Consider the following 52,169-nt stretch of genomic DNA (forward strand, 5'->3'; position numbering starts at 1 on the left):
GCTCGGGTGCAGCCCCGCCTTCGCGTCCACGACGAGGAGCATCAGGTCGGCCTCGCTGATGGCCTCGCCCACCTGCCGCCGGATCTCGACGTCCATCGGCATGCGCGGATCGTCCGCCAGCCCGCCCGTGTCCACGAGCCAGAACTGGCGCCCGCTCCAGTCGGCCCTGCCGAAATGCCGGTCGCGCGTCGTGCCGGCCTCGTCGCTCACAATCGCGGAGTTGTCACCGATGATGCGGTTGAACAACGCCGACTTGCCGACGTTCGGCCGGCCTACGATCGCTACGACGGGAATGTTCACGCTGCCAGCGCCGCTTCGAGCGGCGCGCGCTCGAGCACGTCCACGAAATCATACGACGGCAGCACGGGCATCGGCATGGCGGCGCGCAGCGCATCCAGTGAGTCGTCGTCGAGGAACAGGCCGTCGTCGTTGATCGTCTCCGCCGGAATCAGCGCGAGGTCGAGATCCGCGCGCGACGAGAGTGCGGCGCGCAGGTCCGCGCCCACGAGCAGCCCCGCCGTGCCGATCGCGGGTCCGAACAGCGTGTTGACCAACGGTATCAGCTCGAACGACGCGCCCGTGACGCGGCGCAGCTCGGCGAGCAGCTCCGGCATCAACGGCTCCATGGACTTGCCGGTCACCACGCCGATGCGCATCCCGTCGAGCCGGTCGAGCCGGTCGAGCCGGCCGAGTCCTTCGCGCACCTGCTTCCGCAGCGCGGTCACCGCGCCCACGCCGTTCTCGATCTGCGCGAACTCGCCGTAGAACTCCTCTCCCGGCAGCTCGCGTCCGGCGAGCAGATACAGCTCGTCGGAGCCGGCGATCCAGGTCTCGCCGCGCTCGCGCTGGGCGCGCTCGCCCCACGTCTCCACCTGCTCGAGGATGCGCGTCGCGTTCCTCGCGTCCATCGTCTCGCCGGTGTACAGGTGGGAGAACTGCGTCAAACCCACCGGCACCACCGCGCACGAGAGCACCGCGTCGCCGAGATTCCAGAGGTCGCTAATCGATTCCTCCAGCACCGCGCCGTCGTTTAATCCCGGGACGATCACCATCTGGGAGTGAAAGCGGATTCCGCCCGCGGCGAGCGCAGTGAGCTGCTCGACGACGTTCGGCACCCGCGGGTTGTTCAGCAGGACTTTGCGCGCCTCCCAGTTGGTCGCGTGCACGGAGACGTACAGCGGCGAGAGCCTGTACTCGAGAATCCGGTCGATGTCGCGCTGCTTGAGGTTCGAGAGGGTGGCAAAATTGCCGTACGCGAACGACAGCCGATAGTCGTCGTCGCGGACGTACAGCGAGCGTCGGAGCCCGGTGGGCAGCCCTTCGATGAAACAGAACTCGCAGCGGTTGGCGCAGCGGCGGATGTTCGGCGGCTCGAGCACCACGCCCAGCGACTCCGCGTCGGGCCGCTCGATCTCGAGAAGGAGCTCGTCTCCACCCGGCAGCGCGGCCTCGATCAGCAGCTCGTCCTCGGCGGTGAGGAACTCCCAATCGAGGAAGTCGGCGAGCTTGCGTCCGTTGACGGTCTTGAGCGCCGTGCCCGGAACGATTCCAACCTGCTCGGCGATGCTGTCCGGAACGACGCGGGCGACTTTTATCATAGCTCAAGTAATTTATCCGTTCGTGGCCAGAAAACAAGCACACTCAACGGGTTACGACATACCACGAAAGTCGAGCAGTAAATAAAACCCGGGAATGGAGCGGGGCCGATGCCACTTGTGCTTGATTGCGTACAGAGGAACAGATGCGCCCCTCTTCCCACGTAGCGATGAACCGGAATCCCCCGCTGGTCAAGGAAATCGAGACGTACGCCCAGGACATCGTCGAGACGGTGCGGGAGCCGCTGCTCATGCTCGACAATGCCCTCCGCGTCCGCAGCGCGAACCGTGCCTTCTACCAGACGTTCCGCGTCTCCCGCGAGGAGACCGAGGACCGGCTCATCTACGAGCTGGGGAACGGGCAGTGGGACATTCCGGCCCTGCGCACCCTGCTCGAGGACGTGATCCCGACCAGCTCGGTGTTCAACGACTTCGAGCTGGAGCACACCTTCCCGATCATCGGGCGGCGGATCATGCTGCTCAACGGCCGGAAGCTGCGGGCGGGCAGCCACGCCGAGCTGCTGGTGCTCGCGATGGAGGACGTGACCGAGCGCCGGCGCGTGGAAGCGGATCTAAAGGCGATCGAGACGTACGCGCAGAACATCGTCGACACCGTGCGCGAGCCCCTGCTCATTCTCGACACCACGCTGCGCGTGCGGTCCGGCAACCGCGCGTTCTACCAGACATTTCAAGTCTCGCTGGAGGAGACTGAGAACCGCCTGATCTACGAGCTGGGCAACGGTCAGTGGGACATCCCCGCCCTGCGGACGCTGCTGGAAGACATCGTGCCGATGAGCTCCGTGTTCAACGACTTCGAGCTCGCCCACGACTTCCCGGTGATCGGCTGGCGGGTGATGCTGCTCAACGCGCGAAAGCTGCAGGCCGGCCATCACGGCGAGCTGCTGGTGCTGGCGATGGAAGACGTCACCGAGCGCCGGCGCGCGGAAGAGGAAGTCGCCAAGGCGAAGGAAGCGTCGGAGACGGCCAACAAGACCAAGAGCCTCTTCCTCGCCAACATGAGCCACGAGCTGCGCACTCCGCTCAACGCCATTCTTGGCTACTCGGAGATGCTCCAGGAAGAAGCGATCGAGCGGGAGCTCCTGGAGTTCGGCGGCGATCTCGAGAAGATCAACAGCGCGGGCAAGCACCTGCTCACCCTCATCAACGACATTCTGGATCTTTCCAAGATCGAAGCCGGCAAGATGGAGCTGTTCCTGGAGAGCTTCGAGATCGCCGGAATGGTGAATGAAGTGGCCTGCACGTTTCAGCCGATGGTCGAGACGAACGCCAACACGCTGCACGTCGAGCTGGCGCCCGACCTCGGCGCGATGCACGCCGACCAGATCAAGGTTCGCCAGGCGCTGTTCAATCTCCTGTCCAACGCCGTCAAGTTCACGCAGAACGGCAGCATCACGCTCGAGGCCGGCCGGGAGCCGATGGATGGTGAAGACTGGGTCGTATTCCGCATCACGGACACCGGCATCGGCCTGAGCGCCGACCAGATCGTCAAGCTCTTCCAGGACTTCACCCAGGCGGACGCGTCCACCACGCGGAAGTTCGGCGGTACCGGGCTGGGTCTCGCGCTCACCCGGAGATTCTGTCAGATGATGGGCGGCGACGTCACGGTGCACAGCACGCCGGGCGAGGGGTGCGTGTTCACCATCAAGCTTCCGGCGCACGTGTCGGACCCGCTTCCCGAGCTCGCGAGCGTGAAAGGCGACGTAGTCGCCGGCGCCGCAGGCAGCCGAGTGGACGAAAGCGGGGTTACGCTCACACCCGGCGCGACGTGCATTCTCGTGATCGACGACGACCCGACTCAGCGGGAGCTGATGAATCGGTTCCTGACCGGCGAAGGCTTCAATGTGCGCGCCGCTGGTAGCGGAGAGGAAGGGCTTCGGCTCGCGCGCCAGTTCAAGCCGGTCGCGATCACGCTCGACGTGATGATGCCCGGCATGGACGGCTGGAGCGTCTTGTCCTCGCTCAAGTCCGACCTCGCACTGCGGGACATCCCCGTGATCATGGTGACCATGGTGGACGATCCCGACCGTGGCTTCACCCTCGGCGCGGCCGACTACGCCACCAAGCCGATCGATCGCAGCCGCCTGGCGCAGATCCTCCGGAAGTACACGTGCGACAGCCCGCCCTGCCCCGTGCTCCTGGTGGAGGACGATCCGTCCACGCGCGCGCTCACGCGGAAGATGCTGGAGAAGGAAGGCTGGAAGGTCAGCGAGGCCGAGAACGGCCGCGACGCGCTGGAGAGCATGGAGCGGGAGCGCCCGCGCCTCATCCTGCTGGACCTGATGATGCCGGAGATGGACGGCTTCGAGTTCGCCGAGCGCGTTCGCCGGCATCCGGAGTGGCGCTTAATTCCGATCGTGGTCCTGACCGCGATGGATCTCACGACCGACGACCGGCAGCGGCTGAACAGCTACGTGGAGTCGATCATCCGGAAGGGCGGCGACTCGCGCGAATCCCTGCTCAATCAGGTGCGCGATTTGCTGGACGATCACAGGTCGCCCCTCGCCGCGACCCAGGCGATGTATGATGACGCCGTGGGGGTGCCGGCGTGAGCGGCGACGGGGGTACGCGCTTGGCGAAGATCCTGCTCGTGGAAGACAATGAGATGAACCGCGACATGCTCTCGCGCAGGCTGGAGCGAAAGGGCTACCAGGTAGTGCTCGCGTGCGACGGCCAGGCGGGCGTGGACATGGCCGCGTCGGAGACGCCCGACCTCATCCTGATGGACATGAGCCTTCCCGTGCTCGACGGCTGGGAGGCGACACGCCGGATCAAGACCGCGCCGGCCACCTGTCACGTTCCGGTGATCGCGCTGACGGCGCACGCCATGTCCGGCGACCGCGACAAGGCGATCGAGGCCGGCTGCGAAGATTACGACACGAAGCCAATCGACCTCCCGCGCTTGCTCGGCAAGATCGAATCGCTGCTCGGTCTGGCGGCGACGCAGAAAGGTGGCGCCGCAACACGGACGTAATGAGCGAAGACGACTGCCCGCCGGAGGATCTGCGCTATCTGGTACCCGCGGCGCTGCTGCACGATCTCCGCACGCCGCTCAGCCAGATGCTCGGCTACTCCGAGATACTGCTGGAAGAATCGGAGGCGGCGGGCAACGAGCACTTCGTGCAGGACCTGAAGAAGATTCGCGCTGCGGGCTGGAAGCTGCTCGCGCTGATGGACGCGAACTTTCAGCCGTTGAGGGTGGTCGTGGTGGAAAGCAAGGACGCATAGCGGCCCGCTGGTCCCAGGTCGCCGCGCCTGAATCGTCCGGTGCTATTTGGGGTGCCGAGCAATCGTGATGATGCGGATTGTCGCGCGTCCCGGGCCGTAGTACCAGAACACGCGCCGTGCGGCTGGGGTGTCCTGCTCGACATAGGCTTCAGAAACATCCTCTCCGTTCGGCCCCGACAGCGATTTGAACTTGTGCGTTCGAAGCCCGGGGTGACGGGGGTTCGATTCGATCAGGCCGAGGGTCTTCAGGACGTTTCTGTGCTTCGGCTTGTCTTTCTTCTCGAGCGCCTGCAGAACGTCACGCGCCTCGGGAGTGAAGCTCAGCTTGAAGGCCACCCGTCAGGATTTGTCGCCGCCGGCAAATCCCATTTGTGGGTATGTGGGCAATACCCACCTACGAGGTCGTTTCGGTGGAGCCTCCCAGTTGGGCGAGCAGCTTTCCCGCGGTGGCGACCGTCCAGCCCGGAAGCTGCGCTATCTGCTCGGGCGTGGCCTGGCGGACACCTTCGAGGCTGCCGAACGATTGGATCAGCTGTCGCCTCTTCATCGGCCCGACGCCGGGGATCTGGAGGAGTTCCGAAGTCACGGTGCGCATCGAGCGTCGTTTCCGGTTGTAGGTCACGGCGAACCGGTGCGCCTCGTCGCGCGCCTGTTGCAGCAAGCGTAAGGCGGGCGATCGCCGGGAGATCCGCACCGGATCGGTCCTCCCCCACACGTACACCTCTTCCTCCTTCTTCGCGAGGCTGATCAGCGGCCTGTCGCCGAGCCCGAGCGACTCCATCGCCTCGTGCGCCGCGGACAGCTGCCCGCGGCCGCCGTCGATCACCACCAGCTCCGGGCTCGGCTTCTCGTCGGCCATCCTGCGGTTGAAGTAGCGCGTGACCACCTCGCGCATCGACGCGAAGTCGTCGCTTCCCTCCACCGTCTTCACGCGGAACTTGCGGTACTCGCCGCGCTTCGGCCGCCCGTTCTCGAACCAGACCGCTGAGCCGACAGTGTCGGTCCCCTGCGTGGTCGAGATGTCGAAGCACACCAGCGTGCGCGGCAGGCGCTCCAGTCCCAGCTCGCGCTGGAGATCGTACACCGGCTCGCCCGCGCGCTCCTCCGACTCCAGCGACGACAGCTTCAGCTCCTCCAGCAGGTGCCGCGCGTTCTGCTCGGCGAGATCGACCAGCTCGCGCCGGGGCCCGCGCTGCGGCACGCTCATCTTCGCGTCCGGCACCGACTGCTGCAGCAGCTCGCGGTCGTCGAAGTCGAAAGGCAGCAGCAGCTCGCGCGCGCGCTCCGGCATCGCGGGATAGCTGCCCGCGAGATACGCCGAGAGCACCGTAGGATCCGGCTCGCCCTCGATGTTCTCCAGATACCGGTGCTCGCGCGCGAGCAGCTTCCCTTCCCTGATGCGCAGCATCGTCACGCAGGCGTCGTCCCCGTCGCGCGCGTAGCCCACTACGTCACGATCCCCGCCTTCCACGCGCAGCACGACCGTGGGCTCCTCCATTCGCTCGAGATGGTGCAACACGTCGCGCAGCTCGGCGGCGCGCTCGAAGTCCATCCTCTCCGCCGCCTCGTCCATCCGCGCGCGCACGCGCCGCACGACCTCGCTCGCGCGCCCGCCGAGGAAGAGCAGCACCTCGTCGATCATCTGCCGGTACTCCTGCTGCGACTGGGCGAGGATGCAGGGGGCCTTGCACCGCTTGATGTAGTAGTCGAGACACGGCCGCTCGGGCATCTCCGCCGGCATGTCGTAGCTGCACGACCGCACGGTGAAGATCCGCTTGACCACGTTCAGCGCGCGCCGCATGGCGCCGACGTCGGTGTACGGCCCGAAGTACTTCGCGCCGTCGTTGGTGACCCGCCGCGTGACAAACACGCGCGGGAACGGCTCCTGCGACGTCACCTTGATGTACGGGTACGACTTGTCGTCCTTCAGCGCGATGTTGAACCGCGGGCGGTGCTCCTTGATCAGGTTCGCCTCGAGGATCAGCGCGTGCGCCTCGCTCGGCACCACGATCGTGTCGACGTCTGCGATCTGCCGCACGAGATACGTCGTCTTGAGGCTCGTGCCCGGATCGTTGGCGAAGTAGCTGCGCACGCGCGAACGGAGCTTCGCCGCCTTGCCGACGTACAGAATGGTCCCGTCCCGCCCCTTCCACAGGTACACGCCCGGGGATTCGGGGAGATGCGGGACTTTCGATGCGACGAGGTCGGGGAGGGGTTGCACGTCTAATTATACCCCCGCCATCGGCTGCTTTCCCACCTGGATGCGACGAACGCCGCACACTCGGTAGTTGGTCAATCCCGGTGACGTTCACCTGCGATTGCGGATTGAGGACTTTGCGGCCTCAGGACGCTCCCGCGCCGAATATCTTGTGATTAACTTCGCGCTTACCCTCGCGCGAGATTTCCATGGAAATGCCGCCGCCCCGCATTGTGAGAACGCCGCTGACACGGGCGGAGGTCACATCGATCGCCGTCGAGCAGTTCGGCGACATGGTGAAAGCCGTGGTCGACGTCGAACGGCGTATCATGGCTCTGGGCGGCGAGCTGCACTCGGATGAAGAGGCGCTGTTGTTGGACGACGGATCTTCCCAAAAACACCTCTGGGGAATCAACCTCTATCCCGGGTCGAGCGACGAGGACTGGATCGAGTACGATTCCATGATCAACGTCAGACCATCCCAGGGCAATCGCTCGCGCGGAGTGGAAGACGCGGAACTACGCCACGCTATCAGGCGAATCGTGACCGAGCTCGTGAAATAGCATGGCTACGTCGGCGGCGGGACACGCCGGTCTGGCGGCGGGCAAATGGAGCTCGCTATCGCTGATCGAGCAGCTCGCCAACATCGGGAGTGAGGTGTCCCGCGCGATCAAGGCTCACGAGGCTGGCCGCCCGGACCGTCGGGACGCTGCCGTCGACCGCGGCCTCGAGCTGTTCGATCTGACAGCCGCCGACGACAGGTGGAGAGGAGCTCGCCGCCGCGAAGTGCTCAGAGCAAGGGAGCAATTCTGCGCGCTCTTCTGGGGACGCGAGCGCGAGGCTGACCCTGCTTCACTCAACCGGTACTTTCTTCACTTCGCGCTCGCGGCGCGCCGGGCGACCGGGCGTGCATGAAAACAGCCAGCAGCTAGCAGCGAGCAGCGAGCAGCGAGCAGCGAGCAGCGAACGAGTCGCCTATTGGCTGCGCTTGAGGAGGCCGGAGAGCTCGGAGACGCCTAGCAGCCAAGCGACGCCCAGGTAGATCGCGCCGTACACCGGCAGGATCGCGAGCGCGAGAACGAGGGGTTGGGAGTCTCCGATGAAGAGCCCACGCATCCAGCCCGCCGCCGCGGCGGCCAGACCTGCGATGGCGATGAGCTTCATCAGATGATTCAGCTCTACGGGCACGTGACCGATGCGCTTGCCCAGCCCGCGGCGAAGCAGCGCGTACTCGACCCACCCGGCAATGCCGCCCGCCAGCGTAAGCCCTACCGCGCCGAGCCTGCGATCGACGTCGAGCGCGCGCGGGAGGACGACGGCGAGAAGCAGCCCCAGCACCACGCTGATCGTGATCCGGATGATGGCATACCGGACCGGGGTGCGCGTGTCGCGCGTGGCGTAGAACGTCGAGGCGTACAGCCGGCTCAGCGTGAACGCCAGCAGCCCGATGGACGAGCCGATCAGGATCTGCCAGACCCAGATCGTGTCGGCGCGGGTGAACTCGCCCCGCTGATAGATGGCGCCGACGATGACGTCGCCCAGGAAGAGAAACGCGACGGCCGACGGCACGACGAAGAACGCGATACGTCGCAACCCGGTGCGGAGCCGCTGGCGCAGGTGCGCCGCCGTCTCGCCCAGATCGCCCGCGATGCTCGACATCGCGGGCAGCTCGGCGGCTGACACGGACATGGCGAACAGGCTGATCGGCAGCAGGTAGAGAATCTGCGCGTACACGACCGCCGCGAGCGCGCCCGACACGACCAGGCTGGCGATCAGCGTGTCGAAGTACGCGCTGATCTGGACGACTCCCCTGCCCACGAACACCGGCACGAAGTTGCGCACCACCCGCTGGACGCTCTCGCTCTCGCGCGCGAAAGTGAGCCGCGCCCCCTGGATGAGCGGGAGCACGACCGGCAGCTGCACGGCGAACTGCAGCGCGCTTCCGGCCACCGAGCCCCACGCGAGATAAACCGCGAGGTGCGGCTGGGTCGATGTGGCGCCGTAGAACAGCAGCGTCGCGATCAGCGCCAGGTTCCAGATCACGGGCGCGACGTACGGCAGGAAGAACCGCCGGTGCGAGTTGAGAATGCCGAGGCACCAGGCCGACAGGACCAGCAGCGCCGCTCCGGGAAAGAGGATGCGCGTGAGCTGGATCGTGAGCTCCCGCTTCTCCCCGGTGAACCCCGCCGCGATCACCGACACGAGCAGCGGCGCGGCCAGGATTCCGAGCAACACCAGAACCGCGGCCACGGTCGAGAGGAGCGCAAACACCGCTCCGGCGAGCCGCGTGGCCTCCTCGTGCTGTCCGCGCGCGCGCAGTCCGGCGTACTCCGGAATGAACGACGCCGACAGCACCCCTTCCCCGAAGAGGTTCTGCAGCAGGTTGGGAATTCTGAACGCGGCGTTGAACGCGTCGCCGGAGATGGACGTGCCGAAGAAGTGCGCGAAGACGCCCTCGCGAACGAGCCCGGTGATCCGGCTCAGGAATATGCCGGCCGCGACCAGGAACGCGGATCTGCCGGTGCGCTCGGTCACAGCGCCGCCGCGTGCTCCCGTGCCTTCGCGAGTATCCCCGTGAGGACGTCGCCACCGTACTTGGCGAACAGCGGTATCGCATTCAGAGCGCGCTCTTGCGGCTTGCCGTTCGGGTAGAGCGCGCCGCGCGCGGTGGCGACCTCGGTCAGAAGCTCGCTTCCCTTGCGCTTGGTCGCGGCGACGTACCGGCGCTCGAGGCGGTCGAGCTTGTGCAGCAGCTGCCGCTTGGCCCCTTCGAGCACCGCCGCCGGAAGAACGCCCGCCGCCGTGTCCTCTTTTTCCAGCTCGTCGAGCGCCGATTCGACGCGGACCCGCGCCTTCTTGAGCGCTTTCACGATGCCGGCGGGCAGTTGCTCGCGCGCCACGCGGGTCTCCACCGCGTGCGGATCGGCGAAATCGTCCACGTCCGCACCGATCCTGTCCAGCACTTTCCGGACGTGCGGCTCGACGATCACACCCGACCAGCGCGGCACGATCAGCGGCCGCCTCGCGCCGAGTCCGTCCGCGACCGCGCTCACCTGCGCGAAGTACGCGATCTCGGCGGGCCCGCCCACGTACGCGACCGTGGGGAGGATCGCCCGCTCCATCACCGGGCGGAGCAGCACGTTGGGCGAGAGGTCGGCGGCCTTCGACCCGGCCAACGTCTCGGCTTCGCGCACTCTGACGCGGTGGCGGCCGCCACTTCCGTTGCTGAACACCAGCGTGCGACCGGCGACGTGCGCGACCTGCGCGCGATGTCCCGCGTCCTTCAGCACCTTGGACCGCTGCTTCAGCGCGGCCTCGAGCTCGCCACCGTGCGCGAGAGCTTGCTCCAGGAGCGGACGCCCCGCCCCACGAACGGCAGGATGCGAGGCGTCCAGCACGGCCACGCCCAATGGCTCGAGTATCGTCCGGAGCAATCGCACGTAGGCGCCGCCTATCGTCGATTCCGGTGAATACGCGGCCCGCACAGCGTCGAGCACCGCGCCATTCGGCGCGGAGCCGCACGCGCGCGTGAGCGCGTCGAGCTGCGCGCCGAGATCGCCCAGGGGAAAGGCGGACATCGGCAGCCCGCCTTCCGCCTGTGATTCGATGCGGATGACCTCGGCGCCGCCCGGCATGCTCACCGTCGTCTCGCTCGCCTCCGCGAAATCCGCGTCGTCGGTCGCGGCCCAGAACACGGGCGCGGCGGGAACGCCGGTCAGCTTTTCCAGCTCGTCCGCGAGCGCGAGCGCCGACATCGCCTTGAACCACGTGTATAACGGCCCGCCGAACAACCCCGGCTGCTGTCCCGTGGTGACCGCGACGCCGCCCGAGTTGGCGGCGCGCCGCAGGCGAACCGCGGCGGCGCTCTTCGCTTCGAGCGCGGGCGCCAGCGCGCGCAGCCACGCCCCGCCCTCGAACTCGACGGCGGTCTCCGCGACGCGCCGCCTCCACCCTTCGGCATCCGGTCGCGGCTCGTACCATTCTGCTGGAGTGTCGGGTTGCCCTGCCAACGCAATCAATGGCGATGCGCTCAGCGGCCGCGAGCGGAGCTCGAGTGTCATTCCCGTATCGCGAACATGATCGTGCGGGGAGAGCTCTCCGAGTGGGCGCCGCCGGCATAGTCGCCCAGCACCTGCTCGACTCCGAAGCCGCTCTCCTCCAGCATCGTCTCCAGATCCATCCGGTCGAACAGGCGCACGCGCTCGACGAAAGTCTGGTCGGCGGCGCCGCCCTCCCCGCCCGACGCGATGGTCTTCACTACGAACCTGTCGTCGGCCGAGATCTCGCGGCGCACCTCCACTGCGCGGCCGCCGATGTTGCTGGATTCCCGCGGCACGAGCGCACTGCGCACATGCTCGGAGTTGAGGAAGTCGAGCACGAACTTGCCGCCGCGCCGCGTAACGCGCGCCACTTCGGCCAGCACGCGCAGGTGCTGCGCGTCGTTGTCGAAGTAGCCGAAGCTGGTGAACAGATTCACGACGAGATCGAACCCGTGGTCCACGAACGGAAGCGCGCGCATGTCGCCGCGGACGTAGAGACCCTCCGGGTCGGCCGCCTTCGCCCGCGCGAGCAGCGCCGCGGATAGATCCAATCCGGCCGTCCACCACCGCTCGCTGAGCACGCGGGAATGCCTGCCGGCGCCGCACGCGAGGTCCAGCGCACGCTTGACCTCGATCCCGCCGAGATTGGCCTCGACGAGTCCGACAGCGGCCGCCGCCTCGCGCTCGTCCCGGTGCGGGTACAGCGCGAGGTACTCCTCACCGAACCACTTCTCGAACCACTCGGTCATACGAAGAGCGCTCTTGGCTGTTGGCTGTTGGCTATTGGCATTCGAGACTCGCGGTCATTTGTGATAGGGCTCGCCGCGAACGATCGTGCCGGCACGGTAAAGTTGCTCCGCGAGCACCAGGCGGGCCAACTCATGTGGTAGCGTCCACGGCGCAAGTGACAGTCGCATCCGGGCTCGATCGCACAATTCGTCGGAGAGCCCGTGGGCCCCGCCGATCACGAACGCGAAATCGCGGCCCGACTCCCGCTCGGCCTGCAACCACGAAGAGAACCGGGCCGAATCGAAGGAGCGCCCGCCGGGATCGCACACCACGGCGCGGGCCGGCTCGCCGATCCGCTCGCGCAGCCGCTCGCCTTCCCGCTGCCGCACCATGTCCGCCGAAATGCCCCTGCCCGACTCCTCGCGCACCTCCACTACTTCCAGCGGCCAATACCGCGCGGCGCGCTTCTCGTACTCAGCGATCGCGCCGGCTAGGGAAGTGGCCTTCGGCTTCCCCACCACCGCGACGATCACGCGCATCGGCGGAGATCAGGCGTAGATGCCGCGCAGCTTGTGCACGGTCGAGACGCGCTCGACCGAGAGCATGTACGAGGCCGTGCGCATGTTCACCTTGTGCCTCTTCGCGATGTCCAGGACGTTGGCGAAGCTGCGGCACATGATGTCGCGCAGCCGGTCGTTCACCAGATCCTCCGTCCAGAAATAGCCGCCGCGGTTCTGCACCCATTCGAAGTACGAGACCGTCACGCCTCCGGCATTGGCCAGAATGTCCGGGATCACGAACACTCCCTTCTCGTCCAGGATCGCGTCCGCGGGCGCCGTGGTCGGGCCGTTCGCGCCCTCGCAGATGATCTTGGCGCGCACCTGCGATGCGTTCTTCGTCGTGATGACGTTCTCCAGCGCCGCGGGCAGCAGAACGTCCACGTCCAGCGTCAGCAGCTCCGCGGGCTTCATCTTGTCGCCGCCCGCAAACTCCTTCAGCGTGCCGTGCTTGCGGTAGTGCTCGATGGCCTTCTGGGTGTCGATGCCGTCCGCGTTGTACAGCGAGACGTGCCGGTCAGCGATCGCCACGATTCTGCACCCTTCCTGCGACAGCAGATCGGCGGCGACCGAGCCGACGTTGCCGAAGCCCTGCACCGCCACCGTCGCGTTGCGCACCGAGAGGCCGAGATGATTGAGCGCTTCCTTGGTCACGATCATGCAGCCGCGCCCGGTCGCCTCCCGCCTGCCGAGCGAGCCACCCATCACCACCGGCTTGCCCGTCACGACCGCGGTGACCGTATGGCCCACGTGCATCGAGTACGTGTCCATCAGCCACGCCATCACGCGCTCGTTGGTGTTCACATCCGGGGCGGGCACGTCGGAGTCGGGGCCGAGCGTGTTGATGATAGCCGCGGTGTACCGGCGGGTCATCCGCTCCAGCTCGCCCACGCTCATCTTCTCCGGGTCGCAGTTGACGCCGCCCTTGGAGCCGCCGAACGGAATGTCGACCACCGCGCACTTCCACGTCATCCACGCCGCGAGAGCCTTCACTTCCTCGAGCGTGACCGCCGTGTCGAATCTGATGCCGCCCTTGGCGGGGCCGCGCGACGTGTTGTACAGCACGCGGTAGCCGGTGTACACGTCCACGCTTCCATCGTCCTTCAGCACGGGGACCGCGACGATGATCTGTTTTTCCGGTTGGCGCAGCACTTTCACCAGCCCCGGATCGAGATCGAGCAGCTCCGCCGCTCGGTCGAAGCGCGACATCATCGCCTCGAAGGGATTCTCTTCGGAAAGGAAACGGTCCTTGTCCCGGCCGAGTATGCCGTGAGCGGGAGTGAGGCGGCGGTCTTCTATGATGGCCATTTTCAGTAAGACGGGCACGCGATGCGCGCCGTCGGCTGTACCTTGTCAGTGAGTGTCATCGAGAGGCGCGGCGGGCCAGCAGCGCATCCACCAACCGATCGAAAAGCTCGGCTCCCCACGCCACCCGAACGGGCTGTGAAACATACCATAAGGCAGGTGCGTCGGCAGGCCACAACGGTGCCAGCTTGACGGCGTCCTTGAGCGTGCAGACCGCCATGCCGCCCCGCGGCGCGAGGCCCGCCAGGTCGCGCGCTTCATCGCGGGTGAAGTGGTGGTGATCGGGAAAGCCGCGCGGCTCGACCGCGGCGCCGGCGCGCCGGAGCTGCGCGAAAAACGCTTCCGGGTTCCCCACCGCCGCGATCGCCAGGATGCTCGCGCCCGAGAGTCCGCCGGTCGGCAGCCGCGCGTCGGGATCCCCGAACCGGAATAGATCTCCCAGCTCGAGCACGATGCCGGCGACGGGCGTGTCGGGCGCGGCCCGGGTGACCGCTGTGCGCGCGGCCTCGATCTCGGTGGCGGTGGCCGCCTTGCTCGTGATCACCGCGAGGTCCGCCCGGCGCAGCGCCTCCAGCGGCTCGCGCCACGGGCCGGACGGCAGCATCCGCCGCGGGATGGTCCATCCGTCGGCCGACACCAGCACGATGTCCGCGGCCCGCGCCACGCGCCGATGCTGAAAGGCGTCGTCCAGCACGGCGACGTCCGCGCCGCGCGCCGCCGCTTCCGCCACGCCCTTCGTCCTGTCCGCCGACACGACGACCGGGATCGACGGATTCAGCACGGCGTGCACGAGCGGCTCGTCGTCGCCATACCCGCGAAGAACCACCGCCGGTGCCGCGCCGCGCGTCGCCAGCTGCCGCGCGATCCAGGCGGCAACCGGAGTCTTCCCGGTTCCGCCCACTGTGAGATTACCGACGCTGGCGGCCGGGATCGGCGTCGCGCGCGCCGGCAGCGCGCCGCGATCGTACAGTTCGTTCCGCACGGCGACTACGCCGGCCATGGCCCGCTCGGCCGGCAGCAGCAGCGCCCTCGCGGCGCGCGCCGCGACGCTGTTCGAGCGCCACAGGTCAGCGGGAGTCATCGGCTCGACGCCGCGCCCACCGCCGCGTTCATGGCCGACTCGAGGCGCGGCGTATCCGCAGCGGCGGCGCGCGCGTCGTCCGGCAGGCGCACCGGCGCGCCGTAAGCGATGGTCACCCTGGCGAACGGTCGCGGAATCATGAACCGGTCCCAGCTGTTCAGCCGCCACGCGCGATCCGCGTGCGCGGCCAGTGGAAGTATCAGCGCGCCCGCCTTGCTCGCGGCCACGGCGGCGCCGGGAGCATAGCTGCAGGCCGGGCCGCGCGGACCGTCCGGGGTCATCCCGACCTGCTTCCCTTCCTCCAGCGCGCGCACGAGCCCGAGCAGCGCGCCCGCGGCGCCCCGCGTGGACGAGCCGCGAATCGTGCCGTACCCCACCGATTGCGCGAAGCGCGCGATCAGCTCGCCGTCCCTGTGCTCGCTCACCAGGATGGAGATCCCCTGATCGCGGTGGTGCCAGAGCAGCGGCAGCAGCTGGCCGTGCCAGATGGAGTAGATGAACGGCTCGCCGCCCGCGCGGAGCTTTTCCAGCTGCCCCGCGTTGCGCACGCGGTACCGCCACGTCGAGGCCAGAAGCCGGATCAGCGAGCCGCCGAGCGTCACGGCGACACGGTCCGACAGACGAAGCGCTTTCCAGTTGGAGTCGTCGTCGCTCACGCGACGAGCTCGCTCGCCATCCGCGCCACCCGCGCGGACGCGCCCGGAGTGCCCAACTTTGCGCGCACCTCCGCGAGATCCTCGATCGTGCGCCGGCGCAGCGCCTCGTCCGTCAGCAGCGAGTCCAGCGACGCCGCGACGACTTCCGGATCGAGCGCGTCCTGCACGAACTCCGGCGCGACCTCGCGCCCCGCGACGATGTTCACGAGCCCGATATGACTGATCTTCACCATCCGGCGTGCGATCGCGTACGACAGCTTCCCGACGCGGTACGCAACCACCATCGGGCAGCCCGCGATCGCCGCTTCCAGAGTGGTCGTGCCGCTCTTGCACAGCGCCACGTCGGCCGCGCTGAACATCGTGAGCGCGGGCGCAGCCACGACCGGATACGGCATGTTCGAGTACCCGTGCTCGGTCGCGGGCGCGGCGCTTATGATGACCTGGAGATCGGGGTGCCGCTTCTGCAGGGCGCGCGCGGTCTTCACGAACGGCTCGATGTGCCGGATGATCTCCTGCACGCGGCTTCCCGGATACAGCACCAGCACCCTGGCGTCGTCGTCGATGCCCAGCACCGACCTCGCCGCTTCGCGCGACGGCAGCCGCTCCCATCCGTCCAGCAGCGGGTGTCCCACGAAGTGCGCGTCGATTCCGTAGCCGCGCAGCAGCTGCTCCTCGAAGGGCAGGATCACCGCCGCGCGCGTGACTATGCGCGCCAGCTTGGGCAGCCGCTTCGCGCCCCACGCCCACACCTGCGGCGTCACGTAGTACAGCACCGGTACGCCCGCCGCCTTCGCGCTCTCCGCGAGCCGCATGTTGAAGCCGGGATAATCGATCAGCACCAGCAGGCTGATCTCGCCGCTGCGCAGCCGCTCGCGCACCCGCCTGAGCAGCGCGTAGTGCCGCGGGATGTGCCGGATGACCTCGGTGAGCCCCATCACGGCGAGCTGGTCGTAGGACTCCAGCAGCTCCACACCCGCCGCCGCGAGCCGCGGCCCGCCGATGCCGGCGAGCTTCAGCTCGGGACGGATCTTGCGCAGCTCCTCCGCCACGCCGGACGCGTGCAGGTCACCCGAGGCCTCGCCGGCCACGAAGAAGACTTCAGCCAAGCGTGGCCGTCTCCGGGCGGGAGCGACCGAGTCCGCCCTCCACGGATCCCGTGAGCTGCGGCAGCGTACGTTCGATCTCGCGCACGATCTTCAACGCGACGTCGAGTGCGCGGCGCCCGTCCTCTCCCGTCACAACCGGGGGCGCCTCTCCGGTCAGCGCCCGCGCAAAGCTCTCGAACTCGAGTCTGAGCGGCTCCCCCTCGGGAGCGGTCAGCCCGACGCGCTCGACGAACTGGGAGAAGTCCAGCGGACCCGCCGCCAGCTTCTCGAGCGGAAGATTCTTGTTGAGCCTGAAGAATTCGCCGTTCCCCGCGGCCAGGTCGAGCGACAGGTAGCCGGTCTTCTGGAAGATCCGGATCTTCCGCACGCGCTCGCGCGAGATCCGGCTCGCCGTGATGTTGGCGACCGCTCCCGACGCGAACGTGATGCGCGCGTTGGCGATGTCCACCGTAGGCGTGAGGACGGGCACGCCGACCGCCGCGATCGACTGCGCCTCGCCGACGGCGAGCGTCAGGATCAGGTCGATGTCGTGGATCATGAGATCCAGCACGACCGCGACGTCCGACCCGCGCGGATTGAACGGCGCCAGCCGCTCGCTCTGGATGAATCGCGGCTCCTCTATGTGCGGCAGCGCGGCGCGAATGGCCGCGTTGAATCGCTCGACGTGTCCGATCTGCACGACGACGCCGTTCTTCCGCGCCATGGCCAGGAGCTCGTCCGCCTCGGCCACGGTCGTCGTGATCGGCTTCTCGATCAGCACGTGCTTGCCCAGGGCGATCACCCTGCCGGCGACGTCGAAGTGCGCCGGCGTCGGCACGGCGATCGTCACGGCGTCGACCTGCGCCAGCAGCGCGTCGAGCGAGTCGTGCGCCGTGATGCCGAGCTCCGCCGCGACGGCGGCCGAGCGCTCGGCGCGGGAATCGAAGCAGCCGCCGAACCGCACAGCCGGGAGATCGCGCAGGATCCGCGCATGATGGAAGCCCAGGCCGCCCACGCCCACGACACCCACGCGCGGCGCGCGCCCGCCGCCCCCGGTCAGACTACGACTCCGCGACCGCTCGCCTCCAGGAACCGCATGAGCTCCTTCACCTCGGGACGCTGCTCCAGATCCGCCTCCGCCCGCTCGAGCGCCTGCGTGATGTTGAGGTCGGAGTTGAAGAACAGGCGGTACGCCCGCTTCAACTCGCGCAGCGTCGGTTCGTCAAAGCCCGCGCGCTGCAAGCCGACGGTGTTCAAGCCGTACAGCTTGACCGGATTGCCGACCGCCTTGAGAAACGGCGGAATGTCCTTCGACACGCGGGAGCAGCCCCCGACGAAAGCGTGGCGGCCGATCCGCACGAACTGATGCACGGCGCTCAACCCCGACAGGATCGCGCGATCGTCGATGCGGACGTGTCCCGCCAGCTGCACGCCGTTGGCCAGGATCACGCCGTCGCCGAGATGACAGTCGTGCGCGAGATGGACGTACGACATGATGAAGCAGCTACGGCCGACAGTGGTCTTGAACGACTCGGACGTGCCGCGGTTGATCGTGCTGTACTCGCGGATCACCGTTCCCTCGCCGATCTCCACCGTGGTCTCCTCGCCCTGGAACTTGAGATCCTGCGGGTCTCCGCCGAGCACCGCGCCGATCCCGACGCGGACGTTCCGGTCCAACCGGACGTTCCGATCCAGCGTCGCCCGCGGCGCGATGACGCAACCTTCCGCCACCTCGCAGCCGGGCCCGATCATCGCGAACGCGCCGACTTCCACTCCGCGGGCGAGCTTCGCGTCGTCGGAGACGATCGCGGTCGGATGAATGTTCTTCACCTGTCGCGGACCATAGCGGCCATGTCGGCTTCGACCACCACTTCGCCATCCACGCGGCCGACCCCGTGCATCTTGCACACCGGCCCGCGAATCTGCGTGACCTCGACCTCGAAGACGACCTGGTCGCCGGGGTGGACGGGCTTCCTGAACTTGACGTTGTCGAGCGACATGAAGTACACGACTTTCGACTCCGGTACTTCGACCGGGCCCATCAGCAGCATCCCGCCGACCTGCGCCATCGCTTCCACGATCAGCACGCCGGGCATGATCGGATGCCCGGGGAAATGTCCCTGAAAGAAGGGCTCGTTGATCGTCACGTTCTTCACGCCGACGATCCGCTTCTCCTCTATCTCGATTATCCGATCGACCAGCAGGAAGGGATACCGGTGCGGCAGCACCTTCATGATTTGCTCGATCGAATACCCGCGCTTCTCCTTGGTCGCCACTTTGCTCGCCCCCTTCGCCGCCGTTTTTGTCCCAGCCTTCACCATCTCCCGTACCAGCGTCACCGTCCCCCGGTGGCTCGGCCGCAGCGCCACGATCCGCGCCTGCACGCGCGTGCCCGCCAACGCCAGATCGCCCAGGATGTCGAGCGCCTTGTGCCGGACGAACTCGTCCTTCCACCGCAGCGTCGCGTTCACCGGCCCGGTCTCGTCCAGCACGACGGCATTGGCCGTGGACGCTCCCTTGATCAATCCCTTCGCGCGAAGCGAATCTACTTCGTGAACGAAGCCAAAGGTGCGGGCCGGGGCGAGCTCACGCTCGAAAACGGCCGCATCGACGTCATATACGCCGCTCTGGCGGCCGATCAACGGATGGTCGAACTCGATCGTCACGTCCAGCTTCAGCTTGTCCGCCGGATACGCCTCGTAGACTGAATCCCCGTCGATGATCCGCACCGGCTCGGACAGCGTCAGCACGTACGCTTCGGCCCCGTTCGACTTGACCCCGGCCGTCTTCAGCGCGCGAAAGAACGGCTCCGAGCTTCCGTCGAGGATCGGCGGCTCGGGGGCGTCGATGTCGATCGTGAGGTCGTCGATGCCGAGCGCGACCACGGCCGCCAGCACGTGTTCGACGGTGTGCACCGCCCTGTCGCCCACGAAGTCACCGAGGTGCGTGCGGCGCTCGGTCGAAGCGACCTCGCTCAGCGCCACACGAATCGACGGCTTGCCGGGAAGATCGACGCGCCGGAAGGATATTCCGCTTCCCGACTCCGCCGGAACGAACGTCAGCGTGCACTGCTCGCCGAGATGGAGTCCGACGCCGGAGACCGTCGCGACGCGCTCCGTGGTGCGGCGCGTCATCGCTCGCCCTGCTGGTCGGCCAGACGCTCGAGCTTCTTGATGATGGCCGCGAGCTTGAACAGCGCGCTCGACGCGCGCAGCGACTCGCGGTGCGGACGCGCGGGATACCCGGACCAGGTTTCTCCCGCCGGGATGTCGCTGATGACTCCGGCTCGCGCCGCGACTCGCGCTCCGGCCCCGATGGTCAGATGCCCGGCTGAGCCCGACTGTCCGCCCATCACCGCCCCGTCCTCGAGATGCACCGAGCCCGAGATGCCGGCCTGCGCCACGATCAGGCACAGCTTGCCGATGCGGACGTTGTGGCCGATCTGCACGAGGTTGTCGATCTTCGTCCCCGCGCCGATCACGGTGTCGTCCACGCTGCCGCGGTCGATCGTCGTATTCGCGCCGACGTCCACGTCGTTCTCGAGCACGCACCGCCCGACGTGCGGTATCGCCTGGTGCGCGCCGTCCCGGAAGACGTAGCCGAATCCGTCGCTGCCGACGCGCGCGCCCGCCTGGATCTTGACGCGCTCGCCAAGCTCGCTGCCGGAATAGACGGTGGAATGCGCGTACAGCACCGAGTCCCTGCCGATCCGCGCGCCGTCGCCGACCACCGCATGCGGCCCGATCCACACTCCATCTCCGATGACGGCTCCCGCGCCGACGACGACGTACTCCTCGATCGAGACTCCGGCGCCGATCCGCGCGCCGCGCCCGATCCGGGCCGTGGGATGCACTCCCGGAATGCGCTTCGGCGCGGCGTACAGCCGCGGAAGGAGCGTGAGCACGGCGTCGTGCGGCTTGTCCACGACGATCGTGGCGCGCGCTGCCGTCGGCGTCCCGGCCAGCTCCCGGCTGACGAGGAGCACTCCGGCGCGGGTCTGCTCGGCGGCGCGCGCGTAGCGCGGCGCGGCGAGAAAGCTCACGTCGCTGGGGGAGGCCCGGTCGAGCGGAGCCATGCCGGAGATCGTGGCCGTTGCGTCGCCGTGCAGCTCCCCGCCAACGAGCTCTGAAACGGCTTCAGCGGTGATGGTGCGAACACCATCACCGCTGACTGACGAAGCGCTATCGGTGGAGGATGGCGCCGCTCGCGCCATTACTGTCTCGGTCGGGTCACTCCGGCCGGCTGCGGCGTGGTCGCGGGCAGCGTCGTTGCCGGCGTGGCCGGGGGCGGCGGTCCGAGCGCCACGAGGCGCGCGATCACGCGGTCCGTGAGATTGAGCGAAGTGTCCGCGGCGACGATCGCCTGCCCGGCGGACGACACGTCGAAGATGAACGCGTAGCCCTCCGCGCGGCGGACCTCGTCGAGCACGCGGTTGAGCTGGTCCATGATAGGGCGCACGAGCTCGGCCTGCCGCTGCTGCATCTGCTGATTCAGCTGCGTGGCGCGCTGCTGAAACGCCTCTTCGGTAGCCTCTAGAGCCTGCGTGCGCTGCTGCCGCACCGCCGGCGTCATCGTCGCCTGCTCGCGCTGGAATGCCTCGCTCATGACGCGCAGCGAGTCGTCCATCCGCTGGATCTGCTGGCGGAACGAGCCGACCTCGCTCTCGAACTGGCGCTCGGCGGCTTCACGGCCGGGAGCGGTCGCGAGAATCTGCTGCGCGTTTATGTAGCCCAGCTTGGGTGGCGCTTGGGCGGATGCCGGCGTCGCGCCCGCTGCTACGAGCAGCACGGCGACCACGGCAAGGCGGGAAATGATCTTCATCAAGACTCCAAAAGGGTAATTAGAAAAGTTGTCCCAGCTTGAAATGCAGCTTCCAACCCGGCGCGCGCCGGCCGAGCAGATCTATCTTGTCGAGTCCATACCCCAGGTCGAGCCCCAGAGGTCCGAGCGGGCTCAGCGTCGCGGCGCCGAAGCCCACGCTCCGGAACAGCCGCGTCGGATTGAACTCGCGGGGCCGGTCCCAGACGTTGCCGCCTTCGGCGAACGCATGTACGTACAGCGCCGACGACAGCCTCAGCCCGAGCTCGGCCGTGGCAGTAAAGTACGCGTTTCCGAAGGATTCGCGACGGGCCGAGCTCGTCTCGGCCGTGGGGTCATACCCGCCGGGGGTGATCGAGAACTCGTCGTACCCGCGCAGCTGCTCGCCGTACTGCGTGCCGCCGAGCGCGAAAGACTGGGAGTAGAAGAACGGCCCCGGGTTGCCGAAGAGCACGCCACCCTTGGCGCTCAGCCCGGTCACCAGCTGCATCGGCTGGCCGCCGAAGATCTGGTTGCCGAACGCCGCCAGCGGCGCGTACGACCGCAGCTCGGCCGTATACCGCTGGAAGTTCGACGTTCCGCCGAGGGGGCCGCCGTTGAACTGCGCGGCGATCGTCTGCAGCGCGCCGTCCACCGGGAACGGTAGTCCGATCCGCGTGTCGTGCGTACCCGTCAGGCCCAGCGTGGATCGAAAGCAGCTCCTGCAGTCCCGGGCCAGCTGGCCGAGGAGCGTGGAGTTCTCCTCGGAGTAGCGCACCGACTCGCCGCCGTACGACACGAACAGCCGCGTGTAGTACGACCACGGCACGGGAAAGCCGAATTGCAGCTGTCCGCCCGTGCGCGTGCTCTGGCCGAGATCGGCGATGCGGAAGCGCGAGCGCGTGTGGTACGCGGTGACGCTGCCCGAGATGCGCGACTGGCGGATGTTCGGGTCGGTGTACGTTCCGTTGAAGTCGTTGATGTAGCGGCCGAACTGCCACTGCACTTCGACGCGCTTGCACTTGCCGAACAGGTTGGGCTGGTTCATCCCGACGAATCCGCCGAGCCCCGTGCCCTGCCCCATCGACGCGCCGAAGTTCAGGTTGCCGGTCCGCTTTTCCTTGACGTTGAACACGATGTCCACGTCGCCGGCGTCGCCCGCCGGCCTGGTCTCCGGCGCCGGCATCGGCTGCTCGAAGAAGTTCATGTTGGAGATGTTCTGGTAGCTGCGGATCAGCGCCTGGCGGTTGAACACCTGCCCCGGGATCAGCACGAGCTGCTCGCGGATGCAGGTCTCCCACGTGTAGTCGTTGCCGGTGATGTCGATGCGGTTCACGATCGCGGGGGAGTTCTCCTGGATCTCCCAACGCAGGTTCACCGTGCGCACCGAGTCCCCGCCGGGTACGCGCTCGACGATCGGGTTCACGCGGGCGTAGATGTAGCCCTCGTTCATGTACGCCTCTTGCAGCTTCTGCTCGGCCTCCTCCCACCTGTCGGCGTCGAACGTGTTGGGCGGATTCCGGTGGCTGCGGCGGATCAGACTCGTGGCCCGGCCGGCCAGCGTGGGCGACTGGTCCCCGAACGGATAGAACTCCTTCACTGCCTCGGTGGGAAAGCGCCGGTTGCCGAGTACCTCGAACGAGCCGATCCGGTAGCGCGGACCTTCGCGGACCGCGATGTCGATCATCGCCTTGCCCAGCTCGCGGTCGACGATCATGGAATCGGACAGAATCTCGAAGTCGATGAAGCCGCGGCTGCCGTAGAGCTGCGGGATCCGCTCCGACAGATCCTGGGCGTACTCGATCTCGTCGAACTCGCCGGACCTGTAGAACAGGAATCCTTCGGGCTTCGTCTTCATCGCGCCCACGATGTCGCCGTCGGACACCCGGCTGTTGCCGCTGATGCGCACGCCCGAGATCGCGAGCCGCCGCCCTTCGTCCACAACGAAGTTGAGCGCGAGCCGGCCATCGGGGGTCATCACGGAGTCGACGCGGATCCTCGCGAGATAGAATCCTCTCGCCTCGTACAGCGAATCGGCCCGCTGGATCGACAGCGCGATTCTGCCCGGATCGGCCGGCACGCCGACGGGCTGCTCGAGCCGGTCGCGCACGTCCTTCCGGGAGACGCGGTCGACGCCGGTGAGCGTGAAGGCCGACACGAGCGGCCGCTCGCGCACGGTCACGACCAACGTGGCGCGCGAGTTGTCGTCGAGCGAGCAGGTGACGTGCACGTCGTCGAACTGGCCCGAGGCGAACAGCAGCTCGATCGCGCGCTGGATGTCGCGGTAGCCGTACGTGTCGCCGACGCGCAGTCCCGAGGTCGCGAGGATCGTCGCGTCGGTGACGCGCGAGTTCCCGGTCACCGATATGGCCGCGGGCGTGGCGCAGGGTCCGGGGGCGCCCGATACGTCCTGGGCTATGGCTTCTCTGGCTCCCATCGCAAACAACGCGAGCAGAAGCAGTCTAAGTCGATGCATCCGTGAAATATAAGGGCTATTGGCTACTGGCTGTTGGCTCCCGGCCAACAGCCCCGACGGCACCGTATTAGACACGCGCCAACCCCAAATCGGTCCCCCTCCTTTTCCGCCGTTTGCGGGCGCCTTTGTCCGATGTCGCGCCCGACGGCAGGGCGGGAGGCCTGGTCGCTCACGACGAGGCGACCGGTGTCCCACTCCGCTCGCTACGCGCGCACACTACGCGCGCTAAGACGCTCGCTCCGGGGACACCGGTCGCCTCGTCGCTTCTGGCATCTACCCGATGGCAGCGGGAGCGTGCGGCGCGGGGTGTCCTTCACAGCGCCGTCTTAGCGAGCGCAGTTTGCGAGCGTAGGCGCAGTGAAGGATACCCCTGCCCGCGCGCTCCCCGGACACCAAGACTGCCAACGCAAACGCGCCCCGGATATTTCCCGGAGCGCGTCCTAGACGATGCTGTAAACCGTGCTAACTACGCCTGCGGGGCCGCCGTCGTCAGGACCCGGAACTCGAGCTTCTCGCCGTCGGGCGCGACGTCGACCTCCACTTCGTCTCCTTTGGCGAACTCGGCCAGCAGGATCTTCTCCGAGAGCGGATCCTCGATGTAGCGCTGGATCGCCCGCTTCAGCGGGCGCGCGCCGTAGTCCTGGTCGTAGCCGTGCTTGACCAGGAAGCTCAGCGCGGGCTCGGTGAGCCTCAGGTTGATCTGCTCGTCGACGAGGCGCTTCTGCACGTCGCGCAGCACGATCGAGACGATGTCGCGGATGTTGTCCTCGGACAGCGGGTGGAAGACGATGACGTCGTCCAGCCGGTTGAGGAATTCCGGGTTGAACACCTTCTGCATCTCGTCCTTCACCTTCTCCGACATCCGCTCGAAGCTGCCGCGGTTGTCGGCGACGAAGCCGAGCGACTTGCCCTTGGTGATGTCGCGGGCGCCGACGTTGGACGTCATGATCACGACCGTGTTCTTGAAGTCGATCACGCGGCCGTAGTTGTCGGTGAGGTGGCCCTCGTCCAGCACCTGCAGCAGGATGTTGAACACGTCCGGGTGCGCCTTCTCGATCTCGTCGAGCAGCACGACGCTGTACGGCTTGCGCCGCACGGCCTTGGTCAGCGTGCCGGAGTCCTCGTAGCCGACGTAGCCCGGCGGCGCGCCGATGAGCCGCGACACCGAGAACTTCTCCATGTACTCGCTCATGTCCACGCGGATGAGCGCGCTCGCGTCGGCGAACAGAAACTGCGCCAGCGATCGCGCCAGCTCCGTCTTGCCCACGCCCGTCGGTCCGGAGAAAATGAACGACCCGATCGGCCGGTCGGGATCCTTGAGGCCCGCGCGGCTGCGGCGGATGGAGCGCGCCAGCGCCTTGATCGCCTCGTCCTGGCCGACCACCGACTCGTGCAGCTCCTCCTCCATTCGCAGCAGGCGCGTGGTCTCGGCTTCCTGCAGCCGCATGACCGGGATGCCCGTCCAGCGGCTGACGATGAACGAGATCTCGGGCTCGCCGAGCACGGGCCGGTGCGACTGGCGGTGCTTCTCCCAGTCTTCCTGCACGCGGCGGATGTCGCCCTGCAGCTCGCGCTCCTTGTCGCGCAGCGACGCCGCGCGCTCGAAGTTCTGGTCGCGCACCGCGGCTTCCTTCTCCGTGTTCACGCCCTCGAGCTGGCCCTTGAGATCCGCCACTTCCGGGGACGGCTGCTGCGCCGCCAGGCGCGCGCGCGCGCCCGCCTCGTCGATCACGTCGATCGCCTTGTCCGGCAGGAACCTGTCGGTGATGTAGCGCTCGGACATCTTCGAGGCCGCGACCAGCGTCGCGTCCGGGATCTCGACGCGGTGGTGGTCCTCGTACTTCTGGCGGAGGCCCTTCAGGATCTCGATCGTCTCGTCCACCGAAGGCGGCTCGACTATGACGGTCTGGAAGCGCCGCTCGAGCGCGCCGTCCTTCTCGATGTACTTGCGGTACTCGTTCAGCGTGGACGCGCCGACGCACTGCAGCTCGCCGCGCGCGAGCGCCGGCTTGAGCATGTTGCTGGCGTCGATCGCGCCTTCGGCCGCGCCCGCGCCGACGAGCGTGTGCAGCTCGTCGATGAACAGCACGATGTTCTTGTTCTGGGTGATCTCGTTCATCACCGCCTTGAGGCGCTCCTCGAACTGGCCGCGGTACTTGGTCCCGGCGATGACGGCCGCCATGTCGAGCGCGAGCACGCGGTGGTCGCGCAGCGAGTCCGGGCACTCGCCCGTGGCGATCAGCTGCGCCAGGCCCTCCACGATCGCGGTCTTGCCCACGCCCGGCTCGCCGATGAGCACCGGGTTGTTCTTCTTCCGGCGCGTCAGCACTTCCATGACGCGCTCGATCTCCTTGGCGCGGCCGATCGTCGGGTCGAGCTGGTCTTCCCCGGCGAGCTGTGTGAGGTCGCGACAGAAGTGGTCCAGCGCGGGCGTCTTCGATTTCTTGTCGCCCTTGGTCGCCGTGCCCGGGACGCCGGGCGTGGCCTTTTCGGCAGTCGCGGCCGCGCCACCCTGCGGCATCTCGGTGCCGAGCAGTCGCAGCGTCTCGGCGCGCGCGGCGTCGAGGTTGATTCCGGCGTCGGCGAGGACCTGCGCGGCGATTCCCTTCTCCTCGCGCAGCAGGCCGAGGAGCAGGTGCTCCGTTCCGACGTAGCTGTGGGAGAGGTCGCGCGCTTCGGCCATGGCGAGCTCGAGCACTTTCTTGGCGCGCGACGTATACGGCAGATCGCTCGCCTGCGGGGCTTTCCCCTTCTTCACCGTCTCCTCGATCTTCTGCTGGATCTCGTCGAGGTCGACGTTCAGGTTCTGCAGCACGGTCGCGGCGACGCCCTCGCCTTCGCGGATCAAGCCGAGCAGGATGTGCTCCGTGCCGACGTACTCATGGTGCAGACGGGATGCTTCTTCCCGCGCCATCGCGAGAACCTTTCGCACCCGTTCGGTGAAGTTGTAACCGTTCATCAGTCGATCCTCAGTCGCGGTACACCAGCGATCCGCGTAACCCCTATTTGTCCGGCTCTTCCTCGAGCGCCTTCCTGACCAACTTCGCTCGTGCCAGGTTCGCTTCGTTTTCAGTCAGGGCGCGTCCGGCCGCGTAGGCGAGATGGGCCGACTGGCTAAAAATCAGGAGCTTGTTGAGGGTGTATACACTGAGACCTGCCATCAGGTTCAGACCGACTGCAAGCCGGACGCCGCTGAGGAAGTTCATCGCTTCCTCGAACGTGAGACTCCGCGCGTACCGCAAAGTCCCGTACGCCCGCCAGAGCTTGTCTTCGATAATATAGCCCGCGTCCCGTAGCAGCACACGCCTGGCTTCTTCCTCGCGCTCGACCACGTGGCGCACCACGCGGACGAGGTGGTCGAGCAGCTCTTCCTCCGATCTGCCGAGCGTGGTCTGGTTCGACATCTGGAAGAAGTTGCCCACGACTTCGCTCCCCTCGCCGTACAGCCCGCGGTACGTGAGCCCCATCTGCTGCAGCCCGGTGAGGACCTTGCCGATCTCCTTCGTGAGCACGAGGCCGGGGAGATGGATGAGGACCGACGCGCGGAGCCCCGTGCCGGTGTTGGTCGGACACGCGGTGAGGTACCCGAACTCCTGGTGATACGCGTAGGGAACCCGCCCGCCGACTTCCCGATCAATCGCCTCGACCTCCGAGTATGCCTCGCTCACGGCGAAGCCCGACCGCAGCGACTGCAGCCGGAGGTGGTCCTCCTCATTGATCATGATCGAGGACTGCCTCGCGAGAAACACCGCCGCCCCACTCCGCACCGGATGCTGCGGGTCCAGCCCCGCGAGCTCCCGGCTCACCAGGTGCCGCTCGTGCAGCAGCAACCGCTCGCCGGGCTCCATCTCATCGACGCGCAACATGACGCCGTGGTCACTGCCCGTGACCGCGGGGATGGCGTCGCGCACTTGGGCGAGCACGCGGAGCCGCTCGCCGTCCCGCGCGCGCGACGCGAACGCGTAACCCTCGACGTTGCGCGCCAGGCGAATGCGCGTCGAGAGCACTATGTCGGAGTGGTCGCCCGAGGCGTCGAGCCACTGCACGCCTCCACTGGGGAGGAGCGAGAGGTCTAGAGCCATTGGTACTCCACCGCGTGGCCGCTGGCCCACGGTGCGACCGGGAATCCCCGGCTGCGCCTACGCGCGCAAACTACGCGCGCTAAGACGGCGCTGCCGAGGACACCCGGCCGCACCTGGGCCACGGCCACACGCATCGAGGTCACTCCAAGCCTCTCAGCTTGTCCCGAATGTCAGCGGCCATCTCGAACTGCTCCGACTCGATCGCGCGCTGAAGCCGCTCCCGCAGCTCGCCCGCGGTCACCGACCGCTCCACCTCGCCCTCGGACGGCGGACTATAGCGGTGACCCACGTGCCGCGAGTTGCCGTGCACCCGGCGCAGCAGCTCGCGCAGGCTCTTCTCGAAAGCGCCGTAGCAGTGCGGGCAGCCCAGCCGGCCGGTGCTGCGGAAGTCGCGCAGCGTGGACGAGCAGAAGGTGCAGCGCGCCGCGTCGTCCGACGCCGCCGGCATGTGCTGATGCACGCTCTGCAGCAGCTCCGTCACCTGCTCCTTCGGAACCACCAGCGAAGTCTCGACGCCCTGCTCCGCCGCGCACTTCTCGCACAGCCGGAGGTGGCGCACTTCGGCGCCCTCGACTTTGGTGAGGTCGATGACCACGACGCCTTCCTTGCACATGTCGCAGAGCATCAGGCCACTCCCTCGCGCGCGTGCGTCTCTTCCAGCCGCCCGTCGGCAAGAAGAAGCACGCGGTTGGCCCGTGCCGCCAGCGCCTGGTTGTGCGTCACCACCACGGCGCCGATCTCGAGATCGTTGGTGACCTCCACCAGGAGATCGTGCAGGTCCTGTCCCTGCGCCTGGTCCAGGTTGCCCGACGGCTCGTCCGCCAGCAGGACGGCGGGGTCCATCGCGAGCGCGCGCGCCACGGCGGTGCGCTGCTGCTCGCCGCCGGACATCTGCGCCGGCCGGTGGTGCATGCGGCCGCTCAGCCGGACGCGGGCCAGCAGCTCCTCGGCGCGCCCGCGCGCCTCGGAGTGCGACCTCCCACCGATCCTGAGCGGCATCATCACGTTCTCCAGCGCGGTGAACTCGCGCAACAGGTGATGAAACTGAAACACGAACCCCACGCGCCTGTTCCGCAGCGCCGCCACCTCGTCGTCCGAGCGGCCGTGCACCGGCTCGCCCGCGAGCACGACGTATCCCTTCGACGGAGCCTCGAGCGCCCCCAGTATGTGCAGCAGCGTGCTCTTCCCCGCTCCGGACGCGCCCACGATCGCGACCATCTCCCCGCGCGACACGGCGAGGTTCACGCCGGACAGCACGTTGATCGTGCTGCCGTCGCCGCCGACGTACGACTTGTGGAGGCCGTGGCCCTCTACCACTGTGAGTCCGCTCATTCGTGCCTGATCGCCTCGAGCGGGTACAAGCGCGACGCCTGGATGGAGGGGTACAGCGTGGCCACGGCGGCGATCGCGAGGCTGGCGAGCACGATGAACAGGACGTCGAGCGGACTCGTCATCACCGGCAGGTGATCGATGAAGTAGATCGCGGGATCGAGCGCGATCAGCTTGTACCGGTCCATGCTGATCGCGGCGGCGAGGCCGACGATCACGCCGAACGCCGTGCCGACCATTCCGATGAACACGCCCTGCGCGAAGAAGATGCGGCGGATCGAGCCCGCCGGCATTCCCATCGCGCGCAGAATCCCGATCTCACGCGTCTTGTCGGTCACCACCATGGTGAGCGTGCTGACGATGTTGAACGCCGCCACGATCACGATGAGCAGCAGGATCACGCCCATTCCCAGCTTCTCGAGCTTCAGCGCCTGAAAGAGCGACCGGTTCTGCTCCTCCCAGTCGACGGTGCGATACGGGAACCCGAGCATCTGCGTGAGCTCGGCGGCGATGCGCGACGCTTCCCAGCGATCGATCGTGCGGACCTCGATCCCCGTCACGCTCTCGCCCAGCCCCGCGAACTCGCTCGCCAGAGCCAGGTCGATGTACACGTACCGGTCGTCGTACTCGTACATGCCCGTCTCGGCGATCCCCGTAACTTCGAGCTCGTACACGCTCGGCACGAAGGTTCCCGTCGCGGCGTTGATCTTGGTGTTGGCGATCGAGATCAGGTTGATCTTGTCGCCGGGCCAGGCGTTGAAGCGCGCGGCCAGCAGCTTACCGAGCACCGCGCCGCGGCGCTGGCCGTCGGAGCTGGCAAAGCGGAAATCACCGCTCGTCACGTGCCGGCGGATCGTGGTGACGTCCTGCGCGCCGCGCCGCTCGGGGGGAAGCCCCACGAGCATGACGCCGCCGGCGTAGTCCCGTCCGGCGTTCATCCCCGCCTCGGTGAGCACGAACGGCTCCGCCGCCACGACGCCGGGGTGGCGACGCACCTTGGCGAGCACGTCGCGCCAGTCCTGGATCTTCAGATCGCTGCCGTAGGCCAGCACGCGGATGTCCGGGCTGCCCACGAGGATCTTCTCGCGCAGATCGTGCTGCAGCCCGTCCATCACGCCGATGATCACGATCAGCGCGCTCACGCCCACCACGACGCCGAGCATCGCGATCATGCTGATGAACGACAGCAAGCGCGATCCGCGGCGGCTGCGCAGGTAGCGCCAGGCGATGGAGAGCTCGAGACGGGACATGCCTGCAAGTTAAAGGGTGACTGGTGACTAGTGACTAGTGACTAGTAACTACGACCCTGTGCCACCCGTTGTTCCGCCGTTACCAGTCACTAGTCACTAGTCACTAGTCACCAGCCTCAGGCCTCATGGTCGGAAAGAGAATCACGTCGCGGATATTGGCCGTCCCCGTCAGGTACATGAACAACCGGTCCACCCCGATCCCCACGCCGCCCATCGGCGGCATGCCGTACTCCATGGCGCGGAGGTAGTCCTCGTCCACTCCGGACGCTTCCTCGTCGCCCGCGGCCTTGAGCGCGGCCTGGGCCTCGAACCGCGCGCGCTGGTCGATCGGATCGTTCAGCTCGCTGAAGGCGTTGGCCAGCTCGCGCCCGCTGGCGAACAGCTCGAACCGCTCCGTGAGCGCCGGATCGCCGCGCTTCGGCTTGGCGAGCGGCGACAGCTCCACGGGATAATCCACCACGAAAGTCGGCGTCTCGATCTTCCGCTCGACCAGCGCCTGGAAAATCTCGTCCAGCAGCTTCCCCCGGGCGAGCTTCTGGGTGTGCTCGACGCCCACGCTCTTGGCGAGCTGCCGCATCTCCTCGTCGCCGAGGGACATGACGTCGACGCCGGCCGCTTCGCGCAGCGCGGCCGTCCACTGCACGCGGGGGAATGGCGTCGAGAACGACGGGACGTCCGCCGCGATGCCGGGCGTCGAGCGCACGGCGTCAGCGGCCGCGACGATCAGCGCTTCCACCACCGTCATCATCTCGGCGTAGTCCGCGTACGCCTGGTAGAACTCGAGCATCGTGAACTCGGGGTTGTGCGTGCGGTCTATCCCCTCGTTCCGGAAGTCGTGCCCTATCTCGTACACCCGCTCGAACCCGCCGACCACGAGACGCTTGAGGTAAAGCTCGTCCGCGATGCGCAGGAAGAGCGGCATGTCGAGCGCGTTGTGGTGCGTGATGAACGGCTTCGCCGCCGCCCCACCGTACAGCGGCTGCAGCACCGGAGTCTCCACCTCGAGGAACCCGCGTCCGTCGAGGAACGTCCGCATGGCGCGGATGAGCCGGGACCGCGCGACGAACATCGTGCGCACCTCCGGATGCACCGCCAGGTCGGCGTACCGCTGCCGGTAGCGCTGCTCCTGATCGACGAACCCGGAATGGCGGATCGTCCGGCCGTCGACGACCTCCTCCTTGCCGTACGGCAGCGGCCGCAGCGACTTGGCGAGCAGCTCGAACGCCGTCACCCGGATCGTGACTTCGCCCGTCTTCGTCCGGAACAGCGGACCCGTGACGCCCACAATGTCGCCGAGGTCGTAGTGCTGCAGCACCGAGAACCTGTCGTCACCCAGCTCGTCCTTGCGGAAGTACAGCTGAATCTTCCCGCTCTCGTCGGCGACGTGCGCGAACGCGGTCTTCCCATGCGCCCTCCACGCCACGATCCGCCCCGCCACGCTCACCACCGGCCCTTCCGCACTATCGGGAGCGAGCAGCGAGACCACAGCGGCGGCCGAATGCGTCCTCGCGAACGAATACCCGAACACCTGCTCCCCGCGCGCCACGAGAGCATCCAGCTTATCGCGGCGTGCCTGCATGACGAAGTTCAGCTCGTCGCTCATGCGCACCTCCGCCGGATGGCCGTGCGGAGCCGGCGCCAGTGAAGGCGGCGTCTGTAGCGCGGTCCCCTGGACCGCGCGAAGCTAGCCGCCGCAACTGGCGTCGGTACGCACGGCCGCTCACACGAATGCGTCACGCTGCGGCCCCGCTCTGAACCGCGCCGAAGCGCTTGAGGTACGCCTCGATAAAGGGATCTATCCAACCGTCCATGACCTTCTGCACGTCGGGGATCTTGAGCTCGGTCCTGTGGTCGTTGACCATCGTGTACGGCTGGAACACGTAGCTGCGGATCTGACTGCCGAACGACACGTCGGATTTGGTCGCGTCCAGCGCCGCGCGCTTCTCGTTCTGCTTGTCGAGCTCGATCTGATACAGCTTGTTCTTCAGCATCTTCATCGCGGTCGCCTTGTTCTTGAACTGCGACCGCTCCGCCTGCGACGCCGCCACCGTGTTGGTCGGCAGGTGCGTGATGCGAACCGCCGAGCTCGTCTTGTTGACGTGCTGCCCGCCCGCGCCCGAGGCGCGGTACACGTCGATCCGCAGGTCCTCGTCCCTGATCTCGATGTTGATCTCCTCGTCGACGACGGGATAAATGAACACGGACGCGAAGCTCGTATGCCTGCGCGCGGCAGAGTCGAACGGGGAGATGCGGACCAGCCGGTGCACGCCGGTCTCGGGCCGGAGAAAGCCGAACGCGTACTGTCCGCGGATCTCGAGCGTCGCGCCCTTGATGCCCGCCTCCTCGCCCTCGCTCTCATCGAGCAGCACGACCTCGAATCCCCGGCGCTCGGCCCAGCGGGTGTACATGCGGACGAGCATGGAGGCCCAGTCCTGCGCTTCGGTCCCGCCGGCGCCCGCGGATATCTCGACCTGCGCGTCGCGGAAATCGTCCGGCCCCCGCATGAGCGAGCGCAGCTCGAAGCCGTCGAGGTCCGACTCGATCGCCTCGACGACCTTGTCGAGCTCGGCCTCCATCTCCTCGTCCGGGCTCTCGGCGAGCAGAGCGTCCATCTCGACGGCGCTGGTGACGCGAGCCGCGAGGGCGTCGAACGGATCGACCCAGCCGCGGAGCTGCTTGACGCGCTGCACGGTGGCTTGCGCGGTCTCCTGGCGGTCCCAGAAGCCCGGGGACGCCATTCGCTCTTCGTCGGCTGCTAGCGCCTGGCGCTTGGAGTCGATGTCAAAGATACCTCCGCAATTCTTCCAGCCGCGCGGTGTGCCGTGCGAGGTCCCGGCCGCGTTCAGTTTCTGGCATGTGTTGTATTTACGAGAGAGTACGGCGGCGAGCTAGAAGATGCGCTTCCCTTCACCCAGCACTTCGTTCAGAGCGTCCTTGAAGTGGGTCGTCGATTCGGCGAACGCCTGCCCGATCTGAGCCACGTATTCCTCGTAGCTCTTCTTGATCTCTTCGCCGAAGGTCTGCTTGAGCGAGCCGGCGCGCAACGCGTCGGCGTGCTTGTCGGGATAATACGTGACGATGTCCGAGATGAGCGCGCGCGCCAGCCGCTTGGCGCGCACGTCGGGGTCCCGCGTCAGATAGGGATTGATCGACGCCGCCGCTCCCGGCACGCCGCCCGGGGGCGGCGCGGCGGACTGCGCCGGTTGATCGGAGGGCTCCTGAGATGCCGGGGCCTCATATGCGGGCGCCGCCGGAGGGGTGACACCGGACACTTCGCCGGCTGGTGTGGTCATGCGCGGCACGCCCGGAGGAGGCGTGCCCGCGGGAGTTCTGCGCGAGTACTGCCCCGTAGTGCGCGGCGCCGGCGGCGGCGGCAGCGGGCCCGCCGCCATCAGCTCCGCCGTGGGCTCCGGCACCGGGATCACTCCGCCGCAGATCGAGCAGCGCGCGCGGACTCCGCCCGGCGGAACCTTGGCCGGATCCACCCGGAAAATTGAAGAGCACTGCGGGCAGCCGACGTTCACCGTGAGCCTCGCGAGGGATGTGCGCCGGTCGCTCGGGGCGTCATGATTTGACGCCCGATACCGCGCTGTGGAACGGTACGCGCTGGTCGACCGCAGCGGGCCGCTCGACGGTGCGGCGATCCACGCTGTAGACCGAGCCCGGCAGCGTCTTCGCGTACGATTTCATCTCGGTCGCAAGATCGCTCACTTCCCGCGCCGTGGCAAAGCGCCGCCGCGAATTCGTGATCACGCCGATGGAGAGGGTCATCAGCGGCACGCGGTGCAGGTGCCCGCGCCGGTCCTTGCCGAAGAAATATCCGGCGCGCTGGTCCTGCTCGGAGTACTGGTAAGGGATCAGCAGATCGAACACGGCCACGATCTCGCCGCACACCTCGGGCACCGCCGACGACGGAATGATGAAGATGAAGTCGTCGCCACCGATGTGGCCGACGAACCCGCGCTCTCCGCAAACGCCCTTCACGACGTCGTGCAGAATCGTCGCCAGAATGCGGATGACCCGGTCGCCGTCGCGGTAGCTGTACCGGTCGTTGTATTCCTTGAAGAAGTCGAGATCCGCGTAGCACACCGCGAACTGCTCGCCCGCCTCCAGCCGCCTCGTGATCTCGGCCTCGATCGTCGTCGTGCCGGGCAGCCGGGTGGAGGGATGGACCTCCGTGTCGCGGTCGGACCGCCGCAGCATCAGATCCAGCCGGGCGTTCACCTCCGTCCCGGGGGTCGTCTCCCGGATGATCTCATCGGCCAGCGTCGCGCATGCCTCGGCGAAGACCGCCTCCCCGGCGCCGCACAGGACCGCGGTCGGCACGATGGCGGTGTACGAGTCGGTCTTGAGCCGGCGCGACGCGTCGAGCACGTGCGACGGGCCGTCCCTCGCGTCGAGGATGGCGAGGCGCGGCCGGCTCCGGAGCGCGAGTTCCATTATCTGCTGCGCGTCGCCGACCACGACGATCTCCAGCGACTGCCCCGCCAGCCACGTCTCGATGGCGGGAGGCACTTCGCGTCCGGTTGGGAAAAACAGTACGGCGATGGGATGGATCAATGTCTCATGGGGTCGGCGGGCCCGGGCAAGATAAGACTATAGAGGACGGTTAGTCAAAGACGACCCGCCGCGGCGAACAGTTACTAGAAGTTGTAGCGCAGCGAGAAGTACGTCGGCGGCTCCCCCGCGTCCGCCGACAGGCCCTCGAACGTGCGGGCGATGTCGAAGCTCAGCTTGCCCGCCGTGATTCCGAAGCCCACCGAGGGACCGGATGCTTCGGTGTCGGCCGTGCCCCACCCGGCCCGGAGATGCACCCTGTTCTGGTACACGACGGCGCTCCCGAACCTGAAGCCGGCGTCCTCCAAGCTCGGAGCGCTGTCCATCTCGCCCGCGATCCGCACGTCCATGTCCGTCAGGTACCGGTCGACGAACCGGAGCCGGTATGATGCACCGAGCTGGACCCGGCGCGGGAGCTTGGCGGGCGGCTCGTCAGCGGTGGCGCTGAGATCGCCGCCGATACTCCTGATCGCGGCGCCGAGAGTGAGCGGAACGTTGTCCGAGAAGCGGTACTGCGCCCCGACGTCGAAGGCGCTGGCCGTTCCCGAGCCCGTGCCGATGTCGCCGCACTGCCCCGTGCAGTCGATCCGGGCCTGCACCAGCTTGTAGTTGATTCCCGCGTTGGCGTGCGCTCCGAGTCCCCGTGCCCAAGTCAGCGCGTACACGACGTTCCGCGGGAGCAGCAGCCCCACCGGTGGCTGGTTCGGATCCTCCGTTATCTGCTGGTCGCCGAAGTTGTACAGGTTGATCGAGAGGGCCATCACTCCCAGCGCGCGGACCGGCGAGGCGAAGGTGAGCGCGTCCCCCGTGACCGCGAGCGTAGTGGAGTGGTGGATCGCGGTCTCCCGCGTCGTCTGCCGCGCGAGTGACGCCGGGTTGGACCACACGGCTTCGGTGCCGGTCTCGGACGCCACAGTCGCCTGCCCCTGTCCGAGCGTGCGCGCTCCGACCGGCAGCAGGAGAAAGAGCGCGGTGTCGCTCTGCGCGCGGGCCGCCGGAAATGCGGCCCCCAGCGCAAGTGCGAGAGCCGCGCTAGCTGAGAGGAGTCGCCTCATCTATCAGCATGATCGGAATGTCGTCGCGCACGGGGTAGCGCAGCGAGCACGCATGGCAGATGAGGGCGTTGTCCTGTTCCTTGTACTCGAGCTCGCCCTTGCACTTGGGGCAGACGAGGATCTCGAGGAGCTGCGGTGGCACTGGCATATGAAACTCGTGACTGGTGACTAGTGACTAGTGACTGGTAACTGCTCCGCAATTTCTAGTAAGACAGTGTTTCGTTTCTGTTCTTGCGGTTACTAGTCACTAGTCACTAGTCACTAGTCACCGTTTGTATCCCAGCCTCTCCAGCGCCCCCGCGTCCCGTCGCCAGTTCGGCAGGACCTTGACCCACAGGTCGAGGTAGATCCTGGAGCCGACCAGCGTCTCGATCTTCTTCCGTGCAGCTTCCCCGATCGAGCGGATGCGCGCGCCCTTGCTGCCGATCAGAATCTTCTTCTGACTCTCCCGCTCCACGTAAATTAGCGCCCGCACGTAGATGGGCGAGCGGTCCTCGCGGAACTCCTCCACGACGCACGCCACGCTGTACGGGACCTCGTCGCCGAGCTGCTCCAGCGCGGTCTCCCGCACGAGCTCGGCGGCGAAGAAGCGCAGTGACTGCGTGCTCATGTCGTCCGCCGGGTACAGGAACTCGCTCTCCGGCAGACTGGCGCGCACGGTGTCGAGCAGCTCCTTCACCCCGTCGCCCGTGAGCGCGGAGACGAGCACCGCGTCGGGCCAGCGCTCCATCGCCGCCTTGAGCTGCGGCCGGCTGACGGAATCGGTCTTGTTCACCACGTGAATCACGGGAGCGGCGGGCGGCGACTCGAGGGCCGCGGCTTCCGCGAGGGTGGGAGCTTCGCGGTCCCCGGCGTCCGTGAGGTACAGGATCACGTCGGCGTCCTCCAGCGCCCGCAGCGACGCGCTCCGCATCGTCTCCTGCAGCTCGTACGCGGGATCGAGCAGCCCCGGAGTGTCGAACACGACCATCTGCGCGTCGCCCTGAGTGAGAATGCCGACGATCCGGTCGCGGGTGGATTGGGGCTTCGCGCTCGTGATCGAGAGCTTCTGGCCGACGAAGCGGTTGAGCAGCGTCGATTTTCCGACGTTGGGTTTTCCTGCGACGGTCACGATCCCGGAGCGCGGCATTCCGGTCAATCTAGAAGCGAAGCCAAAACCACTGCTGTGATGTCCGGTCGCGCGCATCGGCAACAAATAAAAACGGGGCCTCGCGGCCCCGTTTTCATGTGCCTCCTGGTACCGATCCTGGATCTACCGATGCGCGATCGGGTCAGGGTTGCCGTCCGGATCGGAGCAGGCATACCCGTCGGTCCGCGCGCTGCCGAGGAGAAGAATTCCCGCGACGTGCGGCGCGGCCATCGACGTGCCGCTCATGGTCGTCGTGCCGCCGCCTTTCTTCGTGGAAAGAATGCTCGCGCCAGGCGCGGCGTAATCCACCGGCGGGTTACCCCAGTTCGACCACGACGTGAGACAGTCGTTGCTCGCGATCGCGGAGATCGTGTAGATGTTCGCTCCGTTCACCCGGGCCGGCGTGAAGTTGTTCGCGTCCGCTCCGTCGTTGCCGGCCGCGAGCGAGAATTTCACGTTGGCCGAAGCGTCGAGCACGGCCTGCTCGAGCGTCGCGTTCGTGCCGGATCCGCCGAGGCTCATGTTGGCGACTTCGCCCGACTTGCCGTTCTGCCCGACGTGGTTAACCCCATTGACGACGCCTTCCCACGTGCCACTGCCGCTGTTATCGAGCACGCGCACGGCGCAGACGTACGCGTTGGCGGCTACGCCGACTACGTCGATGCTGTTGTTGATGGCGGCGATAGTGCCGGCGACGTGCGTTCCGTGCCCGTTACCGTCATCCGCGGAGTTCTTGCCCCTCGCCACGAAGTTGACGTGGCAGTTGCGCGAAGTGTTCAGGTCCGGGTGGTCGAGATCGATGCCCGTGTCGATGATCCAGGCCGTCTTGCCGGTACCGTCACCGGCGCCTCCGACGCGTGTGATGCCCCATGGCGTCGACTGTCCGCCGCCGCTGCCGGGCCGCGCGGTTACTCTGATCGGAACGACGAGCGTCACGGGCCCGTCCTTCTCGAAGATCTTCACTCGAGGGTCGTTCTGAACCGCCGCTACGCGGTGGGCCGGTATGACCGCCGAGAAGCCGCGGGCCGCGTGCTCGCGGATGAAGCGGACGGCGAAGCCGTTCTGCTGCGCTATCTCCCGCGCCGTCGCGGCGACGTCGCTCACGCCGTCATGGAACGTGACCAGGTAAATCGGGGCATTTTCCGACGCAGCGAAGCTCGCGCCGTCAACCGGTGCAATAGCCGTGGGTGCCTTGTCGCAGGACACGACGAGCGCCACGCCTGCCAGAGCCAGCAATCCGACTTTCCGCATCCGATCTCCGAAAGTGGGTGGAATGACATCACCGCGCTCCGTGACCAGGAAGGCCGGAGCGGGGGCAAAACGCGTGTTTGTCCTAGAGATTCTACAACCGCCGTGCTCGGCGCGCAATACCACGGCCCGCCGAAAAACGCCCGGACGGCGGCCGAGCTCGTCACGTGCCGCCCGGCACCGCTAAAGGCCCGTTTCTCGCAATCCATTTCAACAATGGCAGGAGCCGGGATCGGAACGCCGCTCGAGTCCGCGAGAACGGACTACGACGCGATAGTCGGAAGCGCACGCGACCGGGATGTCGTGCTCATAGGCGAAGCCTCGCACGGAACCCACGAGTTCTACCGGATGCGCGGCGAGGTCACGCAGCGGCTCATCGCCGAGCTGGGCTTTGACGCGGTGGTCGTGGAAGCGGACTGGCCCGACGCGTACCGCGTGAACCGGTACGTGCGCGGAGCAGGCGAGGACGCCGACGCGGAAGAGGCGCTCGGCGATTTCGAGCGCTTTCCGCAGTGGATGTGGCGCAACGCGGACGTGCTCGATTTCGTCGGCTGGCTGCGGCGGCACAACGACGGCCAAGCTGCGCGAGCGCGCGTGGGCTTCTATGGGATGGATCTGTACAGCCTCCACGGCTCCATCGGCGCCGTCCTGGCGTTTCTGGACGACGTGGATCCCGAGGCCGCGCGCCGGGCGCGGTACCGGTACGGTTGCTTCGAGCATTTCGGCGAGGACCCGCAGGCGTACGGCTACGCGGCGTCGTTCGCCCTGGAGCACTCGTGCGAGGAGCAGGCAGTCTCACAGCTCGTGGAGCTGCGACGCTCGGCCGCACGGTACGCGCGGAACGACGGCCAGGGACTGGAGGACGAGATCTTCTTCGCCGAGCAGAACGCGCGGCTGGTGTCGAACGCCGAGCGCTATTACCGGTCGATGTTCTCGGGTCGCGCCTCCTCGTGGAACCTGCGCGACACGCACATGGCCGACACGATCGACGAGCTGCGCGCGCACCTCCGCCGCCAGGGCGGGTCCGGTAAGCTCGCCGTCTGGGCGCATAACTCCCACCTGGGCGACTGCCGCGCGACCGAGATGGCGCTCCGCGGCGAGCTGAACGTCGGGCAGCTCATGCGCGAGCGGCACGGAGCGCGCGTGCTTTCGGTGGGATTCACCACGTATACCGGCACCGTGACCGCGGCATCCGACTGGGACGCGCCAGCCGAGCGCAAGCGAGTGCGCCCCGCCCTACCCGACAGCTACGAGCTGCTCTTCCACGACTTGGGTGCTGGTGACTTTCTCCTCGACTGTGCCGCGCCGGAAGCGCGCGCGGCGCTCGCCAAGCCGCGCCTCGAACGCGCGATCGGCGTCGTCTACCGTCCGGAGACCGAGCGCGTGAGCCACTACTTCCAGTGCGCCCTGGCCGACCAGTTCGATTTTGTGCTGCACATAGACGAGACTCGCGCGGTCGAGCCCCTCGAGCGCGAGGCGGTAACGCACGACGACGAGCCACCCGAGACGTATCCCAGCGGGCTGTAGCCGTTACTAGTCACTAGTCACGAGTCACCAGTCACTTCAGTCGTCAGTATCCCGGGCCTAGCACAATCGCATTCATCACCAGCTTGTCCAGCGAGCGCCACCAGCCGCGGAACCACGGCTCCCCCGCAAACGCCACGAGATGGCCCCCGCCGATAGGCTCCTCGATCACGTATGCCGTGTTGCGCAGGAGACGCTCTGTATTCGCGGGCCAGGTGAACCCCGCGCGGTGCAGCCGGCCCTGCGCGGGAAACACCGCGACGTTCGCGCCGCGGCGCGACAGCTTGAGAAACGTCGAGCCCTGCATCATCACGGTCAGGCGCGGCTGCTCGTAGCCCTGGGTGAGCCAGTGCGTTCTGTCCAGCACGACGTCGAAGTGGCTCCCCGGCAATCCCACCGGCCTCGCGTTGGACGCCAGCGGACTGGTCACCGCCAGTAGGTCCTCGTCTTCGCGGCCTTCCTCCTCGTCATCCTCGTCGGTCGTGTCGGCCGCCGCTCCGGGAATGCCGGTCGTATCCCGCTTCGTGCTGTCCGCGTCGGCACCAACCGCGCGCGCGCTGGTCAGGTCCACGCTGGAGCTCGCCGCCCACGCCGTGCTTCCACCCATGGTCACGAGCGTTCCCCCATTGCGCAGCCACGCCTTCAACCGCTCCACGCCGCCGCTGCCGACGAGCCGGCCGAGCGCGCCGGACGAGCCGCTCGGAATGATGATGACGTTGAATTGCGACAGGTCTCCCCCGCTCAGCCAGCGCGCCGCCACCGGAGTGAACCTGACGCCGTACCGGTGCTCCAGCGTCCACCACACGGCGCCGTACGCCGTCTGGGAGATTCCCTCGTCGCCCACGAGCGCGACACGCGGCGCAGGAAGATCCTGCACGGGCTCGGACCCTATGCCGAACTGTCCGCTCTCCGCGAACGCGGTCCCGACGCCCATGACCTCGACGTTGTACTCGGCCGCCAGGCGGGCGATGCGCGAGTGCAGCGAGCTGTCGTTCCGCGCGACCCGGACCACGTACGTGCCGCGCGGCCACCGCCGCCCGCCGGCATCGATCGGCGGACTGGACACGCCGACGCGATATCCGTCCGCCAGGAGCTGATACGCGAGGCGTACCGCGCCGCTGCGCTCCGGCGAGAAGACGTACGCCGCCGTCGCCCGCTGCTGGCCGCTGATCCCGCCGGGAATCGAAACCGGAAGACGCTGCACCGGCGGATTGTCCGGTGTGTGCGGCGTCGACGGCGGAGTGGGCTCGGCGGGCAGCGTCAGCAGCTCGCCGCTCACCGGCTGCGCGTCCTCCGTCCAGTACGCCTCCACTCCGAACGCCACCGGCAGCGACCACGCGGTCACGTCGTAGAACTCGTAGCTCTCGCCGGGGACGTTCTCCCCGCGGCGCAGGTTGCGGCCCAGCTTCTCGATCTGTGCCCGAGCAAAGCCGCTGTCGAGAGCCGGCGCCGGCTCGAGCACAGCTTTCGCCGCGCGTCCCTGCGGCTGCGCCAGGTCGATCACGTAAGAGCCGGACTCGAACCGCCGCGCCCCGCGCGAGTCGTCGCGGTACGCGTGCGCGCGCGCCGACGAGAACGGCTGGCTCGCGAGCCGCACCTCGATACCCGACCGCAGCAGCGTCGCCGCCAGCTCCGCGGCGCGGGCGGGGTCGCTGCCCGGGAGCAGCACCACGCGCTTCATGCTGCCCGTGCGCCCCGCATTGACCGCGCTCCGGCGGAACGCATGCCAGTCGGCGACGCGCTCGGCGCGGCGCGCACCCGTCGTCTCGATCGTCGCCATCGACGTGACGAAGTGCTTGGCGATCCCGTCGCGGAACGAGCACAGCGAGCCGTCGTCGCGCCGCCAGAGGATCCCCTTCCAGCCGCCGCAGTCGGTCTCGTACGTCATGCCGATGGCGCCGGTGAGCGACGGCCAGCTGTCCCAGTAGAACGGACCGTAAAAGTCGAACACGTCGCGCGAGTAGTACATCCAGCCGTACCGGTCGAACGCGGCCGCGTTGCCGCGCCCGTAGATCTCCATCCACTTCTTGAAATCGGCGCCGAGGTTCGGGTTCAGCGGCTCGGCCGTCGGCGGGAAGAAATAATTCGTCGTCTGGCCGTGCTGGTCGATCGCGACCATCGGGTGCCAGCGGTTCATGGCGCGCACGAGGTTCTGCACCTCGATCTGCGTCGTCGTCATCAGGTCGCGGTTCATGTCGAAGCGGTAATGATTGAACCGCCCCTGAATGCTCCAGGGCTCGGAGTGCTCGAGCGCGAACGACTCGGGCGCGCCCACGTGAATCGAGTTGTACCACACGGAGAATCGCTCGTGGCCGTCCGGATTGGTGCTCGGATTCAGGATGACGAGCGTGTTGCGCAGCGCGCTGAGCGTAGCGGGCTCGTCGCTTGCCGCCAGCTGATACAGCGTCTGCATCGCGTTCTCGAAGCCCGGCGCCTCGTTGCCGTGCACGCTCTCGTTGATCCACACCACCGCGGGGGTGCGCTCGATGAGCGCCGCCGCGTCCGCCTGCGACAGTCCGCGCGGATCGGCCAGCCGGTCGAGATCCGCCCGGATGGACTCGAGCCGGGAGATGTTCTCCGGCGACGAGACGATGAACAGCCGCATCGTGCGGCGCTCGTTGGTCAGGCCGATCGTCTCGATGGCGACGCGATCCCGCGCCGCGTCGGCTATCGCGAGCAGCACGCGCTCCTGCTGCGCGAACTGCGTGTTCAGCTCGCCGACGTTGTAGCCGAGCAGGCTCTCCGGCCTCGGCACGGCTGCCCGGTACGGGCCGCGGCTGTAGAAGGAGAAGTTCCGGTCGTCGCGGCCGATGCTGTCGCGAAGCACAGGGATCTGCGACTCGGCGACGCCGACGGGAGCGCAGAGCAGGAGGAGCGTGGCGATGCGGATCGCTTTCATTTGAGTCGTTGGAGGTTGTGTTACGAGAGCGGAGCTGCGCGCGCTAATCGTTGCCGGTCCCGGCCGCAGCAGCCCGGGGCGCGTTCTTCACGTACGTGTCCAGCCAGTTGACCATCTCCCAGAGGGTATGGCCGACGCTCTCGCGCGCGGCGTAGCCGTGGGATTCCGCCGGCAACACGACGTAACGTACCGTGCCTTTGTTCCCCATGAGCGCGGCATACATGCGCTCGCTCTGGATCGGAAAGGTGCCGGAGTTGTTGTCCGCCTCGCCGTGGATCAGGAGAATCGGCTCGTTGATCTTTTCGGCGTGGTAGAACGGCGACATCGCGCCGTACGTGTCGCGCGCCTGCCAGAAGGTGCGCTCCTCGGCCTGGAAGCCGAACGGCGTCAGCGTGCGGTTGTACGCGCCGCTGCGGGCGATGCCCGCGCGAAACAGATCCGAGTGCGCCAGCAGATTCGCCGTCATGAACGCGCCGTACGAGTGCCCGCCCACGGCGATGCGGTTCCGGTCGGCGACGCCCAGCCGTACCACCTCATCCACCGCGGCTTTCGCGCTGGACACCAGCTGCTCGACGTACGTGTCGTTCGGCTCCCGGTCGCCTTCGCCGATGATCGGCATCGTTGGCCCGTCGAGAATTCCGTATCCCTGCGTCAGGAGAAAAAGGTGCGACGTGCCCGCCGGGCGGCTGAAACGGTACGGCGATCCGACCACCTGTGCGGCGGCCGTCGCGCTGCGGAATTCCTGGGGATACGCCCAGAACAGAAACGGCAGCGGACCCTGGGCCGGCGTGTACCCCGGCGGGAGGTATAGTTTGGCCGAGAGCTGCACGCCGTCGTCGCGCTTGTAGGTGATGAGCCGCGGCTCGACCGCGGCGAACTGTGGCGCGGGGTCGGCGAAGCGCGTTAGCTGCGTAAGGCGATTTGCGCGGATGTCCCGCAGGAAGTAGTTGGGCGGATCCTTCAGACTCTCGCGCTGCGTTACGACGCGCGCTGCCGCGTCGTCGAGCACGGCGACGATCTGCTCGTAGTACGGCGCTTCCGATCGCCACAGCCGCTCCGTCCTGCCCGTGCTCAGCTCGATCCGGTCGAGAAACGGCCGGTCGCCCTCGGGGGACGCACCGGACCCCTGCAGATACGCGAATCGGCCGTCGGCGCTGGTGAGCACCACTCGCTCGCCGAACGGACCGACGGCGGTCACGAACGAACCGGGATTGGCGTAGCGGTCTTCCGATGAGCGATCGAAGAGCAGCCGCGGGGGCGCCGCGGGATTGCCCGGATTAATCGCCCAGGTGCGCGTGCGGCGTGTCTTCGACCAGCTCTCGCTCACGAGGGCGAGGTCCTCCCGCATCCACTGCACGCCTCTCGATCGGAGCTCGACATCCATGAGGACCGAGGGCTCCCCCCTAAAGGGGCTCGAGAGCATATACATCCTGTCGCGCTTCTCGGCGGGCTTCGACGGATCGCCCTCATCCAGCGCTTCGACCCACCAGAGCGTCGCGGGCGCATCCGCGCGCCAGCCGCCGACGCGCATTCCCCGCGGCACCGCGTCGAACGACGTGCCGACGTCGTCGCGGAGCGGTCGCTGCGCGAGGGTCTTCACGACCGCGCCCGACAGGGCCCACAGCGAGATCGTGGATGGAAAACTCCCGACAGTCACGATGTACGAGTACGGCCGCTGGATCGCGTTCACCACCAGGTATTTTCCGTCAGGCGAAGGATCAACCGTCGTGTAGATCCCGGGCGCGCCGATCGGGTTCATGCTCCCGTCGGCCGATACGATCGCGATCTGGCTGGTCGCCAGGTACGCGAAGCGCGCCTCGTCGGCCGCGTTCTGCAGCAGATCCTGGTAGGTGCGGTTGGCCGCGGCGCGGCCCATCGACTGCTGGATGACGGGTCCCCTGGGGACGGAGAATTCCGCCGGAGCGGCGCCTCTGTTCTCCGGCACGAAGCGACACACGAGCCTGGATGAATCGATCCAGGCGCAAGGCGCGCCCAGGGCCGCGTTCAGCTTCGCGGAGCTGAGCCGGCGCGCCGTCGCCGATCCGACGTCGGCGAGCCAGAGCGCGAGGCCGCTGTCCCCTGCAATGGTGAACGCGAGGCGTCCGCCGTCCGGCGCCCAGCTGACGTTGCCGACGCTCGCGCCCGGCGGGAGGGCGATCCGCCGCTCCGGCTCCGCGCCGCGCGCGCCGATCCGCAGGAGCCGAAGCCCCTTGTACCTGGTCGCGCGCGACGCGGCGTTGGTTCTCGGGTTGATCCTCAGTCCGGCGAGTCGAGCCTCCGGCGCGGCGAGCTCCGCGATCGAAGGCATCTCGTCGCGCTCCTGCAGCAGGAGCGTCGCCCGATCGGGGCTCACGCTGACGATCGGCGTTCGCTCCGCATCGAGAATCTGCCCGATCGGGGCCGGAGGCTGGCGGTAGCCTTCCTGCGCGGCCGCGGTCACCGCAAGAGTGAGGCAGAGCAGCGCCGGGCTAGTGCGGATCAACGAGCGAAGCATGGTGTCTCCAACCGTCTGAGTGGGATTCGCAAGATACGGGACGGCACAGCCGACGCGGAAGGCGGCGTTACCGCTTGCGACGCTTCCGCGGCTTGCGCTTCATGATGGTACCGCGGCACCTGGCGCTGCCGCATTCGCACTTGTACAGCGCGATGTCGCGCTTGTCGTCGCTCCACTCGTACTTGTAATCGTAGGCCAGCTCCACGCCCGGCTGGATGTTCTTCTTCGCGTAGATGAAGATCTTCTTGCCGACGGTCACCGCCTCGCAGTTCGGATCACACGAGTGGTTGATGTAGCGCGCGTCATTCCCCCGGCGGTTCCCGTCAATGACGGTGTTCTTGTCCAGGCTGAACAGGAAGGTGTGGTGCCGCCTCATCCGCGCGTCGTCGTAGCGGCGGTCGCCTTCGTCCGGGGTGATGCGCTCGCCGGCGTACTCGATGATACGCTGGCCCGGGCGGATCCGCCGCGCCGCGTAGACTCCCCTTCCCTGAATCGCGGATCTGCGGATCTCGTACAGCGGACGCTTCCGTGGCATTACGTGGGTGGGAATGTGGGCCGCCGCGGGCGGCACCGGGCAGTGAGCCGTCGCGGGCGTTGCGGAGTATAACCAGGGATGCAGCACGCATCTCGGTTTACCGCCAATGGAAAGCAACGTGGGCTCGCGGCTCTGCGTGCGCGTCGCGCGCTCGTCGCCGCGCTGACCGGTCTCGCGGCGATCGGGTGCACCGAGATCGCCGGCCCCCGATCTGTCGCGTCGGTGGACGTCCGAGTTCAGACGGTGGTGCAAGCCGAGTTGAGCTTGCTGACCGATTTCACCGTGGATGCCGAGATAACGAACACGGGCTCGGCGACGGTCCTGTACGATCGCTGGTGCAACTGGCGCATCGAGCAGCTGGTCAACGGATCGTGGGCGCCGGCGTACACCCCGGTGTGCGCGCCCGAAGGCCGGGAGATATACCAGCTGTGGATCGGCGAGCGCGCGGTCCACCGCTACCCCGCGCACCGCAGCTGGCGAGTGGGCAACGGAGCTCAGGTCGTGGGGACGTACCGGCTAAGGCTGAGCGTGTCTCCGGCGCGCCGGGCACGGCGCTGACCGACCTCGATGCGACGGTTGTCGTGTCGAACAGCTTCACGGTGCGATGACCACGCGAACGGCGTAGCGGCCGCCCCGGGACGAACTTATGTTGGTTCGATGACGATCCAAGCGCGCGGGCTGAGCCCCGCCGGCCGGATGAATGGGCAAGGATAAGACGGTCACCCGGCGCGACGCGGTGCGGATGCTCGCCGGCGTCGTGGCCGCCGCGCCGTTCGTGAAGGCCGGCCGGGCATCCGCGAGTCCGGCGGCGGCGGTGCCCAACATCGTGTTCATCATGACCGACGATCAGCGGCAGGACGCGCTGAGCGTCTACGGCAACACGATCCTGCGCACGCCCAACATCGATCGCATCGCGGCCGGCGGAGTAAGGTTCACCGAGGCGTTCGTCACGAACTCGCTGTGCGCGCCGAGCCGGGCGTCGTTCCTCACCGGGCTGTACTCGCACCGGCACGGCGTGCTGTCCAACGCCGGCGGCCCGCAGTTCTACAACCAGCCGGGGCTGCGCGACGAGGAGATCACCTTCCCCGAGCTGCTCAAGGCTGCCGGGTACTACACCGGCGTAGTCGGCAAATGGCATCTCCGCTCGGCGCCGACCGGCTTTGATTCGTCGGTCGTCTTCGGCCGGACGCGCGGCGGCTACTACGATCCCGAGATGGAAGTGAACGGCGTGCGCGTGAAGTTCCGTGGCCACGCGGACGACGTCGTCGGCGACCAGGCGCTCACCTTCCTGCGCGAGCGGCCCGCCGACAAGCCGTTCTGCCTGCTGTACCACTTCAAGTCGCCGCACCGCGCGTGGATGCCGGCGGAGCGGTTCGCGCGCACATTCGAGGACATCGACGTGCCGGTGCCGCGGACCTTCGAGGACCGCCTCGTGGGCAAGGACGCCGTGCGGCGCGCCGAGATGGCGATCGCCGACATGCCCGACTTCAGGAACAAGGGCGTGGATCCGTCGCTGCCGTTCGAGGAGCGCAAGCGGCTCAACCTGCAGCATCTCGTCAAGAACTACTATCGAGTGCTGCTCAGCGTGGATGAGAACGTCGGCAAGCTGCTCGACGCGCTCGACGCGCTCGACGCTGCCGGCCTCGCCGGCAACACGATCGTCGTGTACACCTCGGACAACGGCTTCTTCCTCGGCGAGTTCGGGCTGTACGACAAGCGGCTGATGTACGAGCCGTCCATCAAGGTGCCGCTGCTGGTGCGGTATCCCGCGCGCGTGGCGCCGGCCGTGGACCGGTCGCACATGATCCTGAACGTGGACGCAGCGCCAACGCTGCTCGAGCTGACCGGCGTGCCGGTGCCGAAGGCGATGCAGGGGCGGAGCTTCGCGCCGCTGCTGCTCGGCCAGAGCGTGCCGTGGCGGGAGGATTTCTTATACGAGTTCTTCGAGTACCCCGCCGAGCACTGCGCGCGGAAGCACCGCGGGGTGCGGACGAAGCGGTGGAAGCTCATCCATTTGTACGAGCAGCCGGAGCAGTGGGAGCTGTACGATCTGGAGAACGATCCGGACGAGACCCGGAACCTTGCCGGCGAGCGGCGCTACGCAGCGACCGAGCGCTCTTTACGCGAACGGATGGAGGAGCTGCGGCGCGAGCTCGGCGACGCGGACCCGCCGGGGCCCGCGCCGGTGTCGCTGCCGTGCGGAGACGGCGTCAACACCGGCTACGGCCCGCCGGAGTAGTCAGCCGCTTTTCGCCCTCTCCCGCACGAACTCCCGCGGCGTCGTGAGCTTCATCGGGAACTTCTCGAACGGCGGCTCCATGTCGGAGTCGAAGCCCCGCGCGACGCCGAGCATCAGGCTGGCGAACGTCTTCTCCATGGGATTCTCGGTGCCCTTCCACTGCGCTTCCAGCGCGTGCGCCGGAATCTCGGTGACGGAGAACGGCTTGCCGAATTCCTCTTCGAAGATCCGCCGGGAGATTCAATTTCGTGGCGGGCTCTCCAGGAAAAGCCGATGACAAAACAGCCCGCCATTCGACTGGCGGGCTGTTTTAGCAGGGAGGCTGCCTAATGCTACGGCGTCGCGCCGCCGGACGCCCCGCGCTGACCGGACCCCGTACCGCCGCGATTGCGCTGCGTCTGGTCACGAAGGTCTCTGCCCTTCTCGCTCCAGTCATCCAGCTTTCTGGCCGCCATGTCGCGCCCGCCGAGACCGAAGGCGAGTCCCGCCGCGAGCGCAACGGCGAATACGAGGCCCGTCACGAGCGTGTTTATGAGTGTGCGCGCAACGCCGAGCTGGTTGAAAGCGATCACGACCGCGAATGCCCAGACCGCGATGCGCGTGACGTTGGCCAGGGTATCCGGATTGGCCACGTCCGTTTCGGCGGTCGCGCCGCGCACGATGTTCGCGAGCGCGTTCGCGGCCACACCGGCTATCAGGAGCACCGCCACGGCGACGATGAGATTCGGCAGCCAGAGGAGGAATTCGCTCAGCACTTCGGAAACGGCGGGCAGGCCGAGCAGGTCGAACGCGACCAGCAGCACGACGATGCGGATCAGCCATTTCACGATCCCGGCGACGATGTCCGACGGGTCGGCATGGACCTCCGCGCGCTGCGCGAAGCGGGTGATTCCGGCGCGCGCGGCCATGTCGTCGAATCGAACGGTGCGCAGGAGAGTGGCCACCGCGCGCGCGATGAGGCTCGCGACCAGCCAGCCGATAAGGACGACGATGATGAAGCCAAGTATTCTCGGAATCGCGGTAAACAACATCGCCATTGCATTGCTGAACGATGCCTGGATCTGGTCGCCGAAGCTGACGTCGTTTACCGGCTGCGGCGAAGGGCGGTAGATCGTGTCACCGAGTGCGGTCTGCATTGTCAGTCTCCTTGAAGCGGGTTGTGTCGCGCCATTCGGCGCACGAAATCGCGCGGAGCAGTGACCGGCATTGGAAACTTACCGTACGGAGGCGTCGCCTGGTCCGGAACTGCGCCCACGGCCCTCGTATTGCACCGTGATGCATGGTCGGGGCCAGATCTGGACCCGTCCAGGGACGCTCATTGAACGAATGCACAGGGGGAAATGATGATCAGCAGACAGATACTGGCCGTTGCCAGCTTGGCGCTAGTCTCAGCCGCATGCGCTACGGGGATCGACATCACGCGAACCACTCCGGTGCGCCACTTTGTGCCGACATGCGAGGCGGGTGTCACCGTCCTCGACAGCCGGGCCCGCATAACGTCGGATTACTACGAGATTGCCTATATCACGGCGGAAGGGAACGCCGTCTGGACCGACAATGAAGATCTGGTCAAGCGGATGAAGGAGTCCGCGGCCGAAGTCGGGGCGACCGCCATTGTGGCTAACGTCAGCGGACCGTCGGCCACCACGGCCCAGATCCTCGGGGCCGCGGTCGGAACGGGCGACGCGGAGCGTCAGGGAAGCGCGCTGGCGATCCACCAGCCGTCGGAGCTAGCCAGAGTCCGGGCCGCGTGCGCGAGCGATCCGTCGCGATAAGCTTTGGATACCAGAAAAAAGCCCGTCACGGTTGTGACGGGCTTCGCGGGTTCGGTACGCACGCGCCCGGTGCGGCCTCCGACGAGCGCGTCTACCGTCTGGGGCAGTCCAGCCCGGAAAGCGGCACGCCTGGCCAGTCGTTGAGCACAAGCGCTGCCCGCTCGCGCGAAGCCGCGAAGTTCCACTCGGACGAACTGAGACGAGCGATCACCTCCGCAACAGGGCGCACATCACGTCGCTGCGCCTCGTTCAACAGGAGACTCGCGAGGAACGGCCAACCCTCCTGCGGCAGCCGCTCGGCAAGCCGCACGAGCGCCGACGAGGGCGTGTCCGCGTCGCAGGTCAGCATCATGCGGAACGCGCCGAATACGTAAAGCGCTTTCAGGTCATCCCAAAGCTCGTCCGCGAAGAGCTCGCTGTCCTGCGGCTTCACATCGTAAAACGAGGTTGTCCCTGGCGGCGCGCCGACGCCAATCCACCCGATCTGGTCGCGGTACGCCAACCCCCAGGCTGTCATGTAGAAACAGCCCGAAGGACAATCCTGGGGCTCACCGTAGCCGGCGCTGAAGATCAAAACCCCGTTACCGTCGTCTCGAAACTCGACGTTAATCTGGCGCGGCTTTGGCAGTTCGTCCGTTACGAACTCGACGATATTCAGCGGCACGTCATCGAATGGCGGATCCGCGACCGAGCCACATCCGGCGAGGACGGCAACCATCGCTGACGTACCCAGCTTACGCGGCCAACTCGACGCACGATCCAGGGTCATACGGGTTCCTCCCGGGGATGTCAGACTCTCGTTCGCTGCATAAACCAGACCCTCTTTGGCGGCAGACCAAGGAAAGGCCTGCGAACGGCCACTCTCCCGCGACCCTCTCAATCGCAGTACCATCGGCGCTGTCCGGCTTGACGGTCGTCGCCGAGTGGAGGATCGTCGCCGCGGCCCTCAGTATTGCACGGGTGGCTGCACAAAAAAAAGAGCCCGTCACGTTAGTGACGGGCTCTTTTAATGAGAAGCCGGCGACGGCCTACTCTCCCGCGACCTCTCGGTCGTAGTACCATCGGCGCTGCAGGGCTTAACGATCGTGTTCGGGATGGGAACGAGTGTGGCCCCTGCGCTCTAGTCGCCAGCAAGACTGCGGCTGTTGGCTATTGGCTGTTGGCTTTTAGCCAAGAGCTAACAGCTAACAGCTAATAGCTGTCAACGGAATTGGTAGTAATCGTGTAAGTCAGCGAATTGCTGCGATCGAACGCAGTGCTCTGCTCTAGCAGTTACGAGTCACTAGTAACAAGTCACTAGTAACTGCAGTTAGGAGGTCAAGCCTCACGGGCGATGAGGACCGCTTCGCTTGTAGGTGATTGCTCACTTTCCACGTGCGGCCTCTTGACGGGATGGTCTCTCCCGGCCCTTCAGGGAGCTCGAAGCTCCAGGGAATGTTCATCTTGGGGGAAGCTTCCCACTTAGATGCGTTCAGCGGTTATCTCCGCCAGTCGTCGCTACCCGGCGCTGCAGTTGGCACCACAGCCGGTACACGAGCGGACTGTTCGACCCGGTCCTCTCGTACTAGGGTCCACGCCCCTCAACATTCCAACGCCCACAGCGGATACAGACCGAACTGTCTCACGACGTTCTGAACCCAGCTCATGTACCACTTTAACCGGCGAACAGCCGGACCCTTGGGACCTTCTCCAGCCCCAGGATGTGATAAGCCGACATCGAGGTGCCAAACCGCGCCGTCGATGTGAACTCTCGGGCGCGATAAGCCTGTTATCCCCAGCGTACCTTTTATCCGTTGCGCGATAGCCCGCCCACGCGGTACTACCGGATCACTACGACCTACTTTCGTACCGGTTCGACATGTCTGTCTCACCGTCAGGCGCTCTTCTGCCGTTACACTCTTAAGGCGCGATTACCGACCGCGCTGAGAGCACCATGCGCGCGCCTCCGTTACTCTTTCGGAGGCGACCGCCCCAGTCAAACTGCCCACCTGCCACGGTCCCAGGAAAGGTTTGCTTTCTTTGGTGAGCACGCCGCACGACGCAGGGTGGTATTTCACTGCTGCCTCCACCCGAGCTAGCGCCCGAGCTTCAAAGGCTCCCACCTATGCTACACAGCCTCGTGCAGCGAGCAATGACAAGCTACAGTAAAGGTGCATGGGGTCTTTTTGTCCTGCTGCGGGAACTCGGAATCCTCACCGAGACTGCAATTTCGCCGAGCACTAGGTCGAGACAGTGTCCAAGTCGTTACGCCATTCGTGCAGGTCGGAACTTACCCGACAAGGAATTTCG

47 protein-coding genes and 2 rRNA genes (1 of these 49 running past the window's edge) are annotated in these 52,169 nt (G+C 67.1%); 10 read left to right on the forward strand and 39 right to left on the reverse strand.

Annotation, left to right across the window (positions count from 1 at the left end; translation table 11 throughout):
* Nucleotides 1–300, reverse strand: the beginning of a protein-coding gene (der, locus tag WEA80_08690) for a ribosome biogenesis GTPase Der (protein MEX1186654.1). 1,008 nt of this gene lie to the left of the window's left edge; 300 of the gene's 1,308 nt are visible here — the first part of the coding sequence; it begins with the start codon at nucleotides 298–300; its stop codon lies off the left edge, out of view.
* Complete coding sequence (locus WEA80_08695) at nucleotides 297–1,598, reverse strand: DUF512 domain-containing protein (GenBank protein MEX1186655.1); 1,302 nt, start codon at nucleotides 1,596–1,598, stop codon at nucleotides 297–299. The genes der and WEA80_08695 overlap by 4 nt, the downstream gene beginning before the upstream one ends.
* Before the next feature lie 143 nt (nucleotides 1,599–1,741).
* Between WEA80_08695 and WEA80_08700 the strand changes: the two genes are divergently transcribed.
* The 3 genes from WEA80_08700 to WEA80_08710 are packed head-to-tail and all read left to right on the forward strand — an operon-like array spanning nucleotide 1,742 to nucleotide 4,841.
* Entirely contained in the window at nucleotides 1,742–4,165 is a 2,424-nt protein-coding gene (locus WEA80_08700; GenBank protein MEX1186656.1) for a response regulator, read from the forward strand.
* Entirely contained in the window at nucleotides 4,162–4,587 is a 426-nt protein-coding gene (locus WEA80_08705) for a response regulator (protein MEX1186657.1), read from the forward strand. The genes WEA80_08700 and WEA80_08705 overlap by 4 nt, the downstream gene beginning before the upstream one ends.
* Nucleotides 4,587–4,841 carry a histidine kinase dimerization/phospho-acceptor domain-containing protein gene (locus WEA80_08710; GenBank protein ID MEX1186658.1) on the forward strand — a complete coding sequence of 85 codons (255 nt, stop codon included), beginning with the start codon at nucleotides 4,587–4,589 and terminating at the stop codon, nucleotides 4,839–4,841. Before WEA80_08705 ends, WEA80_08710 begins: the two co-directional genes overlap by 1 nt.
* A 42-nt stretch (nucleotides 4,842–4,883) precedes the next feature.
* Here the strand turns inward: WEA80_08710 and WEA80_08715 are convergent, their stop codons facing one another.
* Both WEA80_08715 and uvrC read right to left on the reverse strand, forming a co-directional pair.
* A complete protein-coding gene (locus tag WEA80_08715) occupies nucleotides 4,884–5,177 on the reverse strand; it encodes a hypothetical protein (GenBank protein MEX1186659.1) in 294 nt (97 codons plus the stop codon).
* A gap of 58 nt (nucleotides 5,178–5,235) precedes the next feature.
* Complete coding sequence (gene uvrC, locus WEA80_08720; GenBank protein MEX1186660.1) at nucleotides 5,236–7,062, reverse strand: excinuclease ABC subunit UvrC; 1,827 nt, start codon at nucleotides 7,060–7,062, stop codon at nucleotides 5,236–5,238.
* A 191-nt stretch (nucleotides 7,063–7,253) separates the two neighbouring features.
* Between uvrC and WEA80_08725 the strand changes: the two genes are divergently transcribed.
* Together WEA80_08725 and WEA80_08730 are read left to right on the forward strand one after the other, a co-directional pair.
* Nucleotides 7,254–7,601 (forward strand): DUF5674 family protein, encoded by a 348-nt coding sequence (locus tag WEA80_08725; GenBank protein MEX1186661.1) that lies wholly within the window; start codon nucleotides 7,254–7,256, stop codon nucleotides 7,599–7,601.
* A 1-nt stretch (nucleotide 7,602) separates the two neighbouring features.
* The gene (locus WEA80_08730) at nucleotides 7,603–7,953 is read left to right on the forward strand and encodes a hypothetical protein (protein MEX1186662.1); all 351 of its coding nucleotides are present in this window, start codon (nucleotides 7,603–7,605) and stop codon (nucleotides 7,951–7,953) included.
* A gap of 60 nt (nucleotides 7,954–8,013) precedes the next feature.
* Here the strand turns inward: WEA80_08730 and murJ are convergent, their stop codons facing one another.
* The 22 genes from murJ to WEA80_08840 form a co-directional block, all read right to left on the reverse strand.
* Complete coding sequence (gene murJ / locus WEA80_08735; protein MEX1186663.1) at nucleotides 8,014–9,573, reverse strand: murein biosynthesis integral membrane protein MurJ; 1,560 nt, start codon at nucleotides 9,571–9,573, stop codon at nucleotides 8,014–8,016.
* The gene (bshC, locus tag WEA80_08740) at nucleotides 9,570–11,099 is read right to left on the reverse strand and encodes a bacillithiol biosynthesis cysteine-adding enzyme BshC (GenBank protein MEX1186664.1); all 1,530 of its coding nucleotides are present in this window, start codon (nucleotides 11,097–11,099) and stop codon (nucleotides 9,570–9,572) included. The genes murJ and bshC overlap by 4 nt, the downstream gene beginning before the upstream one ends.
* The gene (locus tag WEA80_08745) at nucleotides 11,096–11,827 is read right to left on the reverse strand and encodes a class I SAM-dependent methyltransferase (protein ID MEX1186665.1); all 732 of its coding nucleotides are present in this window, start codon (nucleotides 11,825–11,827) and stop codon (nucleotides 11,096–11,098) included. The genes bshC and WEA80_08745 overlap by 4 nt, the downstream gene beginning before the upstream one ends.
* A 54-nt stretch (nucleotides 11,828–11,881) precedes the next feature.
* Complete coding sequence (locus tag WEA80_08750) at nucleotides 11,882–12,346, reverse strand: 23S rRNA (pseudouridine(1915)-N(3))-methyltransferase RlmH (GenBank protein ID MEX1186666.1); 465 nt, start codon at nucleotides 12,344–12,346, stop codon at nucleotides 11,882–11,884.
* A gap of 9 nt (nucleotides 12,347–12,355) precedes the next feature.
* Nucleotides 12,356–13,672 carry a Glu/Leu/Phe/Val dehydrogenase gene (locus tag WEA80_08755; GenBank protein MEX1186667.1) on the reverse strand — a complete coding sequence of 439 codons (1,317 nt, stop codon included), beginning with the start codon at nucleotides 13,670–13,672 and terminating at the stop codon, nucleotides 12,356–12,358.
* A 55-nt stretch (nucleotides 13,673–13,727) separates the two neighbouring features.
* Nucleotides 13,728–14,750 carry a tetraacyldisaccharide 4'-kinase gene (gene lpxK / locus WEA80_08760; protein ID MEX1186668.1) on the reverse strand — a complete coding sequence of 341 codons (1,023 nt, stop codon included), beginning with the start codon at nucleotides 14,748–14,750 and terminating at the stop codon, nucleotides 13,728–13,730.
* Nucleotides 14,747–15,406: a lysophospholipid acyltransferase family protein gene (locus tag WEA80_08765; GenBank protein MEX1186669.1), complete on the reverse strand. Its 660-nt coding sequence runs from the start codon at nucleotides 15,404–15,406 to the stop codon at nucleotides 14,747–14,749. Before WEA80_08765 ends, lpxK begins: the two co-directional genes overlap by 4 nt.
* Nucleotides 15,403–16,512: a lipid-A-disaccharide synthase gene (lpxB, locus tag WEA80_08770; protein ID MEX1186670.1), complete on the reverse strand. Its 1,110-nt coding sequence runs from the start codon at nucleotides 16,510–16,512 to the stop codon at nucleotides 15,403–15,405. The genes WEA80_08765 and lpxB overlap by 4 nt, the downstream gene beginning before the upstream one ends.
* Nucleotides 16,505–17,521 carry a Gfo/Idh/MocA family oxidoreductase gene (locus tag WEA80_08775; protein MEX1186671.1) on the reverse strand — a complete coding sequence of 339 codons (1,017 nt, stop codon included), beginning with the start codon at nucleotides 17,519–17,521 and terminating at the stop codon, nucleotides 16,505–16,507. Before WEA80_08775 ends, lpxB begins: the two co-directional genes overlap by 8 nt.
* A gap of 26 nt (nucleotides 17,522–17,547) precedes the next feature.
* Nucleotides 17,548–18,321, reverse strand: a complete 774-nt coding sequence (lpxA, locus tag WEA80_08780; protein MEX1186672.1) for an acyl-ACP--UDP-N-acetylglucosamine O-acyltransferase — start codon at nucleotides 18,319–18,321, stop codon at nucleotides 17,548–17,550.
* Nucleotides 18,318–19,625 carry a bifunctional UDP-3-O-[3-hydroxymyristoyl] N-acetylglucosamine deacetylase/3-hydroxyacyl-ACP dehydratase gene (locus WEA80_08785; protein MEX1186673.1) on the reverse strand — a complete coding sequence of 436 codons (1,308 nt, stop codon included), beginning with the start codon at nucleotides 19,623–19,625 and terminating at the stop codon, nucleotides 18,318–18,320. Before WEA80_08785 ends, lpxA begins: the two co-directional genes overlap by 4 nt.
* Nucleotides 19,622–20,704, reverse strand: a complete 1,083-nt coding sequence (lpxD, locus tag WEA80_08790) for a UDP-3-O-(3-hydroxymyristoyl)glucosamine N-acyltransferase (protein MEX1186674.1) — start codon at nucleotides 20,702–20,704, stop codon at nucleotides 19,622–19,624. Before lpxD ends, WEA80_08785 begins: the two co-directional genes overlap by 4 nt.
* On the reverse strand, nucleotides 20,704–21,312 hold the full coding sequence (locus tag WEA80_08795; protein ID MEX1186675.1) for an OmpH family outer membrane protein: 609 nt from the start codon (nucleotides 21,310–21,312) through the stop codon (nucleotides 20,704–20,706). Before WEA80_08795 ends, lpxD begins: the two co-directional genes overlap by 1 nt.
* A gap of 19 nt (nucleotides 21,313–21,331) precedes the next feature.
* Nucleotides 21,332–23,764 carry an outer membrane protein assembly factor BamA gene (gene bamA / locus WEA80_08800; protein ID MEX1186676.1) on the reverse strand — a complete coding sequence of 811 codons (2,433 nt, stop codon included), beginning with the start codon at nucleotides 23,762–23,764 and terminating at the stop codon, nucleotides 21,332–21,334.
* Between the two features lie 466 nt (nucleotides 23,765–24,230).
* Nucleotides 24,231–26,723: an ATP-dependent Clp protease ATP-binding subunit gene (locus WEA80_08805; protein MEX1186677.1), complete on the reverse strand. Its 2,493-nt coding sequence runs from the start codon at nucleotides 26,721–26,723 to the stop codon at nucleotides 24,231–24,233.
* A gap of 43 nt (nucleotides 26,724–26,766) precedes the next feature.
* Entirely contained in the window at nucleotides 26,767–27,846 is a 1,080-nt protein-coding gene (locus WEA80_08810) for a protein arginine kinase (GenBank protein ID MEX1186678.1), read from the reverse strand.
* Between the two features lie 139 nt (nucleotides 27,847–27,985).
* Nucleotides 27,986–28,471, reverse strand: coding sequence for a UvrB/UvrC motif-containing protein (locus WEA80_08815; protein ID MEX1186679.1), 486 nt, complete (start codon nucleotides 28,469–28,471; stop codon nucleotides 27,986–27,988).
* On the reverse strand, nucleotides 28,471–29,178 hold the full coding sequence (locus tag WEA80_08820) for an ABC transporter ATP-binding protein (GenBank protein MEX1186680.1): 708 nt from the start codon (nucleotides 29,176–29,178) through the stop codon (nucleotides 28,471–28,473). Before WEA80_08820 ends, WEA80_08815 begins: the two co-directional genes overlap by 1 nt.
* Nucleotides 29,175–30,425 (reverse strand): ABC transporter permease, encoded by a 1,251-nt coding sequence (locus WEA80_08825; protein MEX1186681.1) that lies wholly within the window; start codon nucleotides 30,423–30,425, stop codon nucleotides 29,175–29,177. Before WEA80_08825 ends, WEA80_08820 begins: the two co-directional genes overlap by 4 nt.
* Nucleotides 30,426–30,528: 103 nt before the next feature.
* Nucleotides 30,529–32,028 carry a lysine--tRNA ligase gene (gene lysS, locus WEA80_08830; GenBank protein MEX1186682.1) on the reverse strand — a complete coding sequence of 500 codons (1,500 nt, stop codon included), beginning with the start codon at nucleotides 32,026–32,028 and terminating at the stop codon, nucleotides 30,529–30,531.
* A gap of 130 nt (nucleotides 32,029–32,158) precedes the next feature.
* Nucleotides 32,159–33,281, reverse strand: a protein-coding gene (gene prfB, locus WEA80_08835) for a peptide chain release factor 2 (GenBank protein ID MEX1186683.1) whose coding sequence is annotated in 2 segments (ribosomal slippage) — nucleotides 32,159–33,217 and nucleotides 33,219–33,281 — 1,122 coding nt in all. Because the reading frame shifts where the segments join, the coding sequence is not laid out codon by codon here.
* Between the two features lie 32 nt (nucleotides 33,282–33,313).
* Entirely contained in the window at nucleotides 33,314–33,718 is a 405-nt protein-coding gene (locus WEA80_08840; protein MEX1186684.1) for a hypothetical protein, read from the reverse strand.
* Between WEA80_08840 and WEA80_08845 the strand changes: the two genes are divergently transcribed.
* Nucleotides 33,717–33,995: a hypothetical protein gene (locus tag WEA80_08845; GenBank protein ID MEX1186685.1), complete on the forward strand. Its 279-nt coding sequence runs from the start codon at nucleotides 33,717–33,719 to the stop codon at nucleotides 33,993–33,995. The two genes, WEA80_08840 and WEA80_08845, sit on opposite strands and share 2 nt — an antisense overlap.
* On the opposite strand, the gene WEA80_08850 is transcribed toward WEA80_08845, so the two are convergent.
* The 5 genes from WEA80_08850 to WEA80_08870 all read right to left on the reverse strand — a co-directional run bounded on the left by WEA80_08850 (nucleotide 33,990) and on the right by WEA80_08870 (nucleotide 38,417).
* The gene (locus WEA80_08850) at nucleotides 33,990–34,940 is read right to left on the reverse strand and encodes a diguanylate cyclase (GenBank protein MEX1186686.1); all 951 of its coding nucleotides are present in this window, start codon (nucleotides 34,938–34,940) and stop codon (nucleotides 33,990–33,992) included. The two genes, WEA80_08845 and WEA80_08850, sit on opposite strands and share 6 nt — an antisense overlap.
* A 128-nt stretch (nucleotides 34,941–35,068) precedes the next feature.
* On the reverse strand, nucleotides 35,069–36,037 hold the full coding sequence (locus WEA80_08855) for a PorV/PorQ family protein (protein MEX1186687.1): 969 nt from the start codon (nucleotides 36,035–36,037) through the stop codon (nucleotides 35,069–35,071).
* Complete coding sequence (locus tag WEA80_08860; GenBank protein MEX1186688.1) at nucleotides 36,015–36,185, reverse strand: Trm112 family protein; 171 nt, start codon at nucleotides 36,183–36,185, stop codon at nucleotides 36,015–36,017. The genes WEA80_08855 and WEA80_08860 overlap by 23 nt, the downstream gene beginning before the upstream one ends.
* 117 nt (nucleotides 36,186–36,302) lie before the next feature.
* A complete protein-coding gene (gene era, locus WEA80_08865) occupies nucleotides 36,303–37,166 on the reverse strand; it encodes a GTPase Era (protein ID MEX1186689.1) in 864 nt (287 codons plus the stop codon).
* A 123-nt stretch (nucleotides 37,167–37,289) separates the two neighbouring features.
* Nucleotides 37,290–38,417 (reverse strand): S8 family serine peptidase, encoded by a 1,128-nt coding sequence (locus WEA80_08870; protein MEX1186690.1) that lies wholly within the window; start codon nucleotides 38,415–38,417, stop codon nucleotides 37,290–37,292.
* 213 nt (nucleotides 38,418–38,630) lie between these two features.
* On the opposite strand from WEA80_08870, the gene WEA80_08875 reads away from it, so the two are divergent.
* On the forward strand, nucleotides 38,631–39,941 hold the full coding sequence (locus tag WEA80_08875) for an erythromycin esterase family protein (GenBank protein MEX1186691.1): 1,311 nt from the start codon (nucleotides 38,631–38,633) through the stop codon (nucleotides 39,939–39,941).
* Nucleotides 39,942–39,984: 43 nt separating this feature from the next.
* Here the strand turns inward: WEA80_08875 and WEA80_08880 are convergent, their stop codons facing one another.
* The 3 genes from WEA80_08880 to WEA80_08890 form a co-directional block, all read right to left on the reverse strand.
* Entirely contained in the window at nucleotides 39,985–42,837 is a 2,853-nt protein-coding gene (locus tag WEA80_08880; GenBank protein MEX1186692.1) for a M14 family zinc carboxypeptidase, read from the reverse strand.
* 43 nt (nucleotides 42,838–42,880) lie between these two features.
* Nucleotides 42,881–45,331 carry a prolyl oligopeptidase family serine peptidase gene (locus WEA80_08885; protein MEX1186693.1) on the reverse strand — a complete coding sequence of 817 codons (2,451 nt, stop codon included), beginning with the start codon at nucleotides 45,329–45,331 and terminating at the stop codon, nucleotides 42,881–42,883.
* 67 nt (nucleotides 45,332–45,398) lie between these two features.
* Entirely contained in the window at nucleotides 45,399–45,866 is a 468-nt protein-coding gene (locus WEA80_08890) for an SET domain-containing protein-lysine N-methyltransferase (GenBank protein MEX1186694.1), read from the reverse strand.
* A 78-nt stretch (nucleotides 45,867–45,944) separates the two neighbouring features.
* Between WEA80_08890 and WEA80_08895 the strand changes: the two genes are divergently transcribed.
* Together WEA80_08895 and WEA80_08900 are read left to right on the forward strand one after the other, a co-directional pair.
* Nucleotides 45,945–46,424, forward strand: coding sequence for a hypothetical protein (locus WEA80_08895; GenBank protein ID MEX1186695.1), 480 nt, complete (start codon nucleotides 45,945–45,947; stop codon nucleotides 46,422–46,424).
* A gap of 142 nt (nucleotides 46,425–46,566) precedes the next feature.
* Entirely contained in the window at nucleotides 46,567–48,105 is a 1,539-nt protein-coding gene (locus WEA80_08900; GenBank protein ID MEX1186696.1) for a sulfatase, read from the forward strand.
* Here WEA80_08900 and WEA80_08905 read toward each other — a convergent pair whose 3' ends face one another.
* Nucleotides 48,106–48,243, reverse strand: a complete 138-nt coding sequence (locus WEA80_08905; GenBank protein ID MEX1186697.1) for a hypothetical protein — start codon at nucleotides 48,241–48,243, stop codon at nucleotides 48,106–48,108. It abuts the gene before it with no gap.
* A gap of 194 nt (nucleotides 48,244–48,437) precedes the next feature.
* Nucleotides 48,438–49,241, reverse strand: coding sequence for a hypothetical protein (locus tag WEA80_08910; protein ID MEX1186698.1), 804 nt, complete (start codon nucleotides 49,239–49,241; stop codon nucleotides 48,438–48,440).
* A gap of 207 nt (nucleotides 49,242–49,448) precedes the next feature.
* Between WEA80_08910 and WEA80_08915 the strand changes: the two genes are divergently transcribed.
* Nucleotides 49,449–49,880, forward strand: coding sequence for a hypothetical protein (locus WEA80_08915; GenBank protein ID MEX1186699.1), 432 nt, complete (start codon nucleotides 49,449–49,451; stop codon nucleotides 49,878–49,880).
* Nucleotides 49,881–49,971: 91 nt separating this feature from the next.
* Here the strand turns inward: WEA80_08915 and WEA80_08920 are convergent, their stop codons facing one another.
* The 3 genes from WEA80_08920 to WEA80_08930 form a co-directional block, all read right to left on the reverse strand.
* Nucleotides 49,972–50,649, reverse strand: coding sequence for a hypothetical protein (locus WEA80_08920; GenBank protein MEX1186700.1), 678 nt, complete (start codon nucleotides 50,647–50,649; stop codon nucleotides 49,972–49,974).
* 246 nt (nucleotides 50,650–50,895) lie between these two features.
* Nucleotides 50,896–51,012 (reverse strand): 5S ribosomal RNA (gene rrf, locus WEA80_08925).
* Between the two features lie 181 nt (nucleotides 51,013–51,193).
* A 23S ribosomal RNA gene (locus tag WEA80_08930) occupies nucleotides 51,194–52,169 on the reverse strand; the annotation flags it as partial.

The organism is Gemmatimonadaceae bacterium, assembly GCA_040882285.1.
GTDB lineage: Bacteria > Gemmatimonadota > Gemmatimonadetes > Gemmatimonadales > Gemmatimonadaceae > JACDCY01.

Excerpts from the sequence above, each read along its gene's own strand:
- lysS (MEX1186682.1), bottom strand. The coding sequence starts at position 32,028 with ATGAGCGACGAGCTGAACTTCGTCATGCAGGCACGCCGCGATAAGCTG.
- WEA80_08785 (MEX1186673.1), bottom strand. The coding sequence starts at position 19,625 with ATGACGCGCCGCACCACGGAGCGCGTCGCGACGGTCTCCGGCGTCGGA.
- WEA80_08700 (MEX1186656.1), top strand. The coding sequence starts at position 1,742 with ATGCGCCCCTCTTCCCACGTAGCGATGAACCGGAATCCCCCGCTGGTC.
- WEA80_08875 (MEX1186691.1), top strand. The coding sequence starts at position 38,631 with ATGGCAGGAGCCGGGATCGGAACGCCGCTCGAGTCCGCGAGAACGGAC.
- WEA80_08855 (MEX1186687.1), bottom strand. The coding sequence starts at position 36,037 with ATGAGGCGACTCCTCTCAGCTAGCGCGGCTCTCGCACTTGCGCTGGGG.
- WEA80_08860 (MEX1186688.1), bottom strand. The coding sequence starts at position 36,185 with ATGCCAGTGCCACCGCAGCTCCTCGAGATCCTCGTCTGCCCCAAGTGC.
- WEA80_08795 (MEX1186675.1), bottom strand. The coding sequence starts at position 21,312 with ATGAAGATCATTTCCCGCCTTGCCGTGGTCGCCGTGCTGCTCGTAGCA.
- WEA80_08920 (MEX1186700.1), bottom strand. The coding sequence starts at position 50,649 with ATGACCCTGGATCGTGCGTCGAGTTGGCCGCGTAAGCTGGGTACGTCA.
- era (MEX1186689.1), bottom strand. The coding sequence starts at position 37,166 with ATGCCGCGCTCCGGGATCGTGACCGTCGCAGGAAAACCCAACGTCGGA.
- WEA80_08845 (MEX1186685.1), top strand. The coding sequence starts at position 33,717 with ATGCGCGGCACGCCCGGAGGAGGCGTGCCCGCGGGAGTTCTGCGCGAG.
- WEA80_08745 (MEX1186665.1), bottom strand. The coding sequence starts at position 11,827 with ATGACCGAGTGGTTCGAGAAGTGGTTCGGTGAGGAGTACCTCGCGCTG.
- WEA80_08880 (MEX1186692.1), bottom strand. The coding sequence starts at position 42,837 with ATGAAAGCGATCCGCATCGCCACGCTCCTCCTGCTCTGCGCTCCCGTC.
- WEA80_08900 (MEX1186696.1), top strand. The coding sequence starts at position 46,567 with ATGGGCAAGGATAAGACGGTCACCCGGCGCGACGCGGTGCGGATGCTC.
- WEA80_08825 (MEX1186681.1), bottom strand. The coding sequence starts at position 30,425 with ATGTCCCGTCTCGAGCTCTCCATCGCCTGGCGCTACCTGCGCAGCCGC.
- WEA80_08885 (MEX1186693.1), bottom strand. The coding sequence starts at position 45,331 with ATGCTTCGCTCGTTGATCCGCACTAGCCCGGCGCTGCTCTGCCTCACT.
- WEA80_08805 (MEX1186677.1), bottom strand. The coding sequence starts at position 26,723 with ATGAACGGTTACAACTTCACCGAACGGGTGCGAAAGGTTCTCGCGATG.
- WEA80_08750 (MEX1186666.1), bottom strand. The coding sequence starts at position 12,346 with ATGCGCGTGATCGTCGCGGTGGTGGGGAAGCCGAAGGCCACTTCCCTA.
- lpxK (MEX1186668.1), bottom strand. The coding sequence starts at position 14,750 with ATGACTCCCGCTGACCTGTGGCGCTCGAACAGCGTCGCGGCGCGCGCC.
- bamA (MEX1186676.1), bottom strand. The coding sequence starts at position 23,764 with ATGCATCGACTTAGACTGCTTCTGCTCGCGTTGTTTGCGATGGGAGCC.
- WEA80_08755 (MEX1186667.1), bottom strand. The coding sequence starts at position 13,672 with ATGGCCATCATAGAAGACCGCCGCCTCACTCCCGCTCACGGCATACTC.
- WEA80_08815 (MEX1186679.1), bottom strand. The coding sequence starts at position 28,471 with ATGCTCTGCGACATGTGCAAGGAAGGCGTCGTGGTCATCGACCTCACC.
- WEA80_08840 (MEX1186684.1), bottom strand. The coding sequence starts at position 33,718 with ATGACCACACCAGCCGGCGAAGTGTCCGGTGTCACCCCTCCGGCGGCG.
- WEA80_08905 (MEX1186697.1), bottom strand. The coding sequence starts at position 48,243 with ATGGAGAAGACGTTCGCCAGCCTGATGCTCGGCGTCGCGCGGGGCTTC.
- lpxD (MEX1186674.1), bottom strand. The coding sequence starts at position 20,704 with ATGGCGCGAGCGGCGCCATCCTCCACCGATAGCGCTTCGTCAGTCAGC.
- WEA80_08695 (MEX1186655.1), bottom strand. The coding sequence starts at position 1,598 with ATGATAAAAGTCGCCCGCGTCGTTCCGGACAGCATCGCCGAGCAGGTT.
- WEA80_08890 (MEX1186694.1), bottom strand. The coding sequence starts at position 45,866 with ATGCCACGGAAGCGTCCGCTGTACGAGATCCGCAGATCCGCGATTCAG.
- WEA80_08915 (MEX1186699.1), top strand. The coding sequence starts at position 49,449 with ATGATCAGCAGACAGATACTGGCCGTTGCCAGCTTGGCGCTAGTCTCA.
- WEA80_08710 (MEX1186658.1), top strand. The coding sequence starts at position 4,587 with ATGAGCGAAGACGACTGCCCGCCGGAGGATCTGCGCTATCTGGTACCC.
- WEA80_08725 (MEX1186661.1), top strand. The coding sequence starts at position 7,254 with ATGCCGCCGCCCCGCATTGTGAGAACGCCGCTGACACGGGCGGAGGTC.
- WEA80_08820 (MEX1186680.1), bottom strand. The coding sequence starts at position 29,178 with ATGAGCGGACTCACAGTGGTAGAGGGCCACGGCCTCCACAAGTCGTAC.
- WEA80_08895 (MEX1186695.1), top strand. The coding sequence starts at position 45,945 with ATGCAGCACGCATCTCGGTTTACCGCCAATGGAAAGCAACGTGGGCTC.
- WEA80_08910 (MEX1186698.1), bottom strand. The coding sequence starts at position 49,241 with ATGCAGACCGCACTCGGTGACACGATCTACCGCCCTTCGCCGCAGCCG.
- WEA80_08810 (MEX1186678.1), bottom strand. The coding sequence starts at position 27,846 with ATGGCTCTAGACCTCTCGCTCCTCCCCAGTGGAGGCGTGCAGTGGCTC.
- bshC (MEX1186664.1), bottom strand. The coding sequence starts at position 11,099 with ATGACACTCGAGCTCCGCTCGCGGCCGCTGAGCGCATCGCCATTGATT.
- WEA80_08870 (MEX1186690.1), bottom strand. The coding sequence starts at position 38,417 with ATGCGGAAAGTCGGATTGCTGGCTCTGGCAGGCGTGGCGCTCGTCGTG.
- WEA80_08730 (MEX1186662.1), top strand. The coding sequence starts at position 7,603 with ATGGCTACGTCGGCGGCGGGACACGCCGGTCTGGCGGCGGGCAAATGG.